Source organism: Coleofasciculus sp. G3-WIS-01 (assembly GCF_040223135.1).
Lineage (GTDB): Bacteria > Cyanobacteriota > Cyanobacteriia > Cyanobacteriales > Coleofasciculaceae > Coleofasciculus.
In genome coordinates this window covers 1-57671 of record NZ_JAVJZI010000241.1, presented here as the reverse complement: position 1 = coordinate 57671, position 57671 = coordinate 1, and the positions used below count along the sequence as shown (strand labels likewise).

At 44.2% G+C, this 57671-nt stretch carries 41 protein-coding genes, 1 tRNA gene and 2 pseudogenes; 37 read left to right on the top strand and 7 right to left on the bottom strand.

The annotated features are described in order from the left end of the window. Positions 1–21 precede the first annotated feature (21 nt). The 14 genes from RIM23_RS24880 to RIM23_RS24815 all read left to right on the top strand — a co-directional run bounded on the left by RIM23_RS24880 (position 22) and on the right by RIM23_RS24815 (position 13738). Positions 22–960 (top strand): GNAT family N-acetyltransferase, encoded by a 939-nt coding sequence (locus RIM23_RS24880; RefSeq protein ID WP_446370307.1) that lies wholly within the window; start codon positions 22–24, stop codon positions 958–960. A gap of 8 nt (positions 961–968) precedes the next feature. Further along, positions 969–2390, top strand: a complete 1422-nt coding sequence (locus RIM23_RS24875) for a polysaccharide deacetylase family protein (protein WP_446370305.1) — start codon at positions 969–971, stop codon at positions 2388–2390. A gap of 72 nt (positions 2391–2462) precedes the next feature. After that, positions 2463–3740, top strand: a complete 1278-nt coding sequence (locus RIM23_RS24870; protein WP_446370303.1) for a hypothetical protein — start codon at positions 2463–2465, stop codon at positions 3738–3740. A gap of 8 nt (positions 3741–3748) precedes the next feature. Continuing rightward, positions 3749–4957 (top strand): glycosyltransferase family 4 protein, encoded by a 1209-nt coding sequence (locus RIM23_RS24865; RefSeq protein ID WP_446370301.1) that lies wholly within the window; start codon positions 3749–3751, stop codon positions 4955–4957. A gap of 62 nt (positions 4958–5019) precedes the next feature. Beyond that, the gene (locus tag RIM23_RS24860; RefSeq protein WP_446370299.1) at positions 5020–5649 is read left to right on the top strand and encodes an acyltransferase; all 630 of its coding nucleotides are present in this window, start codon (positions 5020–5022) and stop codon (positions 5647–5649) included. After that, on the top strand, positions 5636–6421 hold the full coding sequence (locus RIM23_RS24855; RefSeq protein WP_446370297.1) for a class I SAM-dependent methyltransferase: 786 nt from the start codon (positions 5636–5638) through the stop codon (positions 6419–6421). Before RIM23_RS24860 ends, RIM23_RS24855 begins: the two co-directional genes overlap by 14 nt. Positions 6422–6424: 3 nt before the next feature. After that, positions 6425–7267 (top strand): methyltransferase domain-containing protein, encoded by an 843-nt coding sequence (locus tag RIM23_RS24850; protein ID WP_446370295.1) that lies wholly within the window; start codon positions 6425–6427, stop codon positions 7265–7267. Positions 7268–7272: 5 nt separating this feature from the next. Further along, entirely contained in the window at positions 7273–8205 is a 933-nt protein-coding gene (locus RIM23_RS24845) for an NAD-dependent epimerase/dehydratase family protein (RefSeq protein ID WP_446370293.1), read from the top strand. A gap of 48 nt (positions 8206–8253) precedes the next feature. Beyond that, positions 8254–9468, top strand: a complete 1215-nt coding sequence (locus RIM23_RS24840; RefSeq protein WP_446370291.1) for a glycosyltransferase family 4 protein — start codon at positions 8254–8256, stop codon at positions 9466–9468. After that, entirely contained in the window at positions 9453–10667 is a 1215-nt protein-coding gene (locus tag RIM23_RS24835; protein ID WP_446370289.1) for a glycosyltransferase family 4 protein, read from the top strand. Before RIM23_RS24840 ends, RIM23_RS24835 begins: the two co-directional genes overlap by 16 nt. A gap of 17 nt (positions 10668–10684) precedes the next feature. After that, positions 10685–11659: an NAD-dependent epimerase/dehydratase family protein gene (locus tag RIM23_RS24830; RefSeq protein WP_446370287.1), complete on the top strand. Its 975-nt coding sequence runs from the start codon at positions 10685–10687 to the stop codon at positions 11657–11659. A gap of 209 nt (positions 11660–11868) precedes the next feature. Further along, complete coding sequence (locus RIM23_RS24825) at positions 11869–12867, top strand: MraY family glycosyltransferase (RefSeq protein ID WP_446370285.1); 999 nt, start codon at positions 11869–11871, stop codon at positions 12865–12867. A 224-nt stretch (positions 12868–13091) separates the two neighbouring features. Beyond that, entirely contained in the window at positions 13092–13424 is a 333-nt protein-coding gene (locus tag RIM23_RS24820) for a type II toxin-antitoxin system Phd/YefM family antitoxin (RefSeq protein WP_446370283.1), read from the top strand. Continuing rightward, a complete protein-coding gene (locus RIM23_RS24815) occupies positions 13421–13738 on the top strand; it encodes a type II toxin-antitoxin system RelE/ParE family toxin (RefSeq protein ID WP_446370281.1) in 318 nt (105 codons plus the stop codon). The genes RIM23_RS24820 and RIM23_RS24815 overlap by 4 nt, the downstream gene beginning before the upstream one ends. 240 nt (positions 13739–13978) lie before the next feature. Here RIM23_RS24815 and RIM23_RS24810 read toward each other — a convergent pair whose 3' ends face one another. Beyond that, entirely contained in the window at positions 13979–14773 is a 795-nt protein-coding gene (locus tag RIM23_RS24810) for a Uma2 family endonuclease (protein WP_446370279.1), read from the bottom strand. A gap of 329 nt (positions 14774–15102) precedes the next feature. On the opposite strand from RIM23_RS24810, the gene RIM23_RS24805 reads away from it, so the two are divergent. From RIM23_RS24805 to RIM23_RS24760, 10 genes are all read left to right on the top strand, one after another. Then, positions 15103–16008: a CoB--CoM heterodisulfide reductase iron-sulfur subunit B family protein gene (locus tag RIM23_RS24805; protein ID WP_446370277.1), complete on the top strand. Its 906-nt coding sequence runs from the start codon at positions 15103–15105 to the stop codon at positions 16006–16008. Between the two features lie 635 nt (positions 16009–16643). Next, positions 16644–17348, top strand: a complete 705-nt coding sequence (locus tag RIM23_RS24800) for a response regulator (RefSeq protein ID WP_446370521.1) — start codon at positions 16644–16646, stop codon at positions 17346–17348. Positions 17349–17430: 82 nt separating this feature from the next. Continuing rightward, a complete protein-coding gene (locus RIM23_RS24795; RefSeq protein ID WP_446370275.1) occupies positions 17431–18567 on the top strand; it encodes a sensor histidine kinase in 1137 nt (378 codons plus the stop codon). A gap of 395 nt (positions 18568–18962) precedes the next feature. Next, complete coding sequence (locus RIM23_RS24790) at positions 18963–21251, top strand: TOMM precursor leader peptide-binding protein (protein WP_446370273.1); 2289 nt, start codon at positions 18963–18965, stop codon at positions 21249–21251. A 49-nt stretch (positions 21252–21300) separates the two neighbouring features. Continuing rightward, positions 21301–22398, top strand: a complete 1098-nt coding sequence (locus tag RIM23_RS24785) for an amidohydrolase family protein (protein WP_446370271.1) — start codon at positions 21301–21303, stop codon at positions 22396–22398. A 313-nt stretch (positions 22399–22711) separates the two neighbouring features. Beyond that, a complete protein-coding gene (locus RIM23_RS24780) occupies positions 22712–23272 on the top strand; it encodes a hypothetical protein (RefSeq protein ID WP_446370269.1) in 561 nt (186 codons plus the stop codon). A gap of 136 nt (positions 23273–23408) precedes the next feature. Beyond that, positions 23409–28880 (top strand): trifunctional serine/threonine-protein kinase/ATP-binding protein/sensor histidine kinase, encoded by a 5472-nt coding sequence (locus RIM23_RS24775; RefSeq protein WP_446370267.1) that lies wholly within the window; start codon positions 23409–23411, stop codon positions 28878–28880. 73 nt (positions 28881–28953) lie between these two features. Then, positions 28954–29331 carry a response regulator gene (locus RIM23_RS24770; protein WP_446370265.1) on the top strand — a complete coding sequence of 126 codons (378 nt, stop codon included), beginning with the start codon at positions 28954–28956 and terminating at the stop codon, positions 29329–29331. Between the two features lie 14 nt (positions 29332–29345). Next, on the top strand, positions 29346–30530 hold the full coding sequence (locus tag RIM23_RS24765; protein ID WP_446370263.1) for a SpoIIE family protein phosphatase: 1185 nt from the start codon (positions 29346–29348) through the stop codon (positions 30528–30530). A gap of 167 nt (positions 30531–30697) precedes the next feature. After that, a complete protein-coding gene (locus tag RIM23_RS24760) occupies positions 30698–33622 on the top strand; it encodes a response regulator (RefSeq protein ID WP_446370261.1) in 2925 nt (974 codons plus the stop codon). Between the two features lie 41 nt (positions 33623–33663). Here the strand turns inward: RIM23_RS24760 and RIM23_RS24755 are convergent, their stop codons facing one another. Together RIM23_RS24755 and RIM23_RS24750 are read right to left on the bottom strand one after the other, a co-directional pair. Continuing rightward, on the bottom strand, positions 33664–34266 hold the full coding sequence (locus tag RIM23_RS24755) for a DUF1517 domain-containing protein (protein WP_446370259.1): 603 nt from the start codon (positions 34264–34266) through the stop codon (positions 33664–33666). An 82-nt stretch (positions 34267–34348) separates the two neighbouring features. Beyond that, positions 34349–34419: transfer RNA gene (locus tag RIM23_RS24750), tRNA-Cys, on the bottom strand. Between the two features lie 205 nt (positions 34420–34624). Between RIM23_RS24750 and RIM23_RS24745 the strand changes: the two genes are divergently transcribed. Both RIM23_RS24745 and RIM23_RS24740 read left to right on the top strand, forming a co-directional pair. After that, positions 34625–35311: a DUF1449 domain-containing protein gene (locus RIM23_RS24745; RefSeq protein ID WP_446370257.1), complete on the top strand. Its 687-nt coding sequence runs from the start codon at positions 34625–34627 to the stop codon at positions 35309–35311. Between the two features lie 122 nt (positions 35312–35433). Further along, entirely contained in the window at positions 35434–37476 is a 2043-nt protein-coding gene (locus RIM23_RS24740) for a flotillin family protein (RefSeq protein WP_446370255.1), read from the top strand. 90 nt (positions 37477–37566) lie between these two features. Here the strand turns inward: RIM23_RS24740 and RIM23_RS24735 are convergent, their stop codons facing one another. Further along, positions 37567–39213 carry a glycosyltransferase family 39 protein gene (locus RIM23_RS24735; RefSeq protein ID WP_446370253.1) on the bottom strand — a complete coding sequence of 549 codons (1647 nt, stop codon included), beginning with the start codon at positions 39211–39213 and terminating at the stop codon, positions 37567–37569. A 239-nt stretch (positions 39214–39452) separates the two neighbouring features. On the opposite strand from RIM23_RS24735, the gene RIM23_RS24730 reads away from it, so the two are divergent. The 9 genes and pseudogenes from RIM23_RS24730 (at position 39453) to RIM23_RS24690 (ending at position 52680) form a co-directional block, all read left to right on the top strand. Further along, positions 39453–40616 (top strand): GuaB3 family IMP dehydrogenase-related protein, encoded by a 1164-nt coding sequence (locus tag RIM23_RS24730; RefSeq protein WP_446370251.1) that lies wholly within the window; start codon positions 39453–39455, stop codon positions 40614–40616. A gap of 287 nt (positions 40617–40903) precedes the next feature. Then, positions 40904–41227 carry a thioredoxin gene (gene trxA / locus RIM23_RS24725; protein ID WP_446336004.1) on the top strand — a complete coding sequence of 108 codons (324 nt, stop codon included), beginning with the start codon at positions 40904–40906 and terminating at the stop codon, positions 41225–41227. Positions 41228–41508: 281 nt separating this feature from the next. Then, the gene (locus RIM23_RS24720; protein ID WP_446370249.1) at positions 41509–42321 is read left to right on the top strand and encodes a DUF928 domain-containing protein; all 813 of its coding nucleotides are present in this window, start codon (positions 41509–41511) and stop codon (positions 42319–42321) included. A gap of 767 nt (positions 42322–43088) precedes the next feature. Next, complete coding sequence (locus RIM23_RS24715; RefSeq protein ID WP_446370247.1) at positions 43089–48773, top strand: CHAT domain-containing protein; 5685 nt, start codon at positions 43089–43091, stop codon at positions 48771–48773. Positions 48774–48841: 68 nt separating this feature from the next. Then, a complete protein-coding gene (locus tag RIM23_RS24710; protein WP_446370245.1) occupies positions 48842–49204 on the top strand; it encodes a KGK domain-containing protein in 363 nt (120 codons plus the stop codon). 401 nt (positions 49205–49605) lie between these two features. Then, complete coding sequence (locus tag RIM23_RS24705) at positions 49606–50169, top strand: cation:proton antiporter domain-containing protein (protein ID WP_446370243.1); 564 nt, start codon at positions 49606–49608, stop codon at positions 50167–50169. Between the two features lie 761 nt (positions 50170–50930). Next, positions 50931–51173 (top strand): hypothetical protein, encoded by a 243-nt coding sequence (locus tag RIM23_RS24700; protein ID WP_446370241.1) that lies wholly within the window; start codon positions 50931–50933, stop codon positions 51171–51173. Positions 51174–51183: 10 nt separating this feature from the next. After that, a pseudogene (locus tag RIM23_RS24695) lies at positions 51184–51288 on the top strand (hypothetical protein); the annotation flags it as partial. 186 nt (positions 51289–51474) lie between these two features. After that, positions 51475–52680, top strand: a complete 1206-nt coding sequence (locus RIM23_RS24690; RefSeq protein ID WP_446370239.1) for a Coenzyme F420 hydrogenase/dehydrogenase, beta subunit C-terminal domain — start codon at positions 51475–51477, stop codon at positions 52678–52680. 165 nt (positions 52681–52845) lie between these two features. Here the strand turns inward: RIM23_RS24690 and RIM23_RS24685 are convergent, their stop codons facing one another. From RIM23_RS24685 to RIM23_RS24675, 3 genes and pseudogenes are all read right to left on the bottom strand, one after another. Further along, positions 52846–53289: a hypothetical protein gene (locus RIM23_RS24685; RefSeq protein WP_446370237.1), complete on the bottom strand. Its 444-nt coding sequence runs from the start codon at positions 53287–53289 to the stop codon at positions 52846–52848. 790 nt (positions 53290–54079) lie between these two features. Next, entirely contained in the window at positions 54080–55675 is a 1596-nt protein-coding gene (locus tag RIM23_RS24680; protein WP_446370235.1) for a gamma-glutamyltransferase family protein, read from the bottom strand. Between the two features lie 175 nt (positions 55676–55850). Then, positions 55851–56141 (bottom strand): annotated as a pseudogene (locus RIM23_RS24675) (hypothetical protein); the annotation flags it as partial. Between the two features lie 143 nt (positions 56142–56284). Between RIM23_RS24675 and RIM23_RS24670 the strand changes: the two are divergent. Both RIM23_RS24670 and RIM23_RS24665 read left to right on the top strand, forming a co-directional pair. Beyond that, on the top strand, positions 56285–56905 hold the full coding sequence (locus RIM23_RS24670) for a type I restriction endonuclease (RefSeq protein WP_446370233.1): 621 nt from the start codon (positions 56285–56287) through the stop codon (positions 56903–56905). A 12-nt stretch (positions 56906–56917) separates the two neighbouring features. Then, positions 56918–57244, top strand: a complete 327-nt coding sequence (locus RIM23_RS24665) for a hypothetical protein (protein ID WP_446370531.1) — start codon at positions 56918–56920, stop codon at positions 57242–57244. Positions 57245–57671 lie beyond the last annotated feature (427 nt).

Sequence of the window (57671 nt, the reverse complement as noted above, 5' to 3'; positions counted from 1 at the left end):
ATAGGTTAGCTTGTTTTGAAAATGACATTAGATAACACTGAAATACCTTATGTCAATAGCATTTTTCAACAGCCTTGGTGGTTGAATGCAGTTGCACCTGATCGATGGTCAGAAGTTGTTCTAAACGTGGGAGATAAAATTGTAGCAAGGTTGCCATACACCATTGAGAAAAAATTCAGCCTCACTCTTTTGAGGCTTCCACCTCTGACTCAAACATTAGGCCCTTGGTTACGACCGTCAGCAGCTAAATATACAAATCAGCTAGCTGAGCAAAAGGAGTTAATGAGTGAATTGATAAAACAGCTCCCTGCCTACGACTATTTTGCACAGCAGTTTCACTACTCTATAACCAACTGGTTACCATTCTACTGGAATGGCTTTAATCAGACTACTCGCTATACTTATGTGATAGAAAATTTAGAAGATTTAGATTTAATTTGGCATGAATTTCGAGAGAATATCAGAAGAGAAATTCGCAAGGCTCAAAAGCAAGTTAGAGTTCGCACCGATCTCGGTATTGAACGTTTCCTCGATATCAACTTGCTGACTTTCCAACGGCAGGGTGAAGAGCTTCCCTATAGTCGCGAACTGGTGAGGCGTTTGGATGCAGCTTGTGCTGAACGTCAAGCCCGACAGATTTTTTTTGCTGAAGATGCTAAAGGTCAAGTTCATGCAGCTATCTACATTGTTTGGGATAATAACTCTGCTTACTACTTGATGGGGGGTGGCGACCCGAAACTACGTAGTAGTGGTGCAACCAGTTTATTGATGTGGGAAGCTATAAAATTCACGTCAACTGTGACCAATAAATTCGATTTTGAAGGTTCTATGGGAGAAGCTGTAGAACGTTTCTTTCGAGCTTTTGGTGCCAGACAAATACCCTACTTTCGAGTAACTCATATGAGTCGGCGCATGAAGTTGCTGATGGCTGGTCGAGAAATGGTCAAAGCTTTTGTTTAGTAAGGCTAATGATATTCATCCAAATTCCGGGTACATACACAGATGAACGCCGCTACATTCTCGCAGTCATGTTCAACGAGTTTTTAGGTTTGGACATTCAAGTGCAGGTTAGCGATCGTCAAGATGTGCGAATCACAGTAGATAGTGTTCGCGAACTAGTCGTTGCTGATGGACTGTTTGCAGTACCATCTAACCAGTGGTTGCAGCATGCTTCTTTGCCGAAAAGACCCCTAAAGACCTGGAACTTAGCTACTACAAGATTGACTGCCATTACTGTAAATCCCCAGATTCCGTTAATATATGGCGATGACCCAAGCACTTCAAACTTTTTCCGTCTGTCTGAGGAGAGAATCCATCTTGGGCTTGATATATTCGGTTCAGCATTTTTTATGCTTACCTGCTATGAAGAAATGGTGAAAGGCGATCGAGATCAACATGATCGCTTTCCAGCTAAATCTTCTCTCGCTTATCAAGAGAGATTTCTAGAACGTCCAATTGTTAACGAGTACTTGGAAATTCTTTGGTGGTGTCTGAAGTACTTATGGTCAGGGTTGGAGCGTAAGTCGCGTCAGTTTCGAGTTTGTTTAACTCATGATGTAGATAATCCTTTTGAACTGACTCCGTTCCAGATGAAGAGATGGCTGCGTCGATTAGGAGGGCATCTAGTGTTGCGGCGCGATGTGGGATTAGCTTCATCTTTAGCTGTGAATGGCTGCTTTGCTGCCTTGGGCTTACCCCATCAAGACGGTCTCGATACTTTTGATTGGGTAATGGATCAAAGTGAGTCAATTAGAGTCAAAAGTGCCTTTTACTTCATCTGTGGTGGAAATAGTCAATTTGACCCTTGCTATGATGTCAACAGTCTTGCTATTCGTAAGCTAATTCGGCAAATTTTGAGTAGGGGACATGAGGTAGGGTTGCACCCCAGTTATGATACTTATATTCGACTTGACAAACTAAAGATAGAGGCTTACACTCTCCAGTGTATATTATCTGAGGAGGGAGCCTTTACAGGTGAAATCGGTGGTCGCCAGCATTTCCTGCGCTGGAAAGCCCCTGATACGTGGCAATACTGGGAAGACTCAGGTTTAGCATACGATAGCTCATTGGGTTATAGCGAACATGTGGGGTTCCGTTGTGGTACTTGCTACGAATATCCTGTATTTAATCTTAAAACAGGTCAAGGTTTAAAACTTCGAGAGCGACCTTTAACCATCATGGAATGTAGTATGCTCAGAAGCAGCTCAATGGGACTCTCCAATGATAAGGCATGGCTTGAGGTCAAAAAGTTGATTGATGTTTGTAGAGTTTTTGACGGGGATTTTACTCTTCTGTGGCATAACTCGGAGTTGGTAACTGGTAAGAGTCGAACTCTATATAAAAGAGTTATTACGCACCTTGAAAATAGCTTTAATATACACTCTCAATGAATTAATCGCCTTGATGCTTGTTAGTTAGATAATATGTTAGATATTTGTATAAGTAAAACTAAGTTGATTTATTTGGTTAATGCTTTTATTTTGAAAATAACCTTAGATCTCTCCAGTTATTATGTTTTGGCTGGACGCTACGCTCCATTCACCCTAACCCTAGACTTGAATTTAGGTAAATTAGTAGAATCTTACTGTCTCCTTACTGTCATTGTCCTAGCTATACAAGCTAAGATACATCGTATTTCATATACAGTAATTTGGTTGTTTTTGATCATCCATTACGTTCCGTTGCTAACTGTTTATGGTTTATCAAATGAGTCACGATATTGGATGTATAGTGTAACATTGTTTTGGTTATTTGTATTTTGTATTATACAAATACCAATTAAAATAGAACCCTTATTCGCAAGGATTTTTATTTTAAAAGAAACAAAAAAAAATCTTACATTTTTCTACTTTTTTTCTTTTTGTATTATTGCTTATGCGATTTTAGCTTTTCTATCAGCTAATAACTCCTATTTAACTATAAATTTTGTAGATATTTATAACCTCAGGGCATCATTAAGTTTTAATTTACCTTTATCTAATTATTTTATTAATTGGATGGGCTGCATCATTATGCCTTTTTTTATCAGCTTTTCTATGATCAACAAGAAATACCTAACTTTAGGGGTAAGTATTTGCGGTGAAATTTTACTGTTTGCCGCCTCCGGTCAAAAAACATTTCTATTGATAATCCCCTTGATTATAGTTATAACATGGAGAAGCAAATCTCGAATAATTTCTTTCTCGTGGCTAGCCCTAAGTATGGCAACAATAATTTTCTTGAGTTCTATGGCTTTTTATATTGGAGAGACATGGTTAACGGCAATTTTTACTAATCGTTTACTGATTCTGCCAGCAGTCATATCATTTCAACATTATGACTTTTTTTCAGAAAACTCTCCTACATACCTTGCTCATGGCATTTTAAAAAATTTTGTTCAATACCCTTATGATACTTTGCCTTGGTATGTCATTGGAAAATTATACTATGGTAATCCTCATGTTTCCGCTAATGCTGACATGATTTCAGATGCTTACATGAACTTCCGTGATTTTGGAGTATTTCTATTAGCTCCACTTTTTGCAATCTCGCTACGTTTAATAGACGGGTTTTGCCGAGTCCGCGATCAGAGGCTTGTACTATCTATGGTTTTAGTGCCACTCTTGTATTCATTAAACACTAGTTTTCTAACTTCTATTCTTACAGCGGGTTTTGGAATAGCCATCCTACTCTTGTACACTATTCCAATTGTGGCTGTACAGAAGGGAGGTCGTATTGATTTTAGAAGTAAGAATAAGTAAGGTTTTTCATGCGAATAGTATTGATAGCTGAAACCTTCTCAAAGAACATGGGCTACCTGGGAAACATTCTGCCCAAATATCTGGCTCGTTTAGGCGTAGATGTCCATATGATAGCTATGGATTTGCCGCATTATTATCAGATGAAAGATTTTAAGGAAACATATGGTAACTTTACTGATTCGACAGTATTGCCTCCAGGTACGGTAGAGAGATATGATGGCTACACACTGCACATACAGGCTCACAAGAGGCTGATGGGATATATGCGTATAGTAGGCTTGTGGGATAAACTACAAACCATTCGCCCCGATATTGTTCAATCTTTGCCTGCGATTGGGTGGATTCCGCTTGATGCTTCCTTATTCAAACCTGTTTTGAAATATAAGCTATTTACGGGAAGCCATACTGCAGCCAGTTGCTTTCCGTTAGCGAAGCGACAGACGCCTTTCTGGCATAGAGAGCGACTTAAGTGCTTTGTCACCCGAACGATACTGGGTCGTCTAGTCAGTTTAGCTACTGAAAAGTGTTATGCACCTACAAAAGACTGCGCGGAGATTGCTTGGCGTTTCTTCGGTGTAGAACAACACAAGGTTGAAGTCATGCATTTAGGGGTAGATACGGATTTCTTTTTTCCAGCCATCTCGGATGCTACAGTTCAAGAGCGCAAGGCGTTGCGTCAACGCCTTGGGTTTGGCGAAAATGATGTTGTATGTATATACACGGGAAAGTTCACCGAAGAGAAAAATGCGCTAATCCTAGCAAAAGCTATATCTCAACTGCGTTCTATGGGAGAAGCATTTTGTGGTCTGTTCATTGGTAACGGTCTACAAAAGAAGTTAATCCAAACTCATTCTTCGTGTAGAATATTAGACTTTATGCCGTTCAGTGAACTGGCTCCTTACTACCGTGCGGCTGATATCGGTGTTTGGCCAACAAATGAAAGTACATCAATGCTAGATGCGGCAGCTTGTGGAATCCCAATCATTGTTAGTGATGGAATCGTTTATCGCGAACACGTAGAAGGCAATGGTCTTGTGTATAAAATGAATGATTTAGACGATTTAGTAAGGGTTCTGCTTCATTTGCATAATTTCAAAGAAAGGAAACAGCTTGGTTCTTTTGGGAGTGAGAAGATGCTAAAGGAATTTAGCTGGTACTCTGTAGCCAAGCGCAGGCTTAAGGAATATGAAGCAGCACTTAGCTCACAGAGGAGGTAGCGCTGGTAGCTTTTAACACTGAAACTGGAGTTATTAGGTTGGGGTGGAAATAGAACAAACCTATGGGTTGGAACTTAGAGTTGAAAAATTGGGTGGCTCAGAACCTATATTTACCTTTCAAGGTTCTACGTTATTTAGAAACAAAAGCTTACCATTTACACTGCCGATCTATTACTTCTATTCACAAGGATGCGAAATTTGTATATCGTGGTAGAGTTTATAACATTCGCAAGCAACGTGATGCCATTAAAGTTGGGGCAAATAGTGTGATTTGTGGAGAATTATTAACCTTTGCTCATGGAGGTAGTATAGAAATTGGGGAATGGTGTTTTGTAGGTGAAGGATCTAAAATTTGGTCATCCGAACAAGTTAAGATCGGAAATAGAGTTTTAATTTCTCACAATGTTAACATTCACGATACCAACAGTCACCCCCTCCATGCTCAAGCCAGACATGAGCATTTTGTGGAGATAGTTCAACAAGGACATCCCCCAAAAGCAGACAATATTATCTCATCACCTATCATCATTGAAGATGATGTTTGGGTTGGGTTTAATTCCATCATTCTACGAGGTGTAAAAGTTGGCGCAGGTAGTATTATCGGAGCGGGAAGTATAATCACAAAGGATGTTCCTGCCAATAGCTTATTCCTTCAGAATAAAATTGTAAAATACCTTGATGAAAACAGTTAAAGAAAGTCAATTTTTTTATCCTCTTTTCAATCACTATACCAACTCACCTTCAGTTGCATTATGCCGTATTCCCGAGCTGGAATTATTGAGTCAAATCCAATTAGAACACCCAATCCTCGATCATTGCTGTGGAGATGGCTACATTGCGGCAATGGCATTTCCCAAGACTATTATGGATGCAGGAGTTGACCTTAGCCAAAAACAACTGGATACCGCTACGCAACGGGGTAACTACACACGACTTGAGTGTGCTGATGCTGGTATAGCCTTGCCATTTAAGGATGGAAAATTTGCAACCGTGATCAATAACAGCGGAATTGAACATATACTCAATTTAGATAAATCAATATCAGAGATTGCACGAGTTTTAAAGGTGGGTGGAAAAGTTTACTTAAATGTACTCAATAATCGCTACTTTGATCGCTGGCCCCTTAGCCCAGAAACGGCAAATAGCTATAGGAATTTTCAGCCTTTTTATCATGCTCTCAATGAAAGGGAATGGCGCGATGTGCTAGAACGGCATAAATTTAAAGATGTGACATTCACAGATTATTTTCCAGAATCTACCTCAAAAGTTTTGGCCGGTCTGGATTATCGTTACAGCGCCCATTATTTTCGGAAACGAATTTCACCGCTAATAATACTAGAGCGATTTCTCCCAGCATCTTGGCTAGTTGGACGTTGGCGTACTAAGTTTGGAAATTTACCCTGGCAAGCTGCACCGGGTACAGGTAGCGGCTTTCTAATCTCTGCAACTAAAGCTGAGGTGTAGGTCGTGGAATATTGCACTTGGGAAGAGGCTGTTAGATGGCTGCTTGCTCAACCAGATCAGCAGAAGATCGTGCGGGACTGTTACTATGATCGCCCTTTAAAATCTACAGCAGCCCGTTATTGGCAAAGCCCCGAATGGCAAGCAATTAGAGCATTTTTTCCCATGCAGGAAGGATACGCTCTAGATCTGGGAGCTGGTAATGGTATTGCCAGCTATTCTTTAGCAAAAGATGGTTGGCAAGTCAAAGCCTTGGAACCCGATCAAAGTAATCTCGTAGGATGTGGTGCGATCAAGCAGCTAGCTGAAGAAGCAAAGTTGGCTATCGAGGTTATCCAAGGAATTGGTGAAAATCTCCCCTTTAACGATCGCACGTTTAACCTGGTATTTGCTAGACAAGCGTTACATCACGCTCAAGACTTGCGGGAATTGTCTCAAGAAATCTATCGCGTCCTCAAACCTGGGGGAGTTTTAGTAGCAGTACGAGAGCATGTGATTTCTTACCAACGCGACTTACCTAAATTTCTAGATGCTCATCCCCTTCATCACCTCTACGGCGGAGAGAATGCTTATCTGCTTAACGAGTATTTAGGAGCAATGACGTTAGCTGGGCTACAAATTGAGAAAGTCATCGGCTCTTTTGACAGCGTTATTAATTATGCCCCACTGACAGAGACATCGCTTAAGGAGGAGTTGAAGAAACGCTTTAACCGCATACTAGGTGGTAAAATTGCTTCTCAGTTACTTTTGAGCGATCACATTTTTCCGCAATTCCTACATCTACTTTCTAAGATTGACCAAAGACCAGGACGTCTTTTCAGCTTCATTTGTCATAAGATGGAGGATTAAACCTGATGGCAGTAGTTTGGGTAACAGGTGCTCGTGGCTTCATTGGTAGTAACTTATCAAAATATCTGGCACAACAGGGGCATCAGGTTTTAGGAGTTGGTCATGGAGCATTACCTCCAGAGATAGCTGCTAAGTTTGGCTTATCCTTTTGGGTCAACGGGGAAATTGAAGGCTCCAACTTACAGCAGCTTCTCAGTCGAGCGGGGATACCTGACGTTATCTATCATCTTGCTGGAGGTAGTTCAGTTGGCTTGTCTGTACAAGCACCTGCTGAAGATTTCCGGCGTTCTGTCATCTCCACAGCAGCACTACTGGAATGGATTCGAGTATATGTACCAGAGGCGAGATTAGTACTCGCTTCGAGCGCGGCTGTTTATGGCGATGGTCATCGGGATGCCATTATAGAGAATGGGTATTTTACCCCCTATTCTCCCTATGGATTCCACAAGCGTACAGCGGAATTATTATGTGAATCTTACGCCCATAACTATGGTTTGCAAATCGCGATCATACGCTTATTTTCTGTCTATGGTCCTGGTTTATGCAAACAACTCCTCTGGGATTTATGTTGTCGTTTGAACCAGTTTCCCTCTATACTGAGGCTTCATGGAACGGGTCATGAAATCCGTGACTGGCTTTATATAGAAGATGCAGTACGTGTCTTGATAGCGGCAGGAGCCAGTGCTTCTCAAGCTCCCTTTGTAGTCAATGGTGGCACTGGGTTCGGCACTTGTGTCCGTGAGGTAGCGATGATGCTATGCAATGCTTGGGGTCAATCACCTGAACTGCAATTCTCTGGTCAGAGTCGAGTCGGTGATCCCTTTGTATTAATAGCCGACACCACACGCCTCCAGACCCTGGGATTTGTTCCCCAATATAAATTAGTATCAGGTCTGGAGAACTATGTTCGCTGGTTTCAGCAAACTTCAAGAGTCTAAGCCACTCGGAGTCAGGGAAAATGATGAACAGGCGAGATAAGTCGAGATATGAGTAAACCAAAGGCTATTATCATTAATTTGTCTACGTCTGGTAGCCGATTGGGTGGTGCCGCGATCGCTGCTGAGTGGCACGCTCGTTTTATTGCGCCCCAATTCCCTATAGAACTTTGGCGAATGTGGGATGATAACCAAGAACTATACCTGGATAACTTAAAAATCCGGCAGTATGCAACGAAAGTCAAATTTGGGCTTTTAGGTCAATTACTTCCTAAGCAGGCAAAAGCTTTTTTTCTAGATAGTGATATACTTGATAAACTTCTAATCGATCCTCCTGATATCATCCATCTGCAAAATCCGCTTCCTGCTCTAGCTTTTGAAAGAATAGCGCATCAAGCCCATGAAGCAGGTATAAAGGTGGTAGTTTCAACCCATGGTTTTTATGAGGTCATGAACCCCAACTACAGTCTGAATGGATTCAAGCAGTGGGCATGGACTCAGTGGATTACTAAGCCCCATCTAAAATCTAGCCGTTATGTGGATGCTGTTCTATCAGGGTATCCTGATGAGAGAAAAATGCTCATCAGGATGGGGTTTAGTGAAGATAAAATTTATCTAGTTCCCAATGGAGTTAATCCGTTTTTCCTGAATAAACCTTTAGAGGAAGAGTCTCAAGAGGTTCTGAAAAAGTTTAATCTGGATTTAGAGCGACCAATACTGTTGTTTGTGGGGAATCATACAGCAAATAAGGGATTAGATATAGTATTGAAGATTGCTTCAAAATTATCGAAACCTGCTGTTGTAGTTATTGGAGGTAGGTTATCTGACCCTGAAGAACCATTACGCTGGCGAGAAAATTTTCCGCCAGCAAAGCAAGTAGATGTTGTCTTTACTGATTATTTGACACTGACTGACCAAAGGGCACTTTATCATTTATCTACTCTCCTACTTTTTCCGAGCTTGGCAGATACCCTCCCACTAACTATTTTGGAAGCAATGGCTAGTGGTTTGCCAGTTGTTGCTTACAGCGTTGGAGGCATTCCATATCAACTAAAAAATGCCTCTGGCATTGTGGCAGCACCTGGAGATACTCAGACTTTTCAAGCAGCTATTGAGTCTCTATTGTCTGACGAAAGAGCTAGACAGAAACTGTCTAATAACGGTAAGTTAAGGCAGCAGGAATTATTTTCGTGGGAGTTTGCGGCAACACGAACTGTACAGATATATAAGCAACTCTTAGCTCGAAAAAAATGGGAAAATCAGTAGTCATAATTTCTCAATACTTTTATCCCAGTCTTGCTTCGACTGCCCAACTAATGACTGATTTAGCGAAGGGACTTGCAGCAAGAGGTTATCAGTTAAAGGTTTTCACTAGTAGTAGTGCAGAGAAAAACACTACTAATGACGCCCTACTAGAAGTGGAAGTATCGCGTTCATTTTCCTTGAGCCAACAAAACCCCAGTATCTTATACAAAGCGGCTAATTCTCTACTTTTCTTAGTGAGCAGCTTGATATATGTAACATTTAAAGTTCATCGTAGTACTCCTATACTGATTACATCGAATCCTCCTTATTCTGGAGTTATTGGTATCTACTTTAGTTCTATTAAAAAAGGTAAATTCTATTTTATTCTGCAAGATATTTTTCCGGAATCTGCTGTTCTTTGCCGAATTTTAGAACCTCATAGTATTTTATTCAAGCTATTTAGTTTTTTAAGCTATTTAACTTTTAAGTATTCTAACTCGATGGTTACGCTTAGTCAATCCATGAAAGAATTTTTAGAAAAAAAACATTTTAAACTGGAACAGAAAAAAAAAATAAGGATTATAGAAAATTGGTCTATTGAGGCTATTCCTATCTGCGAGAAGCAAGAAAATGAGTTTGCTAGGCGATATGGCTTAACGGAAACTTTCACTGTACTTTACGCAGGTAATATGGGACGCCTTCACGATATTGAAAGTCTCGCTAACACGGCTTACATGCTGAGTAATCAACCTATACAGTTTATTTTTATTGGAAATGGTTTCAAAAGATCAATGCTAGAGAATTATGTGTGCAATTATAAGCTCACTAATGTCTTATTACTACCTTTTCAACCTAGAGAGATGATACCCCTGTCACTCACAGCTTGTGATGTCTCCCTAGTCAGCCTTATTGAAGGTGCTGAGGAAATTATTGCCCCTTGCAAACTTTATGGGATGTTGGCAGCGGGTCGAGCTATCCTTTCGATATCCTCTACAGGTTCTTATATCGAGCAACTTCTGAATGACTATAGTTGCGGTATTAACTGTCCCCCTCATAACCCTCAGCAACTGGCAGATACGATCGCTAAACTAGCAGCAGACCCAGAACGAGTGACAGCAATGGGAAAAAGAGCTCGTCAACTTTATGAAGAAAAGTACACATTCAGCCGCGCCCTAGATGAGTATGAAAAGCTATTGTTTAATACCGAACTGCTCAATTAGTTAAAACCTGTAGACAATTGAACTCTATTCTCATAACTGGTGCTAAAGGCTTCATCGCTAGCCATCTCATGCCCTACATTGATAAACCAGATCGGCAAATTACGGCTGCTATTCGTGACCGTTGTTCCTCTAATCAATTTCCTTCTTCTGTTATTTCCGTTACTATCGGAGACATTAACGGCGACACGAATTGGCAACAAGCTCTCAAAAATATTGATACTGTAATTCATCTAGCAGCTCGCGCTCACATCCTAGGAGAGGAAATTCTAAATCCGGAAGCAGAATTTCTCAGAATTAACACCGACGGCACTGCGAACCTCGTCCAGCAATCAATCCAAGCAGGAGTAAAGCACTTTATCTTTATCAGCTCCATCGGCGCAATGGCTACCCTAAGCGACCATCCCCTCACGGAAACCTCCCCTTGCCAACCGGATACTCCTTACGGACGCAGCAAACTCCAAGCCGAACAAGCCCTAATCGATCTTGCCAGCCAAAGCAGCATGACCTGGACTATTCTACGCCCTACCCTAGTCTATGGTTCTGGCAACCCTGGTAACATGGAACGCCTAGTTAAACTCATCAATCGAGGCTTACCCTTACCCTTCGGTCTCGTTAACAACCGCCGTAGCCTTCTCTACGTCGGTAATCTCGTTGATGCGATCGCGACTTGTCTAACTCACCCCAACGCCAAAAACCAAACATTCCTGGTTAGCGATGGTCAAGACCTCTCCACACCCGAACTAATCCGCAAGATAGCCTACCACTTAGAACGCCCTTGTCACCTCCTCCCAGTACCACCCAGCCTGCTCAAAATGGCAGGTCATCTAGGAAATACCATCGAACAATTTACTAAACGCCCCCTACCTCTGAATACTTCAACCATTGACCGCCTGCTAGGTTCCTTAGTTGTTGACAGCAGCCACATCCGAAACACCCTAAACTGGCAACCACCCTACACCGTTGACGAAGGACTCTCAAAAACCTTGCGCTGATGTATACTGTTCGCGGTCACAAACTGAGCTTTTGTCATGCAGAGCTTAGTGAAGTACAGCGTAACATCTGGTGAGATTCTTCACTCCGCTATCGCTCCTTTCAGAATGACAAATTTGACCGTGCGAAGTATACCTCTCTAACGGAACTCACCAGAAACCAATAGGTCATATAGTAGAAAAAGTGTGTGTGAGAAGTGTAATAGACGAACATGTTAACTGTTCTTGCGGCTGCCAGTGTTCTGGCGAGTATCCTCCTGACCAATATAATTAAACGACGCTTCAGCAACCACTTACTAGACATCCCCAACGATCGCAGTTCCCATACCCAACCCACTCCCCGTGGTGGTGGCTTGGGTTTCATCCTGGCTTTTGCGATAACGGGGTTAATTGCCTCTCTATTCGCCAGTTCTTTCCCTCAACTCCTATCCAACCCCCAAATTAACCCCAACCCAACCTTCCTCTGGCTCATCCTCACCCCCCTAGCCATCATTGGCATCATCGATGACCGCCAAGGGCTTCCCGCCAGAATACGCTACCTAGTGCATCTGTCTGTCGCCAGTCTCGCGATCGCGTGTTTCGGTTCCTTCCCCCTACCCTGGCTCCCTAACTTCGGTATAGTCGGTCAAATCCTCGCGATCGCACTCACCCTAATTGGCATCACCGCCCTAATTAACTTCTACAACTTCATGGATGGTTTAGATGGTCTGGTTGCCAGCGTCACCGCCCTCCAGATAGCATTCCTAGCACTTTACCTCAACCAACCCCTATTCTGGCTGCTTGTCGCCGCCCTCCTGGGTTTTCTCTGGTGGAATTGGTCTCCCGCGAAAATCTTCATGGGCGATGCAGGTAGCACTGTCCTGGGAGCGAGTGTCGCCATCGCCCTGCTCAATACCAATAACCCCATACAAGCCTGGTCTGCTCTCGCCATCACCCTCCCACTCACCGCTGATGCCATCTACACCCTGATCCGTCGCCTCATCCGCCAAGAAAACATCTTTAAGGGGCATCGTAGCCATCTTTACCAGCGGCTTCAGCAATCCGGTTGGACTCATCGCCAAGTCGCCCTCACCTACCTGATTGCCACCAGTATAATTATCCTATTAATCACTACTCTCGGCACTCTAGGGAGTTGGTTCAGTTTAATTGGGGTACTGATAGGACTCGCGATCGCGGAAATGTATCTCCAGGCGACAAGAGCGATCGTTTAAAATGTCGCCCCTACCAGATCCCCGACAACTCCTACGAAGTCGGGGATCTAACTAACTAATATCAGACGGGTGATTCAGGCTCAATCCATCAGACTAGAAGTGTCCAAAATTTTGGTTACAGTTACTTGCCCCAGGTGGAGCTTAGATGTCCCATTGACGACCAATCAGGAAACCTGTAGCATCTAATTAGAGTCTTAATCTGGATTTTAATTGAGGTCTATTCCATGGTTAACCTTCAAGATATCCACTCACTCACTGATTTCAAGCGCAACGCCAGTAACTATATAGAACGCATCCGAGAAACGAAAGCACCAATGGTACTGACAATAAACGGTGAGGCGGCTGTGATTGTCCAAGATGCCCTCAGTTTCCAACATCTACAAGATCGCCTCAAGGAACTCGAAGCGGAATTAGAGAAAGTTAAGCTGAAAGCCTTACAGACAGAAATCCGTCAAGGAGTTGAGAGCGGAGAAGCCACACCACTTGACATTGAAGACGTGATCCGTCGAGGTCAAGCACGAAGTCTTGAACGTCGAAGCACAAAGCAAGGTGTATGAGCGAAATTTTCAAGCGTCCTCTTGCTCAGACAGATTTAGATGATCTCTGGGACTATCTCGAAGAACATAGTAGTCAAGAGCAGGCAGCCGATTTTCTGAGAAAGCTTTATGCTAAATTGGAGACCCTTGCCCAAAATCCTTATATGGGGCGTACTCGTGACGAGTTGTTACCGGAACTGCGGAGTTTTCCATTTAGGGACTATCTGATTTTTTACTTTCCCCTGACAAATGGAATTGAGGTGGTGCGTGTGCTTTATGGGAGACGGGATATAGAGCGTATTTTCGCCGAAGAAGAGGAAGAAGAAGAAATGTGACGATCTAATCGTAGACTAGTCGGCGTTTTGTCACCGTAGTGGCGTCGCACCGTGGCACACCTAATCTGATGGATTAGATTCGGCTTGTAGTAGGGAACCTGGGTTCCTAGATTCTGTTGGGTTTCCTTGGGTCAACCCAACCTACAATCTATGCCACCTTTTATTTTAGCTGTGTCAGCCCACTACGGTCTATCTCGCGATCGCGAAACGTTGCTTCCCAGTATAATTTCAGCAACATCATTATCCTAGGTCATCCTCACTCAAAGCATCTGGATCAATCCCCAACGCCCGCAACCGTTCTGCCAACCGCTCACTTCGCTGACGCTCCTGCTCTAACTGCATTTCCAATTGCTCCGCCCGTTGTTGTTCCTGCTCAGCTTGCTCGGCGGGTGTAGGTATCCACCGATTAGTCCCATCATACCAACGTAGCCACAATCCCGTAGTCTCCTCAAACACCCCTTGCCAAATGCCTAACCCTAACTGTAATTCTTCCAACCACAGCCGCTGATTTTGTAGCGATAACTCCTGATAACGAGTACCCGATAAACAAAAAGCTCTAAACTGATTGACATACCGATCAAACACCACATAGTAAGGAATACGCAAAATTCGCTCGTAGACCTCCCACTTCGTCGGCGGTTGGTTCACATCCCGCAATGTCTGCCCCAAATCTTCCGGTGTTGTACCGGGGGAAAGCAACTCAACCACTAGCAAAGGCGTAACCCCCTCCTGCCAAATCACATAACTCCAGCGCAAATCCTGTTGCTGGGTAAATCGGCGCACCCCAAGAACGACAAACCAATCAGGACGCTTGTACCAACGGGGATGACGCGGATCATAGTAAAGGTTCAAGTCACTGGCGACAAACACTTGATCGATAGGCTGATTCGGGGGTTGGCAAGTTTGACTGAGCAAGTCAGCCTGCAATCGGTGAAACTCATCGGGCAAGCCAGGTTCCTCCACCTCTTCACTGGGTAGATCATACATGGTGGGTAGAGTTTCCTGAGGAGGGCGGGGGGGATCAGTTTGATACATAAGCGGTGGTGCGTTCCAACGTTTTGGTAAAGGAAACAGGTAGTACCAATTCTCTATGGTATAATGCTGCGTCCTGTCCGACTGGAGCCTGTCAATAAGGTTGGTGGGCAATGCCCACCCTACGGTATATCAAGGGTGGAGGCGATCTCAAAAGCCAGGAAATAAATTTCTTCTAACCCAAGCTAAAGCAAGAATCGAGCTTACTGGGTAAGACATTGAACCCGTTTTAACGGGTTTGAGCTTTTAGCCAGAACTTTAGTTCAGGGCTTATAGCTACCCATTAGGATTAGCGATGGGATAATTGATCCTGAGAATCCAGATTAACTGCTATGCCATCTCAAACCCTAAAATACGCTTACTTCCCCGGTTGTGTCGCCCAAGGCGCTTGCCGAGAATTGTACCAATCCACCGCCGCCCTGACTCAAGCCTTGGGCATTGAACTGATTGAACTGAAAAAAGCTTCCTGTTGCGGTTCTGGCACATTTAAGGAAGATTCCCGATTACTGGAAGATACCGTAAATGCCCGTAATATTGCCTTGGCGGAGGAACTTAATCTCCCCCTGTTAACCCATTGCAGCACCTGTCAGGGGGTTATTGGTCATGTTGATGAACGCTTAAAGGAATTTCAACAGACTGATCCGGGCTACATTGATCAAGTTAATGGCTTACTCAAAAAAGAGGGTTGTTCTCCTTATAAAGGGAACAGCGAAGTCAAGCATTTGCTGTGGGCGTTAGTCACCGATTATGGACTAGATGCCTTACAAGAACGGGTTACCCGAAAATTAAGCGGGCTAAAATGTGCCGCGTTCTATGGCTGTTATTTGCTCCGAGGACAAACCACAATCCCTTATGACAACCCGTTTCACCCCGAATCAATGGAAAATGTATTCCGATCCGTTGGCGCAACTCCGGTCTATTATCGTGGACGAACCCAATGTTGTGGTTGGCCCATTGCCAGTTATGCGACCGAGCAATCGTTTCAAATGGCGGGGAAAAATATCCAAGAAGCCATTGACGCTGGGGCAGATTGTATGGTAACACCTTGTCCGCTGTGCCACCTTAATCTTGACTCTCGTCAACCGGAAGTGGAAAAGGTAATTGAGCGCAAGCTGGGATTACCTGTATTACATTTACCGCAATTAGTCGCCTTGGCGCTAGGGATTCCACCCAAGCAGTTGGGGTTGAGTAAGCATATTGTGTCCACACGACCTGTTTTAGAGAAATTGGGCTTATAATCCATTCCCCTACCAGATCCCCGACTTTTTCAAGAAGTCGGGGATCTAATAACCCGCAATGCGATCGCGGTTGAGAATAAGGTGCGTTACACAAGCGCTTTCACACGATGGCGGCGTGGCACACCTAAAATGGTGGATTAGTATTGTAGGGGCGCACGGTGTGCGCCCAATTTCACCGTCAAATCTATTCCACAATTTTAGCTGTGTCAGTCCACTACTGACGTGGCACATCTAATTTGATGGATGAGAACTGTCCCACGCCCCGTGCGCCCGATTTAACCTGAAAATTTATAACCCTATCTAGCGATCGCGTAACACCGTCAGCGCCTCAACTGCTGCACCGCCTCAAGACTAAGCCCCGTCGCTTGACTAATGGCTTCTGATGAATGGGGATGAGGTATGGTAGAAATAAGCACAGGCAAAAGCCATCCCAATCCGGCGTCTAAGACCAAATCCGGGTTGACTACCCCCCTTTATAATCTAGTCCCCGTAGACGGACTTTATGGGAGCATGTCAGTTGGGTTTCGTTTTGTTGGGTTTCGTTCCTCAACCCAACCTACAGCTTTATAATTCAGTCCGCGCAGGCGGACGCAAGGACCAGTGTAGCTGTGACTTCCTCCTCGCCAGGATACTGTATGGATATTTTAATCGTTGAAGACGAAGCGGAAATCGCCAAACTCATCCAACTAACCCTAGAACGGGAAGGATTTACCTGCTACTCCTGTCGCGATGGACTAGCCGCCTTGCAAGCATTCCAAACCCAGCAACCGGATGTGATTATTCTGGACTTAATGCTACCCGGATTGGATGGACTGGAGGTTTGCGCCCGAATTCGCCAAAAACCGGGACCCAAAGACCCCTATATTCTAATGCTGACGGCGAAGGGAGAGGAAATTGACCGCGTAATTGGTCTATCAACGGGTGCTGATGATTACCTAGTCAAACCCTTTAGCCCTACCGAACTGGTGGCGAGAGTCCGGGCGCTATTGCGGCGTAGTTTGCGTCACGGCGGACAGTCCCTCATCTACCGTACCCAACATTTTACCGTAGATGTGGATCAGCATACTGCTAGTCGCCAACTGGATTCTGGGGAACCAGAACCCCTAGATTTAACCACATTAGAATTTAATCTGTTGGCAACCTTTACCAGTCAACCGGGTCGAGTTTGGAATCGTACTCAACTGATTGATAAACTGTGGGGGAATGACTTTTTTGGCGATGAACGGGTGGTTGATACCCATGTCGCCCGGTTGCGGAAAAAAATAGAACCAGACCCCAGTAATCCGACCTTTGTTAAGACCGTTATTGGTGTTGGTTATAAATTTGAAGATAGCCCGTAGGGGTTTGGTCACCAAACCCCTCTTATATAAATTTCTGGTGTTGTTAATTAGGTCAAGCGGGTCGTCCGTCCCTACAGTAATCATGAGTAAAACCGGTTTACACCGCCGCCAATCCTTACCCTTAGTCTCGCGCCTGTTTCTCTCCCACTTGTTGGTGATGATTGTCGGCGTAGGTTCCCTGTTAATTATCAGTAAATTATCTTCACCGCGCTTCTTTATCTTACATCTACAACAATTAGAAGGCAAAGGAGTCATCTTTCGCGTTGCCCGTACCTCCCTATTACAAGGATTTCAAACTGCCTGGAATCGCGGCACGTTTTGGTCGGTTATCGTTGGGACAACAGCGGCTGGGGGACTTAGTTACTGGTTGTCTCGTCGCATTGTAAAACCCCTGACTCAAATCGAAGACATTACTCAACAATTTGCGGCGGGTAAGCTGGATGAACGACTTCCGCCCAGTGAAATTCCTGAAATTAATCAACTCGCCACCAGTTTTAATCAGATGGCGGTGAGTTTAGAAGATGTGGAACAGCGGCGGCGAGATTTAGTCAGTGATTTGACTCATGAACTGCGAACTCCTCTGACGGTACTGCGAGGTTATTTAGAAGAACTTGCCACACAACGGATGGAAGCAACTCCTGCGATGTATCAGCAGTTGGCAAAAGAAACGCGACGGTTGGAACGGTTAATTAACGATTTACAGGAACTCTCGAAAGCCGAAGCCGGTTATTTGCCGATTAAAGTTGAACCTGTGAATGTGCGTCCCCTGCTAGAATCACTGGTGCAAAAGTTTGCGGATCAGGTGTTGGAAGAAGGTCCTGTTTTGCATTTAGATTGTCCAGAAAAATTGCCTCGGGTATTGGCAGATACTGACCGATTGGAACAGGTACTGGTGAATCTTTTAGGTAATGCAATTCGACATACTCCAATGGGTACGATTACGGTTCGGGTATGGGTAAAACGGGATGGACGAAAAGGTATTATTTCTCGGTTGTGGATTGCGGTAACCGATACGGGGATGGGTATTGCCCCAGAGGATATCCCTCATGTGTTTGAACGGTTCTGGCGGGCGGAAAAGTCGCGCAATCCTCACACTGGGGGAACGGGGATAGGGTTAGCGATCTCGAAGCGGTTGGTGGAATTGCAAGGGGGTGAGATTGAGGTAGAAAGTCAACTAGGGGTTGGCAGTACGTTTCGGTTTTATCTGCCCTTAGCATAACTCTTATGTCACGGTAAACAGAGATTCAGTTCCTTCGCTACATTTAAGAGACGTTGCATGCAACGTCTCTACCATAAGATGCGTCCTAACCGCTATGGCGATTGCTATAAAACGGAAAATCGGTTAAGAAATTTCCCACAGGTGATCAAAAAAATACCTGTAGTCTCCGTGTAGGGGCGACCCGCTTGCACTAATTAACAACTCTAGTTCACTTAATTTACTCGGGTCGCCCTCTCCTCAACATCCTGTGTAAGAACGTATTTCTTGACAAATTTATTTCACCATCTAATAATTAAGGTATTCAATAGGTAAACATTTTGAATCATGATCGTTCAGAGTGCGGATTTTTGGGTTCCCATTCAAGTACGGACGAGTCCCAGTTATATTTGATAAATATGCTGAATAAGCCCAGATTTAAACAATGCTTTCAGGTTGAAATAGTCGAACCAGAAACAGTATTTTTGTTATCGGAGCGAGGTTCGATTCAACTCAATCGCCATCTCTATCAACAATTAGTCCCGTTAATCGATGGGCATCACACGGTTGAGGACATTATTGATCAAATTCTCCAGCATCTACCTGGGGAAACGATTTCGTTTCAAGAGATGCTCAATACTAGCGTCATGGCACGACATGCCCTGATGCAGATGGAGAAGAAGGGCTATATTGTTGAAAGTGAGTCTCTATTGCCCGATCATTTAGCCATCTTCTGCGAGATGCTAAATGTCGATGTTCAGCAAGCGTACCAGCAATTAGAAACGATAAAAGTATCAGTAAAACGTTTTGGTTCTCTGTCTACTTCTGAGTTCCTATCGAAGCTGGAATCGCTACAGATTCAAGTGGCAGATCAGGGAGATATTGATGTTGTCTTAACCGATGACTATTTGCAGGTTGATTTAGAGGCATTCAATCAAAATGCTTTACACGCTCAACGCCCCTGGATGCTAGTTAAACCAGTGGGTACGGTGGTTTGGATTGGACCGATTATTGAGCCGGGAAAAACGGGCTGCTGGCACTGTTTAGCGCAACGCTTACGGGATAACAGACCGATAGAACGCTTTATCCAAAACCAGCAGCACCGTTCTACACCGATACCGATTCCTTTAACCTCTTTTCCGGCTAGCGTCCAAACCGCTTTAGGAATGGCTGCAACGGAACTATTTAAATGGATTGTTCAGGGCGAAAATCAACGATTAACAGGGCTTCTGGTTACTCACGATACTTTATCTTTAGACACGCGAAATCATCGTTTAGTTAAGCGCCCGCAATGTCCCCGTTGTGGATTGACGCAGACGTTGAATCGTAAACCGTTACCGATTATTCTGGGACACCGGAAGAAGAGTTTTACTACAGATGGCGGACATCGTTATTGTTCACCGGAAGAAACGCTGAAAACTTATCACCATCACCTGAGTCCGATTACGGGTGTTGTACGAGAACTCACCCGGTTAGAGACAGGGGTAAATCATTTAACTCATACTTATATCGCCAAGCATCATTTCGCCACACTGTTTGATGATCTAAACACCTTACGCCAAAATATTGGGGGTCGCAGTGCGGGAAAAGGTCGCACGGATGCTCAAGCGAAAGCCAGTGGGTTTTGTGAGGCGATTGAGCGCTATTCTGGGGTGTTTCAGGGGGACGAAATTCGGCAAAAAGGGAGTTATCACAGGCTGGTCGATCGCGCAATTCATCCGAATACCTGTATGAATTTTAGCCCCAGTCAATATGAAACTCGTCAGGACTGGAATGACAACTGTTTGGGGTGGTTTCAAAAGGTTCCAGAACCCTTTGATCAGGAACGAGAGCGAGAATGGACGCCAGTTTGGTCGTTAACAGATCAAGGGTTTAAGTATTTGCCTACAGCTTATTGTTATTATGGCTATCCCCAAGTCGAAAAAGCAGATTGTTGGGCAGATTCTAATGGTTGTGCCGCCGGGAATACGCTAGAAGAAGCCATCCTGCAAGGGTTTATGGAGTTGGTGGAACGGGATAGTGTGGCGTTATGGTGGTATAACCGGATTCAACGCCCCAAGGTTGATTTAGAGAGTTTTGATGACCCCTATTTTTATGAGTTAAAAGAGTATTACCAAAGCCTGCATCGGGAACTCTGGGTGCTAGATATTACCAGTGATTTGACTATTCCTGTATTTGCGGCGATTAGTCGGCGGTGCGATCGCGCGGTGGAAGACATCGTTTTGGGGTACGGCGCTCATTTTGACCCGAAAATTGCCATCCAACGGGCGTTGACGGAGGTGAACCAGATTCTCCCTTCGGTGTTAAGGGCAAATCCTGATGGCAGTACATTCTATAATCCTGGGGCTGATCCGATGGCGGTGGACTGGTGGAAAATGGCAACGGTGGCGAATCAACCGTATTTAGTTCCCGATGAGAATATGGCGGCAAAGGTACAGTCAGATTATCCTCAGGTGTGGAGTGATGATCTCAAAGATGATGTGATCCGCTGTCAGCAAATCGTTGAAAATCGGGGGATGGAACTGCTAGTCCTGGATCAGACTCGTCCCGATATCGGACTCAAGGTTGTCAAGGTTGTTGTTCCCGGAATGCGCCACTTTTGGAAACGGCTGGGTTCGGGACGGTTATATCAGGTTCCGGTAGAATTGGGGTGGTTGAAAGCGCCGCGTTCGGAAAATCAACTCAATCCATTCCCAATGTGGATGTAAACACGCCTCAAACCCTGACAAATGAAAAATGACCAATAACGAATAACCCATGCTAAACGGCTATCAAATCATTGATGCAGACTCCCACGTCTACGAACCCAGTTCAATGTGGAAAGACTACCTCGAACCTGCATTTAAACGCTTTGCTCCCTCACCGGAGATGAAAATTCAGGGGGAAGAGATTGTCGAGAAACTCTCGGCTCAGGTGCGATGGGTGGGAAATCAGCAAGTGATGCAGGCTCATCCCCAATCATTATTGAGTGGTTTTGATGCAGAGTCTCATGTTCAAGCCATGGTGCAAATGGGGATTGATGTGGCGTTTATCTATCCCACTTACGGATTGTGGTTATTAGCCATAGATAAGATGGAACCGCCATTGGCTGGGGCATTTACCCGTGCTTATAATAATTGGTTACGAGACTTTTGCAGTTATGACCCCCAACGACTTAGAGGCGTGGGAGCGATTAATCTCCATGATCCCCACGACATGGTGTCAGAATTGCAGCGAATTGCCGCATTTGGCTGGAAGGCGGTCTATTTGCGCCCGAACCCGATTAAAGGGCGGCTGTTAAGTGATCCCGATTATGAGCCGTTTTGGACAATGTGTGAGGATTTGGGGATAGCAGTAGGCATTCATGAAGCCACTCACGGACGCTTACCCACGACTGGATCAGATCGATTTTATACCCGTTTTGCCCTGCACGCCTGTTCTCATCCCATGGAACAGATGATGGCGCTGTTGGCGCTGATTGAAGGAGGGGTGTTAGAACGCCATCCTCAGCTAAGGGTGGGGTTTCTGGAGTCGGGTTGTGGTTGGTTACCCTATTGGTTATGGCGACTGGATCAAGAGTATGAGGAGCTAGGGTGGGAGGTGAAAGAGACGGTGACAATGAAGCCCTCGGAGTATTTCCGTCGCCAGTGCTTTATTGAGATAGAGCCGTCTGAACCGTATCTGGCTGAGATGATCAAGTTTATCGGTTGTCAGTCCTTGATTTTTGGCTCTGACTATCCCCATATTGATCACAAGCCGGATATTGTTGAGAGGGTGGTGGGGCTTGAGACACAATTGGGTGAGGAAACAGTGCGAAAGATGCTCTGGGAGAATCCGGCGCGTTTCTATGGATTGGTTGGTGCAACTGATGGGTAATTGTTAGTGCAAGAAGATACACAAGGAAACGATTTCCAAGGACACGTTAGAATGCAACTGAGTATATAAAACGTAGAGTTTTGGTATAGGTCTTTACAAAGAAGCGGGAATATGACTATAAGTTTGAAGTAATGTATCAAAATATTGAAATATTTGCGGCTATAGTAAATAATGTGTTATCTCAAGCTAATTTTCACTTGGTCTGGAATGATCATGTCAGGTGATTACTCAAATTTATAAGTGTTCCTTGGCACAAATGATTGAATTCCAGTCAAAAATAGGCAATAATAAATAGAATTGGAGGAAATAACGAATGGCAGAATGGACAGCACAACAGTTAAAAGGGTGGCACAATCATAACACAAGCTGTGATCAAAAAGTTCAACAATCAAAAAAGCATATCCAGAACTACGAGTCATTTGTCTATCAGTGGTTAAAGCAATCTAAACTCCTTTCTCAGCTCATTGCTAGCGCCTGGTTAGAGGGAGAGAAAGCGACGAAGATTCGAGAAATATTCACAAGTTTCTCCACAGGACACGACGATTCTGAGTTGAGAGCCTTGTTGACAGGACAAAAGCCAGATTTGTGGAATAAATGCATTTTTGACCCGGATGAAATCCAAATCTATCGCTTTGAAGTCAGTTGGGAGACATTTGATGGCAAGATAATCGATAATCACCAAGCTGTTTTAGACCAAAAGCCTCCTTATTTCACGCTAGTTTTGCCGTTCCCACCACGACCAGCATTGAGTGAATTCACCGTAACTCTTGATCAGATCCAAAGTTGGGTGAACGCCCCCATAAAAGAGGATGGAAATGGTTTAATTCAAAACCCCTTTCCCCCCTATCCCTATATACCGACAACAAGTTCATAATTTAATCGGCATTGTCTTTTCGTCCAAATTGCATTTGCATTGCAACTTTTAAGGTTCAGGGTTCATTCTATATCAGGTAGAGATGAACCCTGTTGTTTTTTATTATGGATTGTTACTGATTGAGGAAAATTAAACAATGACTTCTGTTGCTAACTATCAGATTATCACCAAAATCCACGAAAGCCTTCGTTCCTTAGTCTATCAGGCTATTTTTCGACACAATCATCAACCTATTATTCTCAAAATTCTAAAAAACGACTATCCTACTCTGACCGAAATTACCAACTATAAGCATGAATATGAAATTACTCAAGCCTTAAATGTAGAGAGTGTGATTAAGGCGTATGACCTGCAAAGATATCAGAATAGCTTGGTCATTTTATTTGAAGACTTTGGCGGGAAATCTTTAAATGTATTAAAAGGGCAATTTAAGCTAGAAGAATTACTGACGATTTTTATAAAAATTACGGATGGCTTGGGTGCTATTCATACTGCCAATATTATTCATAAGGACATTAACCCGTCGAATATTGTCTATAACCCCAAAACTGGACAACTGAAACTAATCGATTTGGGGATTTCGTCCCTTTTATCACGGGAAAATCCAACCATTCGGAATCCCGATCACCTAGAAGGAACGTTAGCCTATATTTCCCCAGAGCAAACAGGTAGAATGAATCGAGTGATTGATTATCGAACTGATTTTTATTCTCTGGGGGTTACATTCTATGAACTTCTCACTCTCCAACTTCCTTTTGAAACCACTGATGCAATGGAGTTGGTGCATTGTCATATTGCCAAACAACCGATTCCACCTCATCTCTTGAGAGAGAAATCAAAAGATAATTTAGAGACGTGCCATAACACTTATGTGCCGAAGCCAATTTCAGATATTGTCATGAAACTCATGGCAAAAACAGCAGAAGACCGCTATCAAAGTGCTTGGGGACTCAAAGCCGATTTAGAAACTTGCTTGCATCAATTACGAACTAGGGGTCATATTTGTGAATTTTCTCTAGGTCAGCAAGATGTTTCAGATAAGTTTCAAATTCCGCAAAAACTTTATGGAAGAGAGGAAGAGGTTGCCCAACTTTTAGATGCCTTTGAGCGCGTGAGTCAAGGCGCGAAGGAAATCATGCTGGTGGCGGGTTATTCCGGTATTGGCAAGTCAGTTTTAGTTAATGAAGTTCATAAGCCGATTGTCCGACAGCGAGGCTATTTTATTTCTGGTAAATTTGATCAATTTAAACGCAATATTCCTTATGCTTCCCTAACTCAAGCTTTTCAGGAATTGATTCAACAGCTTTTGACCGAACCTGAAGCACAACTGCAAACTTGGAAACAGAAGCTGTTAGCTGCTCTTGGGAGTAATGGTCAAATTATTATTGATGTTATTCCTGAAGTAGAGCGGATTATTGGCGTACAGCCTCCAGTCCCCCAGTTGGGTTCAGTGGAGTCTCAAAATCGATTTAACTTAGTATTTCAAAAATTTATTCGGGTTTTTACCACCCAGGAACATCCCCTAGTTATCTTCCTGGATGATCTTCAGTGGGCGGATACGGCTTCATTAAAGTTGATTAGGTTACTAATGAACGATAGCGATAGCCATTATCTGTTAATGATAGGAGCTTATCGAGATAATGAGGTTAATGCAACTCATCCTTTAATTCAAACCCTAGAACAGATACAGAACAATGGGGATCAGGTGAGTACGATTAATCTTCAGCCCTTGGATATTAACCACGTCAATCAATTAGTTTCTGATACGCTCAACTGTTCAAGAGAAGATTCAACGCTATTAGCTGACTTGCTGTTCAACAAAACGAACGGAAATCCTTTCTTCCTAACTCAATTACTCCAGTCTCTATACACAGAAAAGTTATTGTCATTTAACGTCAATGTGAGCCGTTGGCAGTGGAATATTGAGCAAATTAGATCAGTCGGAATAACGGACAATGTAGTTGAATTAATGGTTGGTAAGCTAGAAAAATTAGATAGTCGGACGCAAACTATATTAAAGTTAGCTGCTTGTATGGGAAACCGATTTAATTTGGACGTTCTCTCGGTTGTCAATGCCACATCTTTATCAGAAACAGCCGCTCAGCTATGGTCAGCCCTGGAAGCCGGATTGATTTTACCTCTGAGTGGCGATTACAAAACTCCCCTGCTTTGGCATCCAGAGGTGGAATCAAAGATTAACTCAGATATATGGCAATCTTTTATTCAAAATGAGTCATACGCGATCAGGTACAAATTTCTACATGACCGAGTGCAGCAAGCTGCTTATGCTTTAATTCCCGGAGAGATAAAGAAGGAAATTCACCTAAAAGTCGGTCACTTGCTGTGGAAGAATACAAAGTTAGATGAACTGGAAGAAACTATTTTTGATATTGTTAATCAGTTAAATATCGGTGCTGAGTTAATTAGTGAACAAAGGTCAAAATATGAATTAGCTCAATTGAATTTAAGAGCTGGCAAAAAAGCAAAATTGGCAACAGCTTATGAAGTAGCTGTTAAGTATTTAACCAGGGCGCTTGAATTATTGGCGATAGATAGCTGGCAACAGCAATATGACTTGACCCTATCTATCCATGTAGAACTGGTCGAATCTTACTATTTAAGCGCTAACTTTGAAGAAGCCGAAAGACTTTTTGCTGTCGTCCTCCAACAGGCTACAACCCTCCTTGATAAAATTAAGGTGTATGAGTTGAAGATTCAATCCGATCGATCGAAACTTGAGCTACAGTCAGCGATAGAAACGGCATTGTCTGTTCTGGAGATGCTGGGAATTAACCTTCCTCACACACCAAGTGAACGTAGGATTGAACAAGAACAAAAATCTATAGAATTATTTTTAAGCGATAAATCAATTCAAGATTTGATAAATTTGCCAGAAATGACCGCTCCCTATCAACTCTCAGCTGTAAGAATATTACTCAATATTGCCTCTCCTACTTATATTACTAATCCTAAACTGTTTATTTTAGTTGTATTAAGTCTAATCAATCTCTGTCTCCAACATGGAAATTCAGGTCTATCCGCTGGAGGTTATGTACTTTATGGTGTATATTTATGCGGAGCTGTCGAAGACATTGAGTCTGGATATCAATTTGGTCAATTGTCTTTGAAATTGTTAAATAAGTTTGATGCTCGTCAATTAAAAGCTCTTGTGTGTCATAACTTTAATTCGATGATTAGACATTGGAAAGATGACGTAAAAAACACAATAGAGCCGTTGCGTGAAGGATTCAATGACGGAATTGAAAATGGAGACTTAGAATATGGCTGTTATGCTTCTATAAACTATTGCGTTCATCTATTTTTTGCTGGATATAACTTGGAATTCACAAATAAAGAATCGGCTATTTATGCTGAGACAGCCATAAAATCAAAACAATACTACTCTGCCTATTATATAAATATATGTAGACAAATGATATTGAATTTGATAAATAAATCCGCTAATCCACTTATAGTATCAGGTGATGCATTTAATCAAAAAGAAACATTGCCTGTTTTAATTCAAACTAAAAACGATTGTACATTATTCTTTTTTTATTTTGCTCAATCCTTGGTTTGCTACTTATTTAAAGATTATGGTCAAGCTTTTTCTAATTACAGTCTAGGGGAAAAGTATGAAAAATCAGCGTCGGCATTTATGTTTGTGAGTCAGCAAAACTTTTATAGTTCTCTCTCGCTGATGGCTCTGTATCCTCAAGCAACAAAACAGGAGAAATCTAACTTATCGAAAAAAGTAGCATCAAATCAGAAACGGATGAAAAAATGGGCGCACTACGCGCCAACCAATTATCAAAATAAATATGAACTCGTTGAAGCTGAACGAGCGCGAGTTTTGGGTAAACAAACCCCAGCGATGGAACGTTACGATCGCGCGATTCGTGGTGCTAGGGAACAAGGGTTTATCCACGAAGAAGCCATTGCTTATGAACGTGCGGCGGAGTTCTATTTCTCCCTAAGTAGAGACGAGATCGGTCAACTCTACCTAAAAAACGCCCACCATTGCTACACGCGCTGGGGGGCTAAGGCTAAAGTCAAAGCCTTGGAAGCTGAATATCCGCAAATTTTAGTCGGTTCAACCCGCCGAAGTGATGGTAAAGGGATTAGCACCCGAATTTCTACATCGGGGGGTGATGCTCAAGCCTTGGATTTATCAACAGTGATGAAAGCCTCGCAAACCCTTACCAGTGAAATTGTGCTGGATAAGTTACTGGCTAAACTGATGAACATTGCTATAGAAAATGCAGGCGCACAAAAAGGCTTTCTGATTTTACAATCCCAAATTGAGCCAGAGACTGAGCCGGGGAAATGGGTAATTGAAGCTGAAGGTGTAGTGGATTCAGAAGCCGTTAATATTTTGCGATCGCGTCCTGTAGATGCTGTTGATCCTGACACCCAATTGCCCCTGCTGTCAACCGCCATCATCAACTACGTCATCCATACCCAGGAGAATATTGTCCTCAATGACGCCACCCATGAAGGACAATTTACCCGCGATTCCTATATTGTCGCCACTCACCCCAAATCCATCCTCTGCACCCCCCTCCTTAATCAAGGTAAACTGACAGGTATTCTTTACTTAGAAAATAACCTTACCACCGACGCCTTTACACCCGAACGAGTCGAAACCTTAAAAATTCTGTCCGCACAAGCCGCTATCTCCATCGAAAACTCCCGCCTCTATCAACAACTCGAAGCCTATAGCCGCAATCTAGAAATTAAAGTCGATGAAAGAACCGAGGAACTCCAAGAGAAAAATCAGGAACTCTCCGCCACGCTGAAAAAACTCAAAGCCACCCAAGATAAAATTATCGCCCAAGAAAAACTCGCCTCCCTCGGTGCATTAACCGCTGGGATTGCCCATGAAATTAAAAATCCCTTAAACTTTGTCAATAACTTCGCCGAACTATCAGCTGAGTTAACCGAAGAACTTTTAGAAGAACTCGATAGTCAAAAAGAACGATTAGATCCCGAAAGCACCGAATACATCGAAGAAATTCTCAGCGACTTAGAACAAAACGTAAAAAAAATCAACGAACATGGCAAACGCGCCGACAATATCGTTCGCGGTATGCTGATGCATTCACGGGGTCAAGGGAACGAACGACAACTCATCGATATCAACTCACTGCTGGCAGAATATGTTAATTTAGCATATCACGGGATGCGTGCCAAAGATTCCTCATTCAACATTACCGTTGAAACCCACTATGACCCCAGCATTGGTCAGATTAATATTGTGCCGCAGAACATGAGTCGAGTGTTTCTTAATGTCATCAATAATGCCTGTTATGCTGCCCATGAAAAGAAAAAAACCGTTGGCGCAGGATTTACCCCCACACTCTCAGTTAAAACCAAAAATCTAGGAGAGCAAATCGAAATCCGTATCCGAGATAACGGTAATGGCATCCCCACTGAAATCCGAGATAAAATATTCAATCCTTTTTTTACAACCAAACCAACCGGTCAAGGAACGGGTTTGGGTTTATCCATGAGTCACGATATCATTGTGGGAGAGCATCAAGGGGAGATTAAAGTGGAAACCGAAGTTGGCGAGTATAGCGAATTTACGCTAATTTTACCCCGATAATTGTAGAGACGCGCCATGGCGCGTCTCTACTCAACCCCCTGTGTCAGAATGTGTTTCTTTAGAGGAATTAATCATGAAAGTCATGGTTGTAGATGATGAAGAAGATATCCTATTTTTATTCCGCCAACGATTTAGAAGAGAAATTAAAAAAGGTCAAATTGAGTTTCAATTTGCTTTTTCAGCACAGGAAGCCCTCGACTATCTAGAAAGTCAAGATAAAAACTGCATTATTTTGATTCTTTCCGATATTAACATGCCCGGAATGAATGGCTTAGAATTACTCAAGATAATCAAAACCCAATTTCCTCACTTAAAAGTTTTTATGATTACAGCTTACGGCGATGACGAAAACTATCGCCTTTCCCTAGAATACGGAGCCGATGATTATATTCATAAGCCCGTTGAATTTGACAAACTTAAAGAAAAAATATTTAATATATCCACAAATTAGCAGACTGAACACTAATGCCAGCCAAAATCCTGGTTGTCGATGATGAACCCGACTTAGAACCCCTGATTCGCCAAAAATTCAGAAAAAAGATTCGGCAAAAAGAACTCCAGTTTATTTTTGCCTGTAATGGTGTGGACGCTCTCGAAAAGCTTTCATCTGACTCCGATATTGATATGGTTTTAACCGATATTAACATGCCCCAAATGGATGGACTAGCTTTGCTGATGAAACTGGCAGCAGACTATCCTGTGATTAAAGCTGTGATTCTGTCCGCCTATGGGGATATGGACAATATTAGAGCGGCGATGAACTTGGGGGCGTTTGACTTTCTTACCAAACCGATCAATTTTCAAGACTTAGAAATTACCACCTACAAAACTCTGCAACATGTCCAGCAGATCAAACAGGCGTTAGCCCAAGAAAATTATCTCAAACGTTTAGAAGCAGAAAACCTTCGCCTCAGTACTGAACTCGATATTACCCGACGACTGCAACAAATGCTTTTACCAACGGAGACAGAACTGCGTCAAATTCAGGGGCTGGATATTGCTGGGTATATGCAACCTGCTGATGAGGTAGGGGGAGACTACTACGACGTACTTGAACACAATGGCACAGTAAAAATTGGGATTGGGGATATCACCGGTCATGGGTTAGAAAGCGGTGTCCTTATGCTGATGGTACAAACCGCTGTGCGGACACTGCTAATCAATAACGAGACAAATGCGGTTAACTTCTTGAGTACCCTTAACCAAACGATTTACCAGAACCTGCAACGGATGGGCTGCGACAAGAACTTAAGCCTTGCCTTAATCGACTATCACCAAGGTGTTCTGACGGTGAGTGGACAACATGAACAAATGATTGTGCTACGCTCCAATGGTACTATTGAGCGAATTGATACGATTGATTTAGGCTTCCCGATTGGTTTGGCGGAGACGATTGCTGAGTTTGTGGCTGAAGCGACAGTACAGTTGTATCCAGGAGATGGAGTTGTCCTCTACACCGATGGGATTACTGAGGCTGAAGATATCAATGGGGTGCAATATGGTCTGGAAAGGCTTTGTGAAGTTTTAAGAACAAACTGGCACAGTTCAGTGTGTGAGATTAGACAAGCGGTTATTGACCAAGTGTGGCAGCATATTGGAGAGCAGAAAGTCCATGATGATATTACCTTACTTATCCTTAAGCAGCAGTGATTGGTTATTGGTCATTTGTCCTTTGTCCTTTGTCTTTAAAATTATTGTACTCCGTTGGGGGCGGGCGCGAGTGACATCAGGGTGAAAACCTTCCCGTTAATGGTAAAACCCGCCCCCCAGACGTAACATGCTACGTCTCTACAGTCCATCCTTATCAGGCAAAAACAATGCCAGCGAAAATACTGGTTGTCGATGATGAACCTGATTTAGAACTCCTAATCCGCCAGAAATTTAGAAAAAAGATCCGGCGTAAGGAACTCCAGTTTATTTTTGCCCGTAACGGTTTGGACGCCTTAGAAAAGCTGCAAACCCAGCCGGATATTGATATGGTTTTAACCGATATTAATATGCCCCAAATGGATGGGTTAAGTTTACTCACGCGCCTCGCCCAAAACTATCCCACCACCAAAGCCGTTATTCTTTCTGCTTATGGGGATATGGAAAATATCCGCAAAGCGATGAATCTGGGGGCGTTTGACTTCCTGACTAAACCCATTGATTTCCAAGATTTAGAAATTACCACCAATAAAACCCTCCAGCATGTGCAACAGATCAAAGCCGCGCAACAGCAGGAGCGTTTGGCACAACGGGCGCAAGCTGACTTATTAGAAAATCTACGCCAAGAAGTGATTGAGCGCCAGCGAGTCCAAGATGCGATGCGTGCGAGTGAGAGACAGTTGGCGCAATTTTTGGAAGCTGTACCTGTGGGTTTATTTGTCATTGATGCCAATGGTCAACCCTACTATGCTAACCAGACAGGACAGCAATTACTGGGAAAAGGAGTGGTATCCAAACACCCATCCGAACAACTCGCTGAAATTTATCACGTCTATCTGGCGGGAACAGAACAAGTCTATCCCAGTCATCATGATCCAATTTTACGGGCGCTTATGGGTGAACAAGCGACGGTTGATGACATGGAAATCCGTCAGGGCGATAGGATTATCCCTTTGGAGGTTTGGGCAACTCCCATTTTTGATCACCAGGGTAATGTTATCTATGCTATTGCCGCTTTTCAAGATATCAGTCCCCACAAGCAAGCCGAAGCCGAACGGCTTCAGTTTACCCAAACCTTGGAACAAAAGCATGCGGCGTTGCAGCGCCTAGATCAACTCAAAGATGAGTTTTTAGCCAATACCTCCCATGAACTGCGTACCCCTCTCAATGGCATTATTGGTATTGCTGAATCCCTCATCGACGGGGCGGCAGGTCCTTTGTCTCAGGTGCAAATGGCGAATCTGGCAATGGTTGTTTCCAGTGGTAAGCGCCTCCAAAGTCTGATTAATGATATTTTGGATTTTGCCAAACTGAAAAACCACGATATCGAATTGCACCGCAAGTCTGTGGACTTTCGCCAAATCACCGAAGTGGTGCTTACCCTGTCTCGCCCCCTGATTAGGGGCAAATCTCTAGAGTTGAAAAATGAGATACCTGAAGATTTCCCCGGAATCGATGGAGACGAGAATCGGTTGCAACAAATTATGTATAATCTGGTGGGAAATGCGATTAAGTTTACCGAATCGGGTTCCGTTACAGTGTCAGCAACCCAGAAGCAGGATAGGGCAGAAGTGACGGTGGCTGATACAGGGATTGGTATTGCCCCGGATAAGTTCGAGGATATCTTTAAATCCTTTGAGCAACTTGACGCCTCTGTATCCCGTCCATACAGGGGTACAGGATTGGGATTAAGTATTACCAAACAACTCATTGAACTCCACGGCGGAACCATTCGCGTTGAATCAGAATTGGGTCAAGGTTCGCGATTTATTTTCACGCTTCCCATCAGTTCCCAACCGATTAAACCCTCATCAGAATACAGTACAGAAATCACCAAAGTGCGGGACTATAGCACCTTATTCCCCAGCGAACCTTTACCACGGGTTTCTAAAACTGGCGAATTCACGATTTTAGTTGTAGACGACGAACCGATTAATTTGCAGGTTGTTACCAATCACCTATCTGTCCACAATTATGCCATTGTTCAAGCGACCAATGGTATAGAGGCTTTAGCAAAAATTGAGCGGGGGTTTAAGCCGGATTTGGTGATTCTAGATATTATGATGCCCAGGATGTCGGGCTACGAAGTTTGCCAAAAAATCCGCCAACGCTTTCCTGCTAATGAAATGCCAATTATTATGTTGACAGCGAAGGAGCAAGTCTCGGATTTGGTGGAAGGCTTGAGTGTGGGGGCGAATGATTATTTAACTAAACCAATTTCTAAACATGAACTGATTGCCCGGATTAAAACCCATCTTTATCTGTCGAAAATTAATAGTGCTTACGGGCGCTTTGTCCCTCACGAATTCCTGCGTTTTTTGGGGTATGAAAGTATTGTGGATGTGCGGTTGGGGGATCAGGTTCAGCAGGAGATGTCAATTCTATTTGCGGATATTCGTAACTTTACCACGCTCTCGGAGAGTATGTCTCCTCAAGAGAACTTTAATTTTCTCAATTCTTATTTGAAACAAGTCGGACCGATTATCCGTAAACATCAGGGTTTTATTGATAAATACATTGGTGACGCAATCATGGCGCTGTTTCCCGCAACCGCCGATGATGGCTTACAAGCGGCGATTGAAATCCAGCAACAAGTGACACGCTATAATCGCGATCGCGAAAAGGCGGGTTATCCGGCGATTACCATTGGTATTGGCTTACATACGGGTAGTTTGATGCTGGGGACGATTGGAGAACAGCAACGGATGGAAAGTACGGTGATTTCCGATACGGTTAACTTAGCGTCACGTCTAGAAGATTTGACTAAAGTCTATGGGGCATCGATTTTAATTAGTGGTTATACTTTATTTTGTCTAGAAGATCAAAATCAATATCACTATCGATTTATCGGTCAAGTGCAAGTTAAAGGCAAAAAGCATTTGGTTCCGGTCTTTGAAGTTTTTGATTCGGAACCTGATTTTGTCATTAAATTAAAAGAAAAAACAAAAACTAAATTTGAAGAAGGAATTGTTAGGTTTTATCAAAACAAAATTGATTTAGCCGTGGCAAATTTCCAAGATATTCTAGCAATTAATCACCACGATAGAGCCGCACTTAATTACCTTAAACTCTGTGAAATGACGAGACCAAAATAGCGTCATAGTGTTCGAGAAGTAACAGAGAGCGCATTCCAGAGTTAGAGAGGAATCAGTTCGGGGAAATTAACCAACAGTTGTTCATCTGTCAATTGATCGCCAAATTGAGCCGGCGAAAAGTGAACTTGAATGGCTCGCAAGCGTTCCTGGTAATGGAGATTAATTAAAGCTTTGAGACCCTCTTCTAGTGCCTCTATATCCGCCAGATTGGTTTCTAGTTCCGGCACTTCCCCCTCAAATGCCACGGTAATCATCACAATTAAATTACGAGTGACCGGCAAAGATAGGGGTTCATCCTCCGATGAATATCCATTAAAGTCAGGCTCACTCAAATACCGTTGGGCAGAGTCGGTAAATAACTCACTCACATAATCTCCCGCCTCCCCTTCATTCCAAAATACATTCCCTTCATTAGCAGCCGATTGCCAATAGGTGTTGTACTGTAAGAGGTTCTGGCAAATATCGACCAGCCCTTCTCCGAGAACCCCCAAATCTCCATCGGATTCTACCGCATCTCGCGCCGCCTGATTGAGGACTCCCAATAACGGCGCGACTTCTTTCCCGGTTAAATGAACAAACAACCGACAGACGACTAAGCGGGTTTTGCCACTCAGTTTATTCAAGCGATCGCGCCAAGAACTCATGGACTTCTCCTCTACTTGCTCAGGATGGCAATCAATTATAGTCCTCAACGGAGCAAACAAACAGGAGTCACGTTTCTCGAAAAGGCGGCACCCAGATTCGAACTGGGGGTAAAGGCTTTGCAGGCCCCTGCCTTACCACTTGGCGATGCCGCCCGATTAGACGTAGCAATGCTACCTCTCTACAATAGGGATTATAGCCTATCTACATGAGTATGTGTCTCTTTTGCGGTGGAATTCTTTTTGCCTTTGCAAAACATTAAGTATTTTAGAGGAGTGAAGCTATTTTGTCCATTCCCCGCTAGGCTGAGAATATCAGTTAATAGAGCTAACGCTACAGTGGCGATCGCTACCTCGATCCATGCTATTCAACCTGCTCAACCTGCCCTACTGGATTTTCCTAGGGATGGGAGTTCTCCTATTTCTCGTTGTTATTGTCTCCGGTGGCGGTGATGATGATTTTGATTTTGATGTAGATGCTGATGCGGACATCGATGTGGATACCGGTGGCGATTTTGCCATGGGATCAATGTTCGGTTTACTCGGTGTGGGTAAAGTTCCCCTAATTTTGCTCTTAGCAACCGACTGTAGTCTGGTGGGGCTTTTCGGTTGGATGATTAATGTGGCGATCGCAAATGTCACGGGTACGATTCCCACAGGTTTATTGGGCGGTGTCGTCGGCGCTGCATCCCTGATGCTAAGTTTATTCTGCGGTGGCTTAATTTCTCGACCCTTGGGCAAAATTTTCGCCGACTTTGGTGAAGATGCTAGTGGCGATCGCCTAATTGGTTGTCAGGGTACTGTCAGTTCCCGTTCAATTCCCCTGGAAAGTCAAGGCAAAATCGGTCAAGTTGATGTTCTTGATCCCAACGGTAATCTGGTTACGATTAATGCCACTTTGCCTCAATGGGCGAAAATAATTCCCAATCGAGGCAATTACGTCTTAGTTATTGAGCGACAACCGGAAAGCTATCGCGTAATTACCAAAGACAGTTCTGATCAACAGCAGTGGTTGTCCAATTCATCCCAGCTTAAGGATTCACCGTAACGGGTGAATACACAACCGTCTGTGTACGGTTTTGGCAAAATGTGATTCTTTTTACACAAACCCTAAATGTGTATAAGTTCCAGGCTTCAATAAAACCTATAGATTACTAATCGCCAACTACCATGTCACAACCATCTACGTCCTCAACCTCCCAGCCTGTCCCGGTATCATCTACCCTGGCACAACTGCCCAGTGGGATACTCTTTTTCCCCGGTTTGATTGGCGCACTAATTTTATTGCTTCTCGTTGGCTTATGGTCGTACAAACTGATTTATAAAATTACCCCCAATAATGAAGCATTTGTCAGAACGGGCGGTTTGTTCGTTAAAAAGAAATCCGTTATTCTTTACGGCGGCTGTATCGTTTTGCCCGGATTTCATGAACTGACCCGTGTTCCATTACGCGAAATTTCTATTGATGTGGAACGGACAGGAAATCTAGCCGTTCGTACTCAAGACTATCTGCGGGCAAATATGCGGGCAACCTTTTATGTCTGTATCAATGCCGATAAAGACGATGTGTTAACCGCTGCGGCTCGACTCTCGAAACAAGGAAGGGTTTCGACTGAAGATATTAAAGAAGCCCTAGAAAAACGAGCAGATGATGCGATTCGAGCTGCTGCCAAGAAGCAGAGTTTAACGGAAATTGATTCTGATAAATTAGGGTTTGCTGATGAAGTATTGAATCTGATTCAGCCTGACCTAAAAAAAGTAGGTTTAACCCTGAATAATATCGCTATTTCTGAGATAGAAGAAAGTGATACCTACGATACAAATAACTTCTTCGATGCCCAAGGGGTACGCCTACGAACCGAAACCATTCAACGATCCATCCAACAAAAACGAGAAGTTGAACTGAGTACCCAGGTGAGAATTGAACAGCAGGAACTTGATGCCCAAAAGCAATCCCTGCGAATCGCCAGAGAAAAAGAAGACGCCACTCTGGGGCAACAACTGGAGGTGGAATCCTTAAAATCTCAGCGACAACGGGAAATTCAAGAAGCCAAAGACCGAGAAGCCGCCACCGTACAACGGACGAAAATTTTACAAGATAAATCCGTTGAAGAAGAAGAAATTCGCCGCAAACTATCGGTTCAAGAAAACCAAATTCAAGCTGATATTACCCTAGAGGAACGAAATAAACAGCTAAAAGTCGCCCAAACATTGCAAAAACAAGAAGCCGAGATTGCCGAAATTACCCGTCAGCAAACCGTTGATTCCTCGCGCCTAGAAGCTCAAGTTCGGGTGGCTGAGGCTGAACGCTTATCACAAGTGGCGAAACAGGAAGCAGCGATTGCGATCGCGAATAAAGAACGGGAACGCTTTGTCTGTGAAGCCGAACGCGCCCAAGCGGAATCCGGTGTGGTTACGGCGACAGAGATTGAAAAAGCGGAACGGGAAAAACGCCTATCGCTGATTTCGGCGGAACAAGAGGCAGAAAAACGGCGGATCGCCGATCAGAACGTCGTTGAAATTGATGTATTCCGCCGTCGTCGTCAAGCGGAAATTGCGCGTCAAGCGGCAGAATTAGAAGCTGAATCCATTCGCACATTAGCCCAAGCGAATCGGGATAAAGCCCTTGCCGAAGCCGAAGGAAAACGGGCAGTCATTGAAGCCGAGAATACCTTGAGTGACTCGAAGTTAAGCGCCCAAGTGTTAACCACAATTTGGCCCGATTTGGTAGACAAACTGCCAGAAATTGCCAAAGCTTTAGCGCCACAGCCAGGAGTTTTAGGAGATACCCGAATTTTCGCGTTCCCAGGTATGAATGGCAGTAATGGTAATGGGAATGGGATGGGTGATATTAACAAACTATTACTCTCGACCAGTGGCTTATCGTTAATCAACACACTTCTGGATGAAGGGAAGCTGGGAACGTTAATTGGTCATGTGAGTAAGTTGATGCGGAATAATCCGAGCCAAAATGGAGGGAATGGCAACCCGACTCCGCCAGAGTTCTTAGCCGAATCGGAGATTCCATTAGTCAAGCGGCAAACCCCGCCACCCCCTCCCCCGTCCAAATCTCCCGGACAACGACAACCCTCTTCCCTATCCACGAAAGTTGTTGAACCGTCTCAGGTTAAGAGTGATCATGCTTCCACGCCACCGGATCACGTCTCTGGGGCAAAGAGCGATCGCGAAGACCCTAGAACCCGTCATAATTGAGGCAGGGTAGCTCTAGGAGTAAAACTGTAGGGGCGGGTTTTACCACTAACGTTTGGTCACGTTCGGTGAAACTTGACTAAACCCGCCCTTCTAGGGGAGCAGGGGAAATATCAGACGATGCTTATTCCCTATTCCCTTATTATTTTCTAGCTTCCAGAGTTCAAATTTGTAACCTTGAAACGCGACTTCAAACTGACCCCCCAGTTCCCTCTCAATTTTTTCTCGCAAAGCTGTGGAAGCATCAAATAAGAAAACCTGATTAAAATCCTCAGAAATCTCCAGCATACTTGCTTGTGTCACTAATTGAAACCGCACGTCTGGACTAAGCAGATGACTCAGAGACAGGATACTGCCTGGAATAGTAGTATCACTGACTACTAGGGGATAATTCGCTTGATTAATGATGTGAGCTACTGGAGGATTGTAATAATCCACAAACTTGGTCCACCACACCTCTGCTGAAGAACTGATTGCACAGGACAAGAGTCCACCTGAAACCAGACCTATCGTGACTAGCTTCCAAAATCGTTGTCGCTGATTTCTAATCGATATTGCCGTAATTTTGGTGGCGAGTAGGTACGCAACAGCTATCTGAATGGCTAAGTAAATTGGAATGAGGTATCGCATTGCTGTAGAACGTAATCCCCCCAGAACTAAGTCGAGTAGCACTAAAGGTAAAGCGGTCATTCCCATCCATGTCAAGATAAACAGCCAAACCTTGCTGGACGTGTGACGACATAAAAAGTAAATTGAGTACCCTACCAGAATTAAAACAAGAGGGATGAGAAAAGGGTCGTCATAATGAATTGGGTCAAAGGGTTCAATACTTTGATGTAAATCAAAAAAAACATTATTAAGATTACGCAACCACCATTTGATTAACGTTACAAGTTCACCCAGACTATTTCTTGATGTTGTTGATGATGTCCACCTTTGGAACCGCGTCAAATCAATAAAAATGACTACAGCCCAGGGTAGAAACGTTAGAACTGCTGCTAGCGATGCCAGCAAATAAGCGATAATTGTCTTACTCGTCCGATAGTTTTTAGTGATAAGAACATAGATACCATGACCAATTGCACTTAATCCAAAAAGCAAATGAGAATAGAGTCCTATTGTCAAAGTTGCCGCATAAATTCCCCAACCAAGCTTTGTGTTGATTCGTAAGGCTCGCAGCAATGCTGCACCTGAGAGCAAAACTGCCACTGCCCACAGACTATACTCTCTTGCTTCCTGGGCGTAGAGGACGAAAAAGGGGGAGATAGCTATCAATGACATAGCCATCCAACCTGTCAACGATGACCCAAACAATTCTCGGCACAGCCAATACATGCAAGGAAATGCTAGCAAACTAATTAGGGCTGGCAAACTTCTCATTACTGCTACGGAACTGCCAAAAACCTGTGCCCAGAATCGCGCTATCAGGTAATATAGCGGCGTATGCTCCGAATATTGTGTCAAAACTTTAATCGTATCCGTTAAATTTTTTTCTGGATTGGGTCGCTGATACTTTTGGATATCTTCAACAGTGATGATACGACCATCAAATAAACGTTCTTTCAATTCCGGCTTGGAATACCCCGAAATTCGCATTGAAGTAAAAGATTCATCATGCCAGTATACTTTTTTATCGATATTGTAAAATCGAAAAAATACTCCAATAATTAATAAAACAATGATTAAAAAACGCACTCCTGCTGGAGGCATATTCCAGAATGATGCCGATTTTCTATTCATTTGGAGCTAGCCTCAACTAAGCATAAATGCCGAGATTATATCAGAATTTTTCGGGTCTGGGTATTCGATGATGGGAAAAGCTTCAAAAACCTGAATCGTCTCATCAGTCGATCAACTCTAACTCCCTGAGTTAGCGTAGCTAGGAGAAGTCCAGCAAGAGTCCTCCACATTCTCGGTGCGGGGAAGGTCGAAAAATTTGATACCCTAGCTTAAATAGTCTTGGGAACGAATAGAGAAGCGTGGATATTCAAATTGGGCGAGGTAAGACAGCTCGCAGAGCCTACGGCATCGATGAAATCGCACTAGTCCCCGGACAACGGACGCTAGACCCTAATTTGGCAGACACCCGTTGGCGTTTGGGGAGCATTGAACGAGAAATTCCGATCATTGCCAGTGCGATGGACGGAGTAATCGATGTGCGAATGGCAGTTATGCTATCTCAGATAGGAGCGTTAGGGGTGCTTAACCTCGAAGGCATCCAAACCCGTTATGCTGACCCTGAGCCGATATTAGAGCAAATCACCTCCGTGGGTAAGTCAGAATTCGTTAATCTGATGCAGGATTTGTATGCCGAACCCATTAAACCGGAATTAATCAGCCAGCGAATTCGGGAAATCAAAGACCAAGGTGGGATTGCGGCTGTGAGTGCTACGCCAGCAGGCGCGATGAAATACGGTGAAATTGTCGCCTCGGCGGGTGCTGATTTATGCTTCGTACAAGCAACCGTAGTGTCCACGGCTCACCTGTCGCCAGAGTCAGTCACCCCCCTAGATTTAGCCCAGTTCTGCCAGGATATGCCGATGCCCGTGATTTTGGGTAATTGTGTTACATACCAAGTTGCTCTGAATTTAATGAAAGCTGGTGCGGCGGCTGTTTTAGTGGGAATTGGTCCTGGTGCGGCTTGTACCTCGCGGGGGGTTTTGGGTGTGGGAGTCCCTCAGGCGACGGCGGTGGCTGATTGTGCGGCTGCTCGTGATGACTATCATCAACAGACGGGTAACTATGTGCCAGTCATTGCTGATGGTGGGTTAATTACGGGAGGAGATATCTGTAAATGTATTGCTTGTGGTGCAGATGCGGTGATGATTGGCTCTCCTCTGGCTCGTGCCAAAGAAGCCCCAGGACGCGGGTTTCACTGGGGAATGGCAACCCCTAGCCCAGTTCTGCCCCGAGGAACGCGCATCCAAGTTGGGAGTACGGGAACATTACAGGAAATTCTCATTGGACCGGCGCAACTCGATGACGGCACTCACAATCTTTTAGGTGCCCTGAAAACCAGTATGGGAACCTTGGGCGCTAAGAACTTGAAAGAAATGCAGCAAGTGGAGGTTGTTATTGCGCCATCCCTGCTCACAGAAGGGAAAGTTTACCAGAAAGCGCAGCAGTTGGGAATGGGTAAATAAAACTTGTGGGTTGACGCCTCCCCCAAACCCCACTGATGTGAGTTAACATAGAGAAAGCGGAAGCTAAAAGTTTCCGTTCACTCCTCACACCACACTCCGCCCGGACTACGTTCGGGCGGTTCCTTTTGAGTATCAAGCTCTAATGCCACGATATATTGACATCTCAACTGATTAAATGTGACAATTTATGTCTAAATATATACTTTTCTGGCAGGAGAACGCTCAGTTTTCTCTGTGGTAAAATATCCAAGACAACGTAGAAACAGTACACGCAAGGATTTCCAGGCATGTCAACAGCCGTAGCAGTTACAGACGCCAGTTTTAAGCAAGACGTCCTAGACAGTGACGTTCCCGTTTTAGTGGATTTTTGGGCACCTTGGTGTGGCCCTTGTCGGATGGTCGCACCTGTGGTGGATGAAATTGCACAACAGTACGAAGGTCAGGTCAAGGTTGTGAAGCTCAACACTGACGAAAATCCCAATGTAGCCAGTCAGTACGGAATTCGCAGCATTCCTACCTTAATGATTTTTAAAGGAGGGCAGCGAGTCGATATGGTTGTGGGTGCAGTGCCAAAAACAACACTGGCAAATACTCTAGAAAAGTATCTCTAATCGATAATCGATTCAGCCTTAAGCCGAGTTGGGTTAAGGCTAGTTAAGCTTGCAGGCGCGATGAGTCGCTACAGCTACAAAAGCCTGTAAGCTCTAGAGTAACATGGCAAAAATAACCCACAAGCCAGAAAAGGGATGAAAATTAGAGTAAATTTCCAGTTCCATGTCTAGTCCCTCAAGTCAACATAAATATAAGTTTTTCTGACCTTTTATCGTAAATCCGGATTAGGAAATTGCCGCTTGTACTAGTAAATGTCTAAATCTATAGACTTTACTATGTCATGACTAGGATACCTATATCGCCTCAACCCATCAAACGTGTTGTGGCGATCGCATCAGTCGTGGTTGGTTGTCTGGTGAGTCCGATCGCGACTCAATCTCAACCAATCAACTCAGCGAGTAATACTCCCTCGCTGCAAGACATGCTTGAGTTTAATCTCGATCTATCGGGTAGGGGGCGCCCTGGCGATCGCACAGGGGGCGCGAGTCGTAGTTTATGTGGGGCGGGTAAAACCGGAGAACCACTGTTCGCCCTGATTCCCGATACCAATTTGGGATTAACGGTAGAGGAACATCCCAGCTTCTGGTTTTATATTCCCGATGGCGCGAATAAATTCCACTCGATGAAATTTGCCCTCTGGAGTGATCAGGGTGAAAAAGTTTACGAAACTACCTATCGGGTGACAAACACCCTACCCGGCGTAATTAGCATCTCTTTACCGCCAACCACACCCGCGCTAAAGGAAAACCAATACTACAACTGGATTTTCACCGTTTACTGTGAAGATCCCCAACGGGCGACTGTTTCCACTGATCCTAAACGAGTCCGAGTTAGAGGTTCCATCCAACGTGTTCCCTTAACCGCTGAACTCAAACAAGGATTGAATAGTGTTGTGACACCACGCGATCGCGCGGTTATCTTTGCCCGGAATGGGATTTGGTTTGATTCTATCACCCTGATCGGCAATCTTCGCCGTACTCAAACAGCCAATCGCGCCCTGGCGGCGGATTGGACGAATCTGTTAGAGGACATTGAACTCGAGGCGATCGCATCCCAACCCATTACGGAATGCTGTAGTGCTTCTGCTAAGTAATCCCAAAATTTGTATAGGGGTTCTCAACTGTGCATTATCAATCACCATGTCCTCAAACTCAGGTTGCTTGTATTACATCATTCCCCAAAACCCCTATATCTAGTGGATGTGCATCATCCGATTGTACATATAGGATATCAGCGACTTGATTCGATCCTGTAAGACCCCGCTACACTATCTCGTTCGATCATGCGCTTTCCCACTTTGGCTGTTCTCTTGTGCTAGACAGACAACAGCTTATCGCCCTCTCGGTTAATTTTAATACCATAGCCACTTGACCTTGAAAACAGTGTGCTATAAAGAAGTAGATTACATAGTTCCTAAATTAGTAGGTGGTGTATCACTAAATACTGTGGCTTTTTCGTCCAATGGTTTAGTATTTTGTTGTCATTGGAGAATATAGGTTAGTGGCTGACCCTAATTGAGTCATCCTGGCAAAGAGATTCCCGGTTGTGAATTTCTTTGAGGGGCATTTGTATTGAGCATTTGCCTAGGTTTACCTTAGCTAAAACCAATAACAGATACTGTAACCCTGAAAATGGGAGTGATATAGCCCAGGTTGATTATTCAGATACTATCGAGAATAATTCAACAGCAATAGTTTTGGTGTCTCTTGAAAATTCAACGTACTATTTGATCGCTGAGTAAGCGTATTGGGATTCGGTGTGGCTTCCGGTTAGGACTTACTATATGTAGGGTTGAGTGGCATCCTGTCGGTAAAGTCCTATACATCAGTTCTACTTATTCGACGGAGTTTTGTAGCCCCTATGATTAATTCGGCAATGAAAGGAGCAACCCTACTGTTGGCTACCTTACCCATTTTTGGTGCGACGGCAACTGGTATACCGCCAACTCAGGCAACATTAATCCATGCCGATGGGAATAAAACGGGCGTACCGATTGTTTCGCACCCTAACCCTAGCTCTCTAGTGAGAAACCCTTTAGTTACTCAACAGCCTGCACCCAATCCTTATTTTAAAGATACTATTGTAACCAACAAAGCTGCACCGAGCAACCCCTCAACTTTAATCATGGCTCAATCCATTACCGAGGCGGTGGATGGGACAGGTACAACGGTTCACCAAAACGGTAACCAATTTAACATCGACGGTGGCACAGTTTCTGGAGATGGGGCAAATCTATTTCAGAGTTTTCAACAATTTGGTCTTTCATCGGGTGAAATTGCCAATTTTATTTCTAATCCTCAAATTAGTAATATCTTAGGGCGGGTGGTTGGGGGGAATGCCTCAATTATTAATGGTTTGATTAAAGTTACGGGAGGCAACTCAAATCTGTTTCTGATGAATCCGGCGGGAATTATATTTGGCGCCAATGCGAGCTTAAATGTTCCCGCGTCATTTACAGCCACAACCGCGACAGGAATTGGCTTTGAGGGTGAGAATTGGTTTAATGTCTTTAGTGAAAATAACTATCAAAGCTTAATTGGTGATCCCAATCAGTTTGCCTTTGATTTGGCTCAAGGAGCAACTCTCATTAATGGTGGCAATTTAGCTGTATCTGAAGGACACAATTTAACCTTACTGGCGGGACATACGATTAACACCGGGCAACTGAGTGCACCGGGCGGCACAATTACAATGGCGGCTGTACCGGAATCCCATCGGGTGCGGATTAGTCAACCGGGACAATTATTAAGTTTAGAATTTGTACCGCCAACAGGTGTCAATGGGGAGATCAAAGCCATTGATCCCTTGGATTTACCAACGCTGCTGACGGGTACAGAGGAAAGTGTGGAGACGGGATTAACCGTTACGGATACAGGTCAAGTACAGCTTCAGGATTCTGGTATGAGTGTACCCACAGAAGCAGGCGTTGCGATCGCGTCTGGTACTCTGGATGTTTCTCATGCGTCTCCCACCACCCATTCCCAGTCTGTGAATGTTTTGGGCAACAAAGTTGGTGTATTTGATGCCACGATTAACGCTTCTGGGACGTATGGCGGGGGAACAGTACGACTTGGCGGCGACTATCAAGGTCAAGGTACGTTTAATGCCTCTCAAACCCTCGTCAGTGAAAACTCGCTGATTACGGCTGATGCTGGGGTACAGGGGACAGGTGGTGAGGTGTTTGTTTGGGCAGATGGAGTTACAGGTTTTTACGGGACGATAAGCGCCCGTGGTGGAACTCAAGTGGGAGATGGGGGATTTATTGAGGTTTCTGGCAAAGAGTTGCTGGTTTTTACGGGGCACGCTGATGCTGGAGCAGCTAATGGTCAACCCGGTACGTTATTGCTTGATCCTAAAAATATCATAATTGGAGATGCGAATTCACCATTAGCGATACGCTTTAATCCTACGACTTCATCAACAGGAAACCAGTTTAGTTATTCAGTCGCGGCGCTAGGTTCAGACGTACTTGTGGGTGATCCTGGATACGACGAAGGAGGGCTGAATGACGTAGGTATTGCCTATTTGTTTAATGGTAGTACTGGAGAAGAGATGAAACAGTTCTTAAGTCCCAATTCAACAGCAGATGGTCGATTCGGTTTTGCTGTAGCTGGGATGGATTCAAACAAAGTTATCGTTGGTGCTCCGGGAGAGAACGACAAAGAAGGAAGGGCTTATTTATTTGGCGATGGACTCATACAATCTTACACCAACCCACATTCCTCAACCTCTGATGGTGATACTCAATTAGGCTTCGGCTATTCCGTCGCCGCCGTGGGATCAAATGTTCTGGTCGGATCTCCAGGATATGATCACAACGAAATAAACGCAACAATAATAGATGCAGGTGCTGCTTATTTATTCGATGGCAGTAGTAATAGCCCACTCACAGAGTTTTTCAGTTCCAATCCTGTATCTGATGGTCAATTTGGCTATTCGGTAGCTGGAATGGAATCAGATGTGCTGGTGGGAGCGCCTGGAGAAATGGTAGGGATCAGAACGGCAGGTTCAGCTTATCTATTTAGTAATAGTGACCCTAACCAAGAACAACGTTTAATCAGCCCCAATCCTACAGATAGTGGGCGGTTTGGTCATTCAGTCGCAGCGATGGGAACACAAATATTAGTGGGAGCTTCTAGTGATAATCTTGGACAAGGAGTTCAAGGTGCTGCCTATTGGTTTAATGAAAATGGTGAGTTGCAAAATACTTTTTCTAGTCCTAATTCTAATAACGGTCGATTTGGTGCTTCAGTAGCGGCGGTAGAATCTGTAGAATCGGCGCTAGGGTTTAATGTTGTCGTCAGCGCCCCCGGAGAAAATGCTAGCTATTTGTATGAACCCTTACCCGATTCTGATACTGGACGTTTATGGCAAACATTTCCCAAGCCCCCGGATTCACCCAGCAATTTTGGTAATACGGTTACTGGGGTAGGGAGAAACGTGGTGGTGGGAGCGCCAGGAGGCATGAACGATGAAGGGAATATCTATTTGTTTGCCTCAAGCTTCGAGTTTGGCGATAATCCTGACCAATCTGTGACTATCGATGTTGCCACTATTACCAATATTACTAATACGGGAACAGAGATTGAGTTTCAGGCAAACAATGACATCACTGTAGAGGCACCAATTATCACTGAGAATGGGGCAGGAACTGGAGGAGCACTGAAATTAAGAGCAGGTCGAAGTATTTTTGTCAATAATAATATAACAACAGATGATGGTAATTTAACCTTAATTGCTAATGATAGCGAGGCTTTCCAGGAAGATCGTGATCCCGGTGATGCTTTTATAGAAATAGCCTCTGGCGTTACGCTGGATTCGGGAAGTGGTGATATATTTATTGAACTCGATACAGGGGCTGAAAGGGGGAATATTAATGTTCTAGGCGAGATTATTAATCAGACAGGAAATCTGGTTTTAGAACACAATAATCCCACAGGTGGAGATGTCAATATTGAAAATACGATTAACGTTGGCGGAAATGTTGATATGACAACCACTGGCGGTAATATTTTCACCAGGGGCAATGTGGCTACGACTAACGGTGCAATAAATTTCACCACTCAAGGGGGCAATATCAAAATTCAGAGTGGTGGTAATGTCTCTACCAATGGTGGTGAAATTCGTTTCAATAGTCAGGGTGGTACTATTGAGGTTGATACGGCTTTCACTCTGACCGGTGAAACGTTCCTATCTACAGGCGCTGGAACGGGAGATATTCTGTTTAATAATCTTTTGGATGGGACTCAAAATCTAAATCTTACGGCGGGAACAGGTAATGTGATCTTTGAGGAGAAAGTAGGGAGTAGTATACCTCTGGGAAACCTGACAATTAGTAGTGCTTTTAATGTGACGGCAAAAGACGCGACAAGAGCCACTAGCTTGACTCATCAACCGGAAACTGGCACAATTAATCTGGCAAATCTTCGAGATCTTCAAATCCTGGATGGAGACTTACTTTTCAATACCACGAATACCTTGACTGTCGGCAATATTACAGCAACTGACGGCAAGGTAGAACTGAGTGCTAATACTGATCTTAACACAGAAAATATCACCACCTCTGGCGGAACTATTAACCTTACCAGTCAAGCTGGAAAGGTCACGAGTGGTAACTTAGATTCTGATGGTGGCAATGTGAATGTGACTGCTAATAGTAACTTAACCACAGAAAATATCACAACGTCTGGCGGCATAATTAATCTCACCAGTCAAGCGGGCGAAATTAATACGGGTGACTTAAATTCTTCTGCAGCCACTGGTGGCGATATTACAGTCAATGCGAATATCAGGATTACGACTGGAGCCATCAATTCTAGCGGAACTGAAGGCGATGGCGGTAACGTTCTGCTTGATCCCATCCAAGATATTACCGTCAGTTCCATTAATGCTCAAGGCGGAAGCAATGGTCAAGGCGGTGATGTTGAAATTACGACCCAACGCTTCTTTAAAGCAACGGGAAGTTTTACTGATCAAAATGGCAGAGAAGCTAGCATTTCCACGGCTGGCGGTAATGGTGGTGGCGATATTACTATTCGTCATGGTGGTGGCGCACAGGAGATAATTGAGCCTTTTGTTGTAGGTAATGGCAGTGAGAATGGTACGGCTGAAGCCATTACCAGTGGTGAATTTACTATCGCACCGGTTCAGTCATTTCCAGGAAGCTATACTCTGGGCAATATTCGGATTATTACAACTGACCCGAATGTTCCAAGTAATCCGAATAATCCGAATAATCCGAATAGTCCGGATAGTCCGCTAATAGAGTTTAAAAGACCTTTAGAACGACCTCCTACTCCTAATGCCTTAGATCAAGAGCCAATTCTCAATGCTGATGTTTACAAAATAGAACGCTACTTTACTCAAGCATTTGAGAAACAAATGGGAATGGAGGCGGAAAAAATCCTCACCTTAGATGAAATTCGGAGTCGCCTGCGTAGCATTGAAGTTGCGACTGGGGTCAAGCCGGCTGTAATTTACGGGTTTTTTGTACCTAGCAGCACTAACTCAGAAATGGAACTCGAACTGATGCTGGTAACAGCGGATCAGGATGTGATCACTAAGCGAGTGTCAGGGGCTAAACAATCGGATGTTCTGCTTACCGGACAGAACTTTCGTCAGGAAATTCTAGATGGTGGGTTTGGGTATTTAAATGATGCTAAACAACTGTATCAATGGCTAGTAGCACCTTTGGAACCAGAATTACAAGAGAAAGGAATTGAAAATCTCGTGTTCATTCTCGACGAAGGGTTGCGCTCATTGCCCCTAGCCGCTATCCATGATGGAGATGGCTTTATTGTGCAGCGATATAGCGTCAGTTTGATGCCTAGTGTTAGCCTCACGGATACCCGTTATGCCAGTATTAAAACAATGCCCATTTTGGCAATGGGAGCCTCAGAATTTCCCAATAATCCCCTTTTGGAACAATTACCGGCTGCTGCTGCTGAGGTATCGATTCTGACCAATACACTGTGGCGAGGTCAAGCCTTTTTCAATGACAAGTTTACCGTTAACAATCTCAAGAGACAACGAGAAGACAAACCCTTTGGCATTATTCACCTCGCCACCCATGCTGAATTTGAACCGGGCGCACCCAGTAATTCCTATATTCAGTTATGGGATACTAAGGTAGGATTAGACCAAGTACGTAGTTTAGGCTGGAATGATCCGCCTGTAGAATTAGTGGTATTAAGTGCTTGTCGTACCGCATTAGGTGATCCGAGTGCAGAACTGGGATTTGCTGGATTTGCGGCTAAAGCTGGAGTTAAATCAGTATTAGCCAGTTTGTGGTACATCGAAGATTGGGGAACGTTGCCAATGATGGCAGAGTTTTACAATAATCTGGATGAGGCACCGATTAAAGCCGAAGCATGGCGACGGGCGCAAGTGGCAATGATTGAAGGGAAGGTTAAGTATGAAGACAATCAATTAATCTTGTCTGATCAAGCAATTACTTTGCCACCTTCTGATGCCAAACCAGGTAATCCAGACTTGTCTCATCCCTACTACTGGTCAGCATTTAGTATTGTTGGCAATCCTTGGTAAAGTTAAGGCTCCAAGGCAGAGGACAGAAGGATGAAAAATGACCAATGACCAATGATAAATGACAAAAAATGAGCGTAGATAATCAGAATCAGTTTGAGCCACTTTTGGGCGGTGAAGTCTTGTCTGTTGATGAATCAGCACAACTTTTACTTGGGAATCGCACGTTCCGAGTTGAGGAATTCGTAGAAGCGATACGGATGCAGCTTGAAGATTTAGAGGGATGGACTCAAGACAAGAATGCCTGGTTTAGTGAAAAGGGTATTCCGGCTGAAGTTTTGAGATTTACGGCTAAAGGTTGGCAAAAAGGCACGGTGAGAATCAGCCTAGAATTTGTTCCTGAAGAAACTGAGAGTCAGAAATCCCAAAACTTGAAGATTAGCAATACATCACAAGAGCAAGAGGAACTACCAATTATGGGAATGATGGGCTAAATTAGCACGTCGTTTAATGGTAAGCCAATTTGATGTCGGGTGGGCAATGCCCACCTCACGGTAACTTGAGGTTGATTACCATTGCGGCACAATTTTAAGGCGCAATTGCAAAGAAAAAGATTTCCACGAAGGGCGGGTTTAGTCACATTTGGGTTAGGTCAGAAATGATAGTAGTAAAACCCGCCCCTACAGGTTGTTAGATCATGTTCACATACTTTGCCAACAACATCTCTCTTTCAAAAGGAGGATGTTCTCAGCCCAAAGACTGACCTATTAATAATAAAGATACTAAAAACACCTAGGCGATTAGTCCTTTTGAGAGGTCAACTACCCCGCTCATACTTACCCATAGACGTTGGCTTACATTTGCTGCTGCGGTTAATTGTCAGGGATTGATAAAGATGAACAGAACCGAAGACTTGCATCGAGCCAATCAAAAAAACCAGGGACGTGTCGTTTCCATTCGCAGTAGCGTCATTGACGTTCAGTTTCCGAATCAGCTTCCGGAAATTCAAGACAGTGGCACCGGAGAATTACTGCCCGTCATTGCCAAAACATCGGGGATATTTTTCCTAAAAGCTGTGGTTTTTGCTACATTTTGCTATGTATTTTCGCGCTACTTTGAGGCAAAGCTAACCCAGTTCTTTGGCCAAATTGAAGCGCCGCCGGAAGCGATGATCGAGGTGGTTGGGATTAGCTTTATGATTGCCGCGATCGCGGGGTTGTTGGGGTTTTCTGTTGCTATTGGCGCATTCTTTGCTGGATTGGTGTTTAGCCGTGATCCCGATGCGGTCAAGTTTGATGCGTCCTTTGAATCCCTATACGCACTGTTTACGCCGTTCTTTTTCATTGGTATTGGCTTGAAAAATTACCATGATTGTCATGGAACAGGGACTCTCTTTAGGAGAGTGGGCGGTATCCAATCAGGTTTTCGCCGCTATGGTTGTTGTGTCAGGGGTGACTAGCATTATAGCACCGATTATTCTGCGTTCATTGTTGAACAAATTGCCTCAAGCACAAGTAGGAGTAGACTGATGCCTATTTCATCTCGGCTTATTGTGTGGATTGCGATCGCGTTAGTGCAAGTCAGCCTACTGGCAATAGCACCCTTGTTGATTCGCTGGCTTTCATTACTGCCTTAAATGTTCGGAAAATCTCTCTCTTAAAGTAGACGCACTATGACACATCTAGAGCATTCAAAATTTATATAAGGGCGGGTTTAGTTACATCGGGGCAGACAAAAAACTGTTGCCCGCACATTGCTGGTGCGTCATTTTGAACCCAAACCCTGGCATTTAGAACAGCAAGTTAGTCATGGGAATCAATAGTCAAGTCTCAAAAAATGATTCACTAATCTATTTTGGGAATGAGCCAGATAAACGGAAACTTTTAGGACTCAGAGAGTACAAAGGGTGAGATGAAATAAATCTTCCTTGAGGCAGATCACTTTTGACACCTCATCTTTTAAGCTGATTGCCGAGGACTAGAACTTTATTCGTCAAACTATTTTCTAGTCACAGGACTTAAGCATGACCTGAGCATAGTCGAAGAGTAAATTAGAAAAATGACGCTCTCCACCGTTAACTTAAATTTTTCCCACCAACTTCAACCCTGAACTATGAACGGAAAGCCAATGTCATTACAAACGGTTCTAGATGAAACATTTACTCAGTTATAACAGGGATTAGAAACCTATCAACCCGAACTCCAAATCCGTGAGGTAGGATTGGTAAAATCTGTATCTCGTGGCATTGCAACAGCCAGCGGTTTACCTACGGTTAAAGCTGATGAATTGATTCGTTTTTCAGGTGGTTTATTGGGAATCGCATTTAATCTAGACCCGGATGAAGTGGGGGTTATTTTATTAGGAGAAAGCGAACACATTGAAGCCGGCGATCGCGTACAACGCACGGGACGGATTCTGGATGTGCCCAACGAGAGGCGATGGATTATTCCCTGGTTGTGGTAGCCACGGGGGAATAGGAGGTGGTTCACTCACTGCATTACCGATAGTAGAAACCCAAGCCCAAAATATTTCTGCCTATATTCCTACTAATTTAATCTCAATTACCGACGGTCAAATTGGTCAAAACCTGCACTAGAAGCTGTAACCGCCATAGTTCCACGCTTAGGAGTCTCTACTACCTCTGCTTCCCCTGCTCGTCCTATGTACTACCATTAAGCGCAACTCGGTATTAGGCTCCCATCCCTGACTACGAACTAGGATATCTTGAGAGAAGAACCGTCCCGTAAGAGAAAATCCTTTTTCAATGACTGCGATTACTCCCAACTCCGCCAAACACAAAAAAGCCAAAGCCCTGAAACCAGGGACTATACGCCCTGCCAAGGAACTCTGTAGCGAATGTGGTCTGTGTGATACATACTATATTCACTATGTCAAGGAAGCTTGTGCATTTCTTAACCAACAGATTCCCGAATTAGAAACCCAAACTCACGGACGTAGCCGGAATCTAGATAATCCCGATGATTGGTATTTCGGCGTCAACCAAAACATGATGGCGGCGCGGAAACTTCAACCCATTGAAGGAGCGCAGTGGACAGGAATTGTCAGCACCATTGCCATTGAAATGCTCACAAGTGGCAAAGTCGAAGGCGTCGTCTGTGTGCAGAATACCAAAGAAGACCGTTTTCAACCCATGCCGATTATCGCCCGGACTCCAGAAGAGATTCTCGCCGCACGGGTGAATAAGCCAACCCTGTCTCCTAACCTTTCGGTCTTAGAACAAATCGAACAGTCGGGGATGAAACGCCTATTAGTGATTGGCGTCGGCTGTCAAATTCAGGCATTACGGGCGGTGGAAAAAGAACTGGGCTTAGAAAAACTCTATGTTCTGGGTACGCCCTGTGTGGATAATGTCACCCGCGCCGGCTTGCAGAAATTCCTAGACACCACCAGCAAGTCCCCTGATACCGTTGTGCATTATGAGTTTATGCAGGACTTTCAAGTTCACTTCAAACACGAAGATGGTTCAATTGAGAAAGTCCCCTTCTTCGGATTGAATACCAAAGAACTTAAGGATGTATTTGCCCCATCTTGCATGAGTTGTTTTGATTACGTCAACTCTCTAGCCGATTTAGTGGTTGGTTACATGGGCGCCCCCTTTGGTTGGCAATGGATTGTGGTGCGAAATGACCGGGGACAGGAAATGCTGGATCTGGTGCAAAATCAGCTAGAAACGCAATCGGTTACGTCTAAGGGGGACCGACACCAAGCGGTACAACAGAGTATTCCGGCTTATGATAAAGGCGTCACCTTACCCATGTGGGCAGCTAAATTAATGGGGGTGGTAATTGAAAAGATTGGTCCAAAAGGATTAGAGTATGCTCGTTTCTCGATTGACTCCCACTTTACCCGCAATTATCTCTATGTGAAGCGCCATCACCCAGAGAAATTAGAAGCCCATGTGCCAGAGTTTGCTAAGCGAATTGTCGGACAGTATACTTTACCTGATTAAGGGAGTTATTAACTAAAAATTTGGGGGTAGGGGTGAGTTGTAGCGACAAAGATAACCCAGCGCAACTGACCCTGACTTCATTGATGGGGTATAGTTCCAGCCAAACGCGATCGCACCATCAAAAATAGCCCTATTCCCATCTGGGGCGGATAAGTGAGGATAGAGCTAGAAAAATTTCCCCAAAGGATTTGCCCACCCCAGTTTGGCAGGTTTTAAGGCTCGCTGAGTGGGGAAGCTCTCAAATAAAATGTCTAATTCACTTTTGCCGTATTCATTCCACAGCATTTCAATGGGTTTAAATTGCTCGGTATGTGGAAAATCGGCAGTATGGCGGGTTAATCGTTTAGCGTATTGGGTCAACGGCTTAAAGTGAATAGAATAATATAATCCGTTGACCGGATAGTTTTTTAGTTCAAAGCAGGGAAAAAATTCCGGAAAGCGTTCCCTAGCTTCCTGAAAACGGCTATAGATATCTCGTTCCCAACGCTTGCGGGTAATTTCGTCAATTTCTATAACTTGCTCATTTAGGAGAATCATTGAGTTATTGGAACCGTGCATAATCTGGAGGGAACTCGCTTCACTCTCTACTCTAGAAAGATGGTATGACAAGGTTATGACAAATTAATGACAATCTTACACAGGGCTGAATCAATGAGACATAGATTAGCAGCATCCCCTTCTAGATTTTAACCCTTATACGCCATTCTCAAATCGTCGCAGATTTTCAGTTTCAATTGATCAATTATTACTTACTCAGCGCCACTAACTGTGGTTATACCAAGCCATGCTTTCAGAGTGCAGAATGTTCGTTTCCGGATAACCATCAGGTACTACATACGCCAGAAACTAATAAATTTACGCGATACCACACGGTCAAATAGTTTAAACATTTAAATGAGACAGTCTTTGTCACAAAACTTCATAAAGTCCTGTTTTTGAGGCATTTCCCCAATAAATTGACGAGATTATTGGGGTTCCAGCGATTTGTCGATTTTGGGTATAATATTATATGTTGGGGAATACTATTGACTAAAATAGGGTAACAATTCGCCAAACCCTTAATAATTCGTGCAATTTCTGCATTTTTCTACTCCTCGACTAAGGAATTATTTTCTCGCCAAGCCATGTATTTACTTAAAGAAGTGTAAAAAAATATTGCCATGGGTTGACTATAAGCGTGTTGTATTGTTTTGATTTGGGGTTAGTAAGGGCGGGTTTTGCTACAGATGTTATCGGTGGGATTCAACATTGAGTGTCTAAACCCGCCCCTACAGCGTGTTGTATTGTTTTGATTTGGGGTTAGTAAGGGCGGGTTTTGCTACAGATGTTATCGGTGGGATTCAACATTGAGTGTCTAAACCCGCCCCTACAGCCCTCCTCCCATAACCTCACCTTGCAACTACTGCGCCAACGCCAATCCATCCCCACGGGGTTCAGACGCCGCAACAAAAACCCCTCCCTGCCGTAAAATCATCTGACCCTTGCCAAACCGTTTCCCATCGGCACTTATTTCAATGTCATGTCCCCGTTGGGCGAGTGCCAAGGCAACCTCAGCAGGTACAGTTGGCTCCAAGAGTACCTGATTGGCGGCGATAAACTGCCATCGTGGGGCATCCAGTGCCGCTTGGGGATTCATCCCATAGTCTGCCAGGTTCACCACCATTTGTAGATGTCCCTGGGGCTGCATATATTCCCCCATTACGCCAAAAGGTCCTAAAGGTTGACCGTCTTGGGTGAGAAAGCTGGGAATTATCGTATGATAGGGACGTTTCCCCGGCGCGACTTGATTAGGATGACCTGTTTCTAAGGTGAAACCACAACCCCGATTATGCAGGGCAATCCCCGTACCCGGAATCAGAATCCCACTGCCAAACCCTTGATAATTGGATTGAATCAACGACACCATCAACTCCCCATCAGCGGCGGCTAAATAGACGGTTCCGCCTTTGGCTAAACCGGGTTGGGCTAAGGGAATCGCGGTTTGGGTGATTAACTGGCGACGGGTTTGGGCATAATCTTTATCCAATAGCTGATCAACTGCCATGTCCATAAATCGAGGGTCGGCGATATAACGCTTGGCATCGGCAAATGCGAGTTTCATCGCTTCAATTTGCAGGTGATAGCTTTCCACAGAGTCACGGGGATATTGACTTAAGTCGAATCCTTCTAAGATATTCAAGGCGATTAATGCGGTTAATCCTTGAGTGTTGGGGGGAATTTCCCAAACCTGTAAGTCTCGATAGGTTGTGGAAATGGGGTTAACCCAATCCGCTTGATGGGCGGCGAAATCTGCCACGGTGAATAAGCCACCTGTATCGGCAGCAAAGTTCGCGATCGCACCAGCAATATCTCCCTGATAAAAGCATTCACCGCCAGTTTGGGCAATCCGGGTTAAGGTTTGGGCATGAGCCTCACTTCCCCACACCTCTCCCGGATGCGGCGCCCGGTTATTGGGGAAAAATACAGATTTAAATGGCTCAAATTCTCGCCCCTTCAGGGGGAGGAAAATCGCCTCCGCCTGTTTCCAAGCCGTTGCGGTAACTGGGGAAACTGGATATCCTGACCGAGCATAGCGAATCGCTGGGGCAAATAATTGCTCAAAGGGTAATTTTCCCCACCGTTGCCATAATGTTCGCCAAGCCGATACACATCCGGGTACGGTGACGGGTAACCACCCCCGTTGAGGGATATCTTCCATCCCGGTGAAGTGGTCTACACTTAAGGCTTGAGGACTTTTACCGGAGGCGTTGAGTCCATGTAACCGACCATCCCAGACTAAAGCAAAGGTGTCAGAACCAATTCCGTTAGAGGTGGGTTCAACAACTGTGAGTGCGATCGCGATCGCTAACGCCGCATCAACAGCATTCCCCCCCGCCCAAATCATCTCCATCCCCGCTAATGTGGCGAGGGATTGGCTGGTGGCGACAGCACAATGCTTACCCATAATCACCCGTCGCGTTGAAGGGTAAGGATAGTGAGTTAGGTCATGGTTCATTGTTCATTGTTCATTGATAAAATTCTTCTCTCCCTCATCTCCCCCAGCTAAGAGACGTGCCATGGCACGTCTCTACATTGCTTCCCCTGCTTCCGTCAAACCAACGCTTCACTACCAACAAAGAAATGGGAAATGCCGGATAGGGTGAGATTAGAGGAACCGACAACAGCAATACCATTTCCTGGCGGAGGATGCGTTTGGGATAGGTTTGGGCTTCGATTTTGTCTTTAATTAATTCTAAGCGGCGATATCCTTCGGCGAGTTGTTCGATGGTTTCGCGGTTGCTGGTATTACCGATAAGTAACCGCATCTCCTTTATATTGGTGAGGCGAGGGGCGATGGCGATGAAACCAGAAAGGAAGAAATAACCGACAGCAAAATGGGCGGCGTCTGAGGAGTCGAGGATACAGTTAATACTGTCTACCAGTTTTTGGTTGCGGTTGTCGATGATATCGGGAGTTGTCATTTGTCATTTGTCATTCGTCAAAGCCAGTAGTAGCGTGACTCAGCTAATTGGGTTCGTAGTGAGGGCTTTAGCCCTAATCTGGGAATTCGCCGATAATCTGATTTTACAATACAGAGAAGTTTCTCCCCAAGGGTAATAATCCGATGGTACAGACAATCTTTGCCAAAGAACTCAGCCTCTACGATTTAGAAACAGAATTTGGTTTACAGTTAACCGAGGACGCTTGTTTTACCGAATGGGTGAGTGATGTTACTGTTACCGAATCTGAAAAGCAAGCATTAAACCGCATCCGCAGCAATTATTTGAATTTAACTCGATACCGTTTTATGTCAGAAGAGGCAGTTAAAATGGTTGTGCTGTCTCCTTTACTGGATTTAGCCGGATTTTATCAGCCGCCCTTTGCGATTGCAACGGAAACCTCGATTCAAATTTCGGCTGAAGATGACGGCATTATTGTTAAAGGTAGTATTGATGTTTTAGTCGTCCAGCAACGGTTGTGGATACTGGTGATTGAATCCAAGGCGACTAAATTTGATGTGATGACGGCTTTACCTCAAGCCCTGGCTTATATGCTGAGTGATGGGAACAAAAAAGAACCCAGGTTTGGTTTATTGGTGAATGGCAGAGAATTTGTTTTTGTTAAACTTATTGGGCAAGTTCAACCCCAGTATAGTTTATCTCAGGCGTTTTCTATACTTAAACCAGAAGATGACTTATATTATGTCCTACATTTACTTAAATACATTGGTGATTTGATTCGCTAGTAGTAGGTTAGGTTGAGGAACGAAACCCAAGCCGTTAACCTTAAAGACATTGGTGGTTTGATTGGTAGGGGCTCACTGTGCTACACCGTTTTGGCAAGCGCTGTAATCAAAGTCCCCCTTTTGAAGGGGGATTTAGGGGGATCTCACCGTTTAGTTGAAACTATAGATAATCATCATATATATGATGTAAAACAGGATAATAGTCAGGTTTTTCGCCGGATTACGGTTAGTCCAGGGGAACAGTTACGAACGGCGACGGAACGCCTCAGCTTATTAGATTTAGCCGGAATTTCTGGGTTAGCCCCCTTGACACTACCAGAGTTTGTTTATTCTAGGTGAGATGTATACTATTATCTTGTCGCGATCGCGCCCTAACCTCTTGTTGAATTCAAGCCAGCCGTAGGGTGGGTTAGACGGTGCTTAATTAATCAACAAACCATTTAATGAACCCGCCGTCGTAACCCACCGAGTTATCCGGCAAATCCCTCCTCAAAAAACTTGAATGAATCTCTTGATTTATGTTCTGATTTTATGTACTATTTCATCATGGGAAAATGTGCGCTCCTATAACCCCCTTTTCAAGAACATTGGTATCCCTGACCAGAAACTCTAAATCCCAGAATTCTTCTCCTTAAACTTACCCATCAGCCGCGATCGCGAATGAGACGATGCTGAATCAAGACAACAAACCGTTGAATAAACCCATCGTCATAACTCACCAAGTTATCGGATTTATCGCCATGCCAAAAAAATCCCACGAATCTCT

What these genes read in the sequence shown, in the direction of transcription:
- RIM23_RS24765 (WP_446370263.1), top strand. Translation starts at nt 29,346, where the DNA reads ATGCCAGCCAAAATCCTGGTTGTCGATGATGAACCCGACTTAGAACCC.
- RIM23_RS24770 (WP_446370265.1), top strand. Translation starts at nt 28,954, where the DNA reads ATGAAAGTCATGGTTGTAGATGATGAAGAAGATATCCTATTTTTATTC.
- RIM23_RS24775 (WP_446370267.1), top strand. Translation starts at nt 23,409, where the DNA reads ATGACTTCTGTTGCTAACTATCAGATTATCACCAAAATCCACGAAAGC.
- RIM23_RS24855 (WP_446370297.1), top strand. Translation starts at nt 5,636, where the DNA reads ATGAAAACAGTTAAAGAAAGTCAATTTTTTTATCCTCTTTTCAATCAC.
- RIM23_RS24690 (WP_446370239.1), top strand. Translation starts at nt 51,475, where the DNA reads ATGACTGCGATTACTCCCAACTCCGCCAAACACAAAAAAGCCAAAGCC.
- RIM23_RS24745 (WP_446370257.1), top strand. Translation starts at nt 34,625, where the DNA reads ATGCTATTCAACCTGCTCAACCTGCCCTACTGGATTTTCCTAGGGATG.
- RIM23_RS24845 (WP_446370293.1), top strand. Translation starts at nt 7,273, where the DNA reads ATGGCAGTAGTTTGGGTAACAGGTGCTCGTGGCTTCATTGGTAGTAAC.
- RIM23_RS24820 (WP_446370283.1), top strand. Translation starts at nt 13,092, where the DNA reads ATGGTTAACCTTCAAGATATCCACTCACTCACTGATTTCAAGCGCAAC.
- RIM23_RS24680 (WP_446370235.1), bottom strand. Translation starts at nt 55,675, where the DNA reads ATGAACCATGACCTAACTCACTATCCTTACCCTTCAACGCGACGGGTG.
- trxA (WP_446336004.1), top strand. Translation starts at nt 40,904, where the DNA reads ATGTCAACAGCCGTAGCAGTTACAGACGCCAGTTTTAAGCAAGACGTC.
- RIM23_RS24800 (WP_446370521.1), top strand. Translation starts at nt 16,644, where the DNA reads ATGGATATTTTAATCGTTGAAGACGAAGCGGAAATCGCCAAACTCATC.
- RIM23_RS24785 (WP_446370271.1), top strand. Translation starts at nt 21,301, where the DNA reads ATGCTAAACGGCTATCAAATCATTGATGCAGACTCCCACGTCTACGAA.
- RIM23_RS24740 (WP_446370255.1), top strand. Translation starts at nt 35,434, where the DNA reads ATGTCACAACCATCTACGTCCTCAACCTCCCAGCCTGTCCCGGTATCA.
- RIM23_RS24840 (WP_446370291.1), top strand. Translation starts at nt 8,254, where the DNA reads ATGAGTAAACCAAAGGCTATTATCATTAATTTGTCTACGTCTGGTAGC.
- RIM23_RS24795 (WP_446370275.1), top strand. Translation starts at nt 17,431, where the DNA reads ATGAGTAAAACCGGTTTACACCGCCGCCAATCCTTACCCTTAGTCTCG.
- RIM23_RS24780 (WP_446370269.1), top strand. Translation starts at nt 22,712, where the DNA reads ATGGCAGAATGGACAGCACAACAGTTAAAAGGGTGGCACAATCATAAC.
- RIM23_RS24715 (WP_446370247.1), top strand. Translation starts at nt 43,089, where the DNA reads ATGATTAATTCGGCAATGAAAGGAGCAACCCTACTGTTGGCTACCTTA.
- RIM23_RS24755 (WP_446370259.1), bottom strand. Translation starts at nt 34,266, where the DNA reads ATGAGTTCTTGGCGCGATCGCTTGAATAAACTGAGTGGCAAAACCCGC.
- RIM23_RS24670 (WP_446370233.1), top strand. Translation starts at nt 56,285, where the DNA reads ATGGTACAGACAATCTTTGCCAAAGAACTCAGCCTCTACGATTTAGAA.
- RIM23_RS24720 (WP_446370249.1), top strand. Translation starts at nt 41,509, where the DNA reads ATGACTAGGATACCTATATCGCCTCAACCCATCAAACGTGTTGTGGCG.
- RIM23_RS24880 (WP_446370307.1), top strand. Translation starts at nt 22, where the DNA reads ATGACATTAGATAACACTGAAATACCTTATGTCAATAGCATTTTTCAA.
- RIM23_RS24810 (WP_446370279.1), bottom strand. Translation starts at nt 14,773, where the DNA reads ATGTATCAAACTGATCCCCCCCGCCCTCCTCAGGAAACTCTACCCACC.
- RIM23_RS24735 (WP_446370253.1), bottom strand. Translation starts at nt 39,213, where the DNA reads ATGAATAGAAAATCGGCATCATTCTGGAATATGCCTCCAGCAGGAGTG.
- RIM23_RS24760 (WP_446370261.1), top strand. Translation starts at nt 30,698, where the DNA reads ATGCCAGCGAAAATACTGGTTGTCGATGATGAACCTGATTTAGAACTC.
- RIM23_RS24805 (WP_446370277.1), top strand. Translation starts at nt 15,103, where the DNA reads ATGCCATCTCAAACCCTAAAATACGCTTACTTCCCCGGTTGTGTCGCC.
- RIM23_RS24865 (WP_446370301.1), top strand. Translation starts at nt 3,749, where the DNA reads ATGCGAATAGTATTGATAGCTGAAACCTTCTCAAAGAACATGGGCTAC.
- RIM23_RS24875 (WP_446370305.1), top strand. Translation starts at nt 969, where the DNA reads ATGATATTCATCCAAATTCCGGGTACATACACAGATGAACGCCGCTAC.
- RIM23_RS24825 (WP_446370285.1), top strand. Translation starts at nt 11,869, where the DNA reads ATGTTAACTGTTCTTGCGGCTGCCAGTGTTCTGGCGAGTATCCTCCTG.
- RIM23_RS24790 (WP_446370273.1), top strand. Translation starts at nt 18,963, where the DNA reads ATGCTGAATAAGCCCAGATTTAAACAATGCTTTCAGGTTGAAATAGTC.
- RIM23_RS24835 (WP_446370289.1), top strand. Translation starts at nt 9,453, where the DNA reads ATGGGAAAATCAGTAGTCATAATTTCTCAATACTTTTATCCCAGTCTT.
- RIM23_RS24710 (WP_446370245.1), top strand. Translation starts at nt 48,842, where the DNA reads ATGAGCGTAGATAATCAGAATCAGTTTGAGCCACTTTTGGGCGGTGAA.
- RIM23_RS24705 (WP_446370243.1), top strand. Translation starts at nt 49,606, where the DNA reads ATGAACAGAACCGAAGACTTGCATCGAGCCAATCAAAAAAACCAGGGA.
- RIM23_RS24860 (WP_446370299.1), top strand. Translation starts at nt 5,020, where the DNA reads ATGGGTTGGAACTTAGAGTTGAAAAATTGGGTGGCTCAGAACCTATAT.
- RIM23_RS24815 (WP_446370281.1), top strand. Translation starts at nt 13,421, where the DNA reads ATGAGCGAAATTTTCAAGCGTCCTCTTGCTCAGACAGATTTAGATGAT.